At 43.0% G+C, this 57,671-nt stretch carries 57 protein-coding genes and 1 tRNA gene (2 of these 58 running past the window's edge); 26 read left to right on the top strand and 32 right to left on the bottom strand.

The window, feature by feature from the left end; all coding sequences use genetic code 11:
- The 7 genes from R7M72_RS02730 to gap form a co-directional block, all read right to left on the bottom strand.
- On the bottom strand, positions 1-1,517 hold the 5' portion of the coding sequence (locus R7M72_RS02730) for an alkaline phosphatase (protein ID WP_005380687.1). Its footprint begins 61 nt before the window's first position; the window shows 1,517 of its 1,578 coding nt (coding positions 1-1,517); the start codon lies at positions 1,515-1,517; its stop codon lies beyond the left edge, outside the window.
- A 398-nt stretch (positions 1,518-1,915) separates the two neighbouring features.
- Positions 1,916-2,275: a hypothetical protein gene (locus R7M72_RS02735; protein WP_318056022.1), complete on the bottom strand. Its 360-nt coding sequence runs from the start codon at positions 2,273-2,275 to the stop codon at positions 1,916-1,918.
- Positions 2,276-2,526: 251 nt separating this feature from the next.
- Entirely contained in the window at positions 2,527-3,474 is a 948-nt protein-coding gene (locus R7M72_RS02740) for a ChaN family lipoprotein (protein WP_005384933.1), read from the bottom strand.
- A gap of 98 nt (positions 3,475-3,572) precedes the next feature.
- Complete coding sequence (gene rlmA / locus R7M72_RS02745) at positions 3,573-4,400, bottom strand: 23S rRNA (guanine(745)-N(1))-methyltransferase (protein ID WP_005380691.1); 828 nt, start codon at positions 4,398-4,400, stop codon at positions 3,573-3,575.
- Positions 4,401-4,496: 96 nt separating this feature from the next.
- The gene (locus R7M72_RS02750; RefSeq protein WP_151515028.1) at positions 4,497-6,533 is read right to left on the bottom strand and encodes a methyl-accepting chemotaxis protein; all 2,037 of its coding nucleotides are present in this window, start codon (positions 6,531-6,533) and stop codon (positions 4,497-4,499) included.
- A 199-nt stretch (positions 6,534-6,732) separates the two neighbouring features.
- Positions 6,733-7,617 (bottom strand): D-hexose-6-phosphate mutarotase, encoded by an 885-nt coding sequence (locus R7M72_RS02755; protein ID WP_025767193.1) that lies wholly within the window; start codon positions 7,615-7,617, stop codon positions 6,733-6,735.
- A 156-nt stretch (positions 7,618-7,773) separates the two neighbouring features.
- Entirely contained in the window at positions 7,774-8,769 is a 996-nt protein-coding gene (gene gap / locus R7M72_RS02760) for a type I glyceraldehyde-3-phosphate dehydrogenase (RefSeq protein WP_005380697.1), read from the bottom strand.
- A 337-nt stretch (positions 8,770-9,106) separates the two neighbouring features.
- Here gap and msrB point away from each other — a divergent pair, with 337 nt between their 5' ends.
- Positions 9,107-9,514 (top strand): peptide-methionine (R)-S-oxide reductase MsrB, encoded by a 408-nt coding sequence (msrB, locus tag R7M72_RS02765; RefSeq protein WP_005380698.1) that lies wholly within the window; start codon positions 9,107-9,109, stop codon positions 9,512-9,514.
- Positions 9,515-9,631: 117 nt separating this feature from the next.
- On the opposite strand, the gene R7M72_RS02770 is transcribed toward msrB, so the two are convergent.
- Positions 9,632-10,453, bottom strand: a complete 822-nt coding sequence (locus tag R7M72_RS02770) for a DUF2989 domain-containing protein (protein ID WP_017821139.1) — start codon at positions 10,451-10,453, stop codon at positions 9,632-9,634.
- A 101-nt stretch (positions 10,454-10,554) separates the two neighbouring features.
- Here R7M72_RS02770 and R7M72_RS02775 point away from each other — a divergent pair, with 101 nt between their 5' ends.
- Entirely contained in the window at positions 10,555-10,839 is a 285-nt protein-coding gene (locus R7M72_RS02775) for a YeaC family protein (protein ID WP_005380700.1), read from the top strand.
- A 95-nt stretch (positions 10,840-10,934) separates the two neighbouring features.
- On the opposite strand, the gene ansA is transcribed toward R7M72_RS02775, so the two are convergent.
- Both ansA and sppA read right to left on the bottom strand, forming a co-directional pair.
- Positions 10,935-11,948 (bottom strand): asparaginase, encoded by a 1,014-nt coding sequence (ansA, locus tag R7M72_RS02780; RefSeq protein ID WP_017635822.1) that lies wholly within the window; start codon positions 11,946-11,948, stop codon positions 10,935-10,937.
- 164 nt (positions 11,949-12,112) lie between these two features.
- Positions 12,113-13,963, bottom strand: a complete 1,851-nt coding sequence (sppA, locus tag R7M72_RS02785; protein WP_005380705.1) for a signal peptide peptidase SppA — start codon at positions 13,961-13,963, stop codon at positions 12,113-12,115.
- Between the two features lie 224 nt (positions 13,964-14,187).
- Between sppA and R7M72_RS02790 the strand changes: the two genes are divergently transcribed.
- Positions 14,188-16,200, top strand: a complete 2,013-nt coding sequence (locus R7M72_RS02790; protein WP_169628456.1) for an NADPH-dependent 2,4-dienoyl-CoA reductase — start codon at positions 14,188-14,190, stop codon at positions 16,198-16,200.
- Between the two features lie 59 nt (positions 16,201-16,259).
- Here the strand turns inward: R7M72_RS02790 and R7M72_RS02795 are convergent, their stop codons facing one another.
- Entirely contained in the window at positions 16,260-17,576 is a 1,317-nt protein-coding gene (locus R7M72_RS02795; RefSeq protein WP_031780932.1) for an MFS transporter, read from the bottom strand.
- A 173-nt stretch (positions 17,577-17,749) separates the two neighbouring features.
- Between R7M72_RS02795 and R7M72_RS02800 the strand changes: the two genes are divergently transcribed.
- Together R7M72_RS02800 and R7M72_RS02805 are read left to right on the top strand one after the other, a co-directional pair.
- The gene (locus tag R7M72_RS02800) at positions 17,750-18,298 is read left to right on the top strand and encodes an NAD(P)H nitroreductase (RefSeq protein WP_005380711.1); all 549 of its coding nucleotides are present in this window, start codon (positions 17,750-17,752) and stop codon (positions 18,296-18,298) included.
- A 103-nt stretch (positions 18,299-18,401) separates the two neighbouring features.
- Positions 18,402-20,369 (top strand): DNA topoisomerase III, encoded by a 1,968-nt coding sequence (locus tag R7M72_RS02805; RefSeq protein ID WP_158174105.1) that lies wholly within the window; start codon positions 18,402-18,404, stop codon positions 20,367-20,369.
- A 44-nt stretch (positions 20,370-20,413) separates the two neighbouring features.
- On the opposite strand, the gene R7M72_RS02810 is transcribed toward R7M72_RS02805, so the two are convergent.
- Entirely contained in the window at positions 20,414-20,620 is a 207-nt protein-coding gene (locus R7M72_RS02810; RefSeq protein WP_005380717.1) for a hypothetical protein, read from the bottom strand.
- 183 nt (positions 20,621-20,803) lie between these two features.
- Positions 20,804-21,493, bottom strand: a complete 690-nt coding sequence (locus R7M72_RS02815) for an SDR family oxidoreductase (RefSeq protein ID WP_054575561.1) — start codon at positions 21,491-21,493, stop codon at positions 20,804-20,806.
- Between the two features lie 271 nt (positions 21,494-21,764).
- Here R7M72_RS02815 and R7M72_RS02820 point away from each other — a divergent pair, with 271 nt between their 5' ends.
- Positions 21,765-22,688, top strand: coding sequence for a histone deacetylase (locus R7M72_RS02820; RefSeq protein ID WP_017821145.1), 924 nt, complete (start codon positions 21,765-21,767; stop codon positions 22,686-22,688).
- A gap of 193 nt (positions 22,689-22,881) precedes the next feature.
- On the opposite strand, the gene R7M72_RS02825 is transcribed toward R7M72_RS02820, so the two are convergent.
- From R7M72_RS02825 to R7M72_RS02835, 3 genes are all read right to left on the bottom strand, one after another.
- Positions 22,882-22,972 (bottom strand) — tRNA-Ser (locus R7M72_RS02825).
- A 155-nt stretch (positions 22,973-23,127) separates the two neighbouring features.
- Positions 23,128-24,936 (bottom strand): DUF3413 domain-containing protein, encoded by a 1,809-nt coding sequence (locus R7M72_RS02830; RefSeq protein ID WP_005380721.1) that lies wholly within the window; start codon positions 24,934-24,936, stop codon positions 23,128-23,130.
- 22 nt (positions 24,937-24,958) lie between these two features.
- Positions 24,959-25,186 (bottom strand): YejL family protein, encoded by a 228-nt coding sequence (locus tag R7M72_RS02835; protein WP_005380722.1) that lies wholly within the window; start codon positions 25,184-25,186, stop codon positions 24,959-24,961.
- 85 nt (positions 25,187-25,271) lie between these two features.
- Here R7M72_RS02835 and yejK point away from each other — a divergent pair, with 85 nt between their 5' ends.
- From yejK to R7M72_RS02850, 3 genes are all read left to right on the top strand, one after another.
- Complete coding sequence (yejK, locus tag R7M72_RS02840; RefSeq protein WP_151515024.1) at positions 25,272-26,270, top strand: nucleoid-associated protein YejK; 999 nt, start codon at positions 25,272-25,274, stop codon at positions 26,268-26,270.
- An 82-nt stretch (positions 26,271-26,352) separates the two neighbouring features.
- Positions 26,353-27,681 (top strand): Hpt domain-containing protein, encoded by a 1,329-nt coding sequence (locus R7M72_RS02845; protein ID WP_033907345.1) that lies wholly within the window; start codon positions 26,353-26,355, stop codon positions 27,679-27,681.
- 104 nt (positions 27,682-27,785) lie between these two features.
- Positions 27,786-28,949, top strand: coding sequence for a chemotaxis protein (locus R7M72_RS02850; protein ID WP_033907343.1), 1,164 nt, complete (start codon positions 27,786-27,788; stop codon positions 28,947-28,949).
- Positions 28,950-29,038: 89 nt separating this feature from the next.
- On the opposite strand, the gene nhaC is transcribed toward R7M72_RS02850, so the two are convergent.
- Positions 29,039-30,472, bottom strand: coding sequence for a Na+/H+ antiporter NhaC (gene nhaC / locus R7M72_RS02855; protein WP_005380726.1), 1,434 nt, complete (start codon positions 30,470-30,472; stop codon positions 29,039-29,041).
- A gap of 431 nt (positions 30,473-30,903) precedes the next feature.
- On the opposite strand from nhaC, the gene asd reads away from it, so the two are divergent.
- On the top strand, positions 30,904-32,019 hold the full coding sequence (asd, locus tag R7M72_RS02860; RefSeq protein WP_158174104.1) for an aspartate-semialdehyde dehydrogenase: 1,116 nt from the start codon (positions 30,904-30,906) through the stop codon (positions 32,017-32,019).
- 57 nt (positions 32,020-32,076) lie between these two features.
- On the opposite strand, the gene R7M72_RS02865 is transcribed toward asd, so the two are convergent.
- Together R7M72_RS02865 and R7M72_RS02870 are read right to left on the bottom strand one after the other, a co-directional pair.
- The gene (locus tag R7M72_RS02865; protein WP_005380728.1) at positions 32,077-32,940 is read right to left on the bottom strand and encodes an ion transporter; all 864 of its coding nucleotides are present in this window, start codon (positions 32,938-32,940) and stop codon (positions 32,077-32,079) included.
- Positions 32,941-32,975: 35 nt separating this feature from the next.
- Positions 32,976-33,614 (bottom strand): YchE family NAAT transporter, encoded by a 639-nt coding sequence (locus R7M72_RS02870; RefSeq protein ID WP_005380729.1) that lies wholly within the window; start codon positions 33,612-33,614, stop codon positions 32,976-32,978.
- A 650-nt stretch (positions 33,615-34,264) separates the two neighbouring features.
- Here R7M72_RS02870 and adhE point away from each other — a divergent pair.
- Positions 34,265-36,967 (top strand): bifunctional acetaldehyde-CoA/alcohol dehydrogenase, encoded by a 2,703-nt coding sequence (gene adhE / locus R7M72_RS02875; RefSeq protein WP_005380731.1) that lies wholly within the window; start codon positions 34,265-34,267, stop codon positions 36,965-36,967.
- Between the two features lie 142 nt (positions 36,968-37,109).
- Here the strand turns inward: adhE and R7M72_RS02880 are convergent, their stop codons facing one another.
- The 3 genes from R7M72_RS02880 to sodB form a co-directional block, all read right to left on the bottom strand.
- The gene (locus R7M72_RS02880) at positions 37,110-37,853 is read right to left on the bottom strand and encodes an SDR family oxidoreductase (protein ID WP_053304187.1); all 744 of its coding nucleotides are present in this window, start codon (positions 37,851-37,853) and stop codon (positions 37,110-37,112) included.
- Positions 37,854-37,987: 134 nt separating this feature from the next.
- Positions 37,988-38,491, bottom strand: coding sequence for a VC2046/SO_2500 family protein (locus R7M72_RS02885; RefSeq protein ID WP_033907342.1), 504 nt, complete (start codon positions 38,489-38,491; stop codon positions 37,988-37,990).
- A gap of 154 nt (positions 38,492-38,645) precedes the next feature.
- Positions 38,646-39,230, bottom strand: a complete 585-nt coding sequence (gene sodB / locus R7M72_RS02890; RefSeq protein ID WP_005396533.1) for a superoxide dismutase [Fe] — start codon at positions 39,228-39,230, stop codon at positions 38,646-38,648.
- A gap of 285 nt (positions 39,231-39,515) precedes the next feature.
- Here sodB and R7M72_RS02895 point away from each other — a divergent pair, with 285 nt between their 5' ends.
- Entirely contained in the window at positions 39,516-39,851 is a 336-nt protein-coding gene (locus R7M72_RS02895; RefSeq protein WP_017635833.1) for a Grx4 family monothiol glutaredoxin, read from the top strand.
- A 494-nt stretch (positions 39,852-40,345) separates the two neighbouring features.
- The gene (locus tag R7M72_RS02900; protein ID WP_170891184.1) at positions 40,346-40,711 is read left to right on the top strand and encodes a Rap1a/Tai family immunity protein; all 366 of its coding nucleotides are present in this window, start codon (positions 40,346-40,348) and stop codon (positions 40,709-40,711) included.
- A 28-nt stretch (positions 40,712-40,739) separates the two neighbouring features.
- On the opposite strand, the gene R7M72_RS02905 is transcribed toward R7M72_RS02900, so the two are convergent.
- The 6 genes from R7M72_RS02905 to R7M72_RS02930 all read right to left on the bottom strand — a co-directional run bounded on the left by R7M72_RS02905 (position 40,740) and on the right by R7M72_RS02930 (position 46,139).
- Positions 40,740-41,762 carry a tyrosine-type recombinase/integrase gene (locus tag R7M72_RS02905; RefSeq protein WP_318056023.1) on the bottom strand — a complete coding sequence of 341 codons (1,023 nt, stop codon included), beginning with the start codon at positions 41,760-41,762 and terminating at the stop codon, positions 40,740-40,742.
- A gap of 320 nt (positions 41,763-42,082) precedes the next feature.
- Positions 42,083-43,777, bottom strand: a complete 1,695-nt coding sequence (locus tag R7M72_RS02910) for a DUF2326 domain-containing protein (protein WP_318056024.1) — start codon at positions 43,775-43,777, stop codon at positions 42,083-42,085.
- A complete protein-coding gene (locus R7M72_RS02915; RefSeq protein ID WP_318056025.1) occupies positions 43,768-44,001 on the bottom strand; it encodes an ABC-three component system middle component 6 in 234 nt (77 codons plus the stop codon). Before R7M72_RS02915 ends, R7M72_RS02910 begins: the two co-directional genes overlap by 10 nt.
- On the bottom strand, positions 43,991-44,812 hold the full coding sequence (locus R7M72_RS02920; RefSeq protein WP_170891191.1) for an ABC-three component system protein: 822 nt from the start codon (positions 44,810-44,812) through the stop codon (positions 43,991-43,993). The genes R7M72_RS02915 and R7M72_RS02920 overlap by 11 nt, the downstream gene beginning before the upstream one ends.
- A 188-nt stretch (positions 44,813-45,000) precedes the next feature.
- On the bottom strand, positions 45,001-45,471 hold the full coding sequence (locus tag R7M72_RS02925; protein ID WP_318056026.1) for a hypothetical protein: 471 nt from the start codon (positions 45,469-45,471) through the stop codon (positions 45,001-45,003).
- A gap of 26 nt (positions 45,472-45,497) precedes the next feature.
- Positions 45,498-46,139: a phage repressor protein CI gene (locus tag R7M72_RS02930; RefSeq protein ID WP_318056027.1), complete on the bottom strand. Its 642-nt coding sequence runs from the start codon at positions 46,137-46,139 to the stop codon at positions 45,498-45,500.
- Between the two features lie 148 nt (positions 46,140-46,287).
- Between R7M72_RS02930 and R7M72_RS02935 the strand changes: the two genes are divergently transcribed.
- From R7M72_RS02935 to R7M72_RS02980, 10 genes are all read left to right on the top strand, one after another.
- Positions 46,288-46,500, top strand: a complete 213-nt coding sequence (locus tag R7M72_RS02935) for a hypothetical protein (protein ID WP_017821157.1) — start codon at positions 46,288-46,290, stop codon at positions 46,498-46,500.
- Positions 46,501-46,610: 110 nt separating this feature from the next.
- Positions 46,611-47,150 (top strand): phage regulatory CII family protein, encoded by a 540-nt coding sequence (locus R7M72_RS02940; RefSeq protein WP_225495479.1) that lies wholly within the window; start codon positions 46,611-46,613, stop codon positions 47,148-47,150.
- A gap of 9 nt (positions 47,151-47,159) precedes the next feature.
- Positions 47,160-47,495 (top strand): hypothetical protein, encoded by a 336-nt coding sequence (locus R7M72_RS02945; protein WP_262580446.1) that lies wholly within the window; start codon positions 47,160-47,162, stop codon positions 47,493-47,495.
- A gap of 62 nt (positions 47,496-47,557) precedes the next feature.
- Entirely contained in the window at positions 47,558-47,845 is a 288-nt protein-coding gene (locus R7M72_RS02950; protein ID WP_262580445.1) for a hypothetical protein, read from the top strand.
- Positions 47,842-48,063 carry a hypothetical protein gene (locus tag R7M72_RS02955; RefSeq protein WP_213963252.1) on the top strand — a complete coding sequence of 74 codons (222 nt, stop codon included), beginning with the start codon at positions 47,842-47,844 and terminating at the stop codon, positions 48,061-48,063. Before R7M72_RS02950 ends, R7M72_RS02955 begins: the two co-directional genes overlap by 4 nt.
- On the top strand, positions 48,045-48,272 hold the full coding sequence (locus tag R7M72_RS02960; RefSeq protein WP_262580444.1) for a hypothetical protein: 228 nt from the start codon (positions 48,045-48,047) through the stop codon (positions 48,270-48,272). Before R7M72_RS02955 ends, R7M72_RS02960 begins: the two co-directional genes overlap by 19 nt.
- A gap of 54 nt (positions 48,273-48,326) precedes the next feature.
- Complete coding sequence (locus R7M72_RS02965) at positions 48,327-50,414, top strand: hypothetical protein (RefSeq protein WP_318056028.1); 2,088 nt, start codon at positions 48,327-48,329, stop codon at positions 50,412-50,414.
- 184 nt (positions 50,415-50,598) lie between these two features.
- Positions 50,599-51,330, top strand: coding sequence for an AHH domain-containing protein (locus R7M72_RS02970; protein ID WP_017635458.1), 732 nt, complete (start codon positions 50,599-50,601; stop codon positions 51,328-51,330).
- Entirely contained in the window at positions 51,330-51,905 is a 576-nt protein-coding gene (locus R7M72_RS02975) for a hypothetical protein (RefSeq protein ID WP_042522487.1), read from the top strand. The genes R7M72_RS02970 and R7M72_RS02975 overlap by 1 nt, the downstream gene beginning before the upstream one ends.
- A gap of 112 nt (positions 51,906-52,017) precedes the next feature.
- On the top strand, positions 52,018-52,914 hold the full coding sequence (locus R7M72_RS02980) for a hypothetical protein (RefSeq protein ID WP_155396214.1): 897 nt from the start codon (positions 52,018-52,020) through the stop codon (positions 52,912-52,914).
- A 231-nt stretch (positions 52,915-53,145) separates the two neighbouring features.
- On the opposite strand, the gene R7M72_RS02985 is transcribed toward R7M72_RS02980, so the two are convergent.
- The gene (locus R7M72_RS02985) at positions 53,146-53,301 is read right to left on the bottom strand and encodes a hypothetical protein (protein ID WP_155396215.1); all 156 of its coding nucleotides are present in this window, start codon (positions 53,299-53,301) and stop codon (positions 53,146-53,148) included.
- 221 nt (positions 53,302-53,522) lie between these two features.
- On the opposite strand from R7M72_RS02985, the gene R7M72_RS02990 reads away from it, so the two are divergent.
- Complete coding sequence (locus tag R7M72_RS02990) at positions 53,523-53,801, top strand: hypothetical protein (RefSeq protein ID WP_052484261.1); 279 nt, start codon at positions 53,523-53,525, stop codon at positions 53,799-53,801.
- Here the strand turns inward: R7M72_RS02990 and R7M72_RS02995 are convergent.
- Positions 53,796-54,047 (bottom strand): ogr/Delta-like zinc finger family protein, encoded by a 252-nt coding sequence (locus R7M72_RS02995; protein ID WP_080773762.1) that lies wholly within the window; start codon positions 54,045-54,047, stop codon positions 53,796-53,798. The two genes, R7M72_RS02990 and R7M72_RS02995, sit on opposite strands and share 6 nt — an antisense overlap.
- 169 nt (positions 54,048-54,216) lie before the next feature.
- Here R7M72_RS02995 and R7M72_RS03000 point away from each other — a divergent pair, with 169 nt between their 5' ends.
- Positions 54,217-54,504 carry a hypothetical protein gene (locus tag R7M72_RS03000; RefSeq protein WP_042522484.1) on the top strand — a complete coding sequence of 96 codons (288 nt, stop codon included), beginning with the start codon at positions 54,217-54,219 and terminating at the stop codon, positions 54,502-54,504.
- A 91-nt stretch (positions 54,505-54,595) separates the two neighbouring features.
- Positions 54,596-54,934: a CopG family antitoxin gene (locus R7M72_RS03005; protein ID WP_042522483.1), complete on the top strand. Its 339-nt coding sequence runs from the start codon at positions 54,596-54,598 to the stop codon at positions 54,932-54,934.
- Positions 54,935-54,998: 64 nt separating this feature from the next.
- Here R7M72_RS03005 and R7M72_RS03010 read toward each other — a convergent pair whose 3' ends face one another.
- Entirely contained in the window at positions 54,999-56,009 is a 1,011-nt protein-coding gene (locus tag R7M72_RS03010) for a phage portal protein (protein ID WP_042522482.1), read from the bottom strand.
- On the bottom strand, positions 56,006-57,671 hold the 3' portion of the coding sequence (locus R7M72_RS03015) for a terminase large subunit domain-containing protein (RefSeq protein WP_042522481.1). Its footprint extends 122 nt past the window's final position; 1,666 of the gene's 1,788 nt are visible here — the last part of the coding sequence; the start codon falls outside the window, past its right edge; it ends in the stop codon at positions 56,006-56,008. Before R7M72_RS03015 ends, R7M72_RS03010 begins: the two co-directional genes overlap by 4 nt.

A 57,671-nucleotide genomic window follows, 5' to 3' on the forward strand; every position in this document is an offset into this window, starting at 1 on the left:
GGAAGGATAGTTTCTGCAGGTCCCCAAGCAAATACGTTGACAGGAGTATGCGTATGAGTACCCGTCCCCCATACTGTGTTTTGCTTTGTTGCATGCTCACGCGCTAGCAAGTTGCCACGGTCGTTGTAAGGAAAGAAAGCATCAAAGTCATTGATTGTCGGTACGTTCTCTTCGCTTAAGTATTTGTGTCCAGCGAGTCGGTATGGATTTGGTTTACTTGCTAATACGCGTTCTGCTTGCTCAGGCGTAATCGAAAAATCGCTATTTGCGTTCACGACTTCCGCAAACTTCTCTGGAGTTTGCTCTTTCTTATCAAGCGCTTGGAATTCACTGATCATGCCGTAGTAACTTTTCTTTTGGTTGTATAAACCATCGAGGATCTCGAACTGACCAAAGTTGAAGTTTGGCGCGTAATCCTGATTTTTGAATGCTTCGCCGTCGCGTTTTTGTGGTTTAGGCAAGTTTGCTGATGAGTAGCTAAAGCCAAAAGAGCCGGTTTCGTGGTCAGCAGTAACAATGATCAGGGTGTCATCACGGCCTTTTGCCCACTCATAAACTGAGTTTACCGCTTCATCGAATTTAAGCATTTCATGCAGCATCGTACCTGCATCGTTACTGTGGCCAGCCCAGTCAATTTGGCCGCCTTCAACCATCAAGAAAAAACCGTCTTTGTCTTTTGAAAGAATGTCGATTGCTTTGGTGGTCATTTCTTTCAGCGATGGCTGCGTGCGTTTTGGATCGTTTTTGCTTTGACTGTAGGCAATACCATCGTTCATGCCCGAGTAAGCAAAAAGTCCAAGTAATTTGTCACCTTTAGCTTGTGTGAGCATATCGCGGCTGAAAGCTAAGCTATAGCCTTGGTCTTGCGCTTCGGCAAGCAAGTTGCGTTCGTCTTTGCGTTTCGATTTTAGGTAGACATTACCTTGAGTGAGTTTTTCAAGTTGCTCGTATGTCTCTCCCTTGTCGTTTGTCGACTTTGGAATCCAATGACGAAGTCCACCAGACATCATCACGTCTACGCCTGTTTCGAGCATATCCGCCGCAATATTGTTTTCTAGGGAGCGATGTGGTTGATGAGCGGCAAATGCTGCTGGCGTTGCGTGGGTCATACGCGTATCAGAGACGAGCCCTGTTGCTTTACCTTTACTTTTGGCTTTTTCCAAAATAGTTTCGACATGGTTGCCTTGGCTATCAATGCCAATGACTTCAGAAGCGGTAGGGATTCCTGTCGCTAGCATCGTAGCTGAGCACGCAGAGTCGACGACAATTGCGTCTTCTGGATTGGTCAGTGATGATCCAATCACACCTTCTTGAGCGAGTTTGTATAACGCTGTGCTTTCGCCTTTGTAAACCGAGTTAGGTGCGTGTTTTGCGTAGGTCTCGAGTAAACCAACTTGTTGAGGACCCATGCCGTCGCCGATCATCAAAATGACGTTTTTGATTTCAGCTGAGAGTGCGTTGAAAGAGAGGGTAGATGCAGCCACTGCCGTAACGATTGGAGATACTAAGCGCTTCATTATATTTTCCTTGTTTATTGAAAGCGCAGGCATTAAAGCAATGATTTATGAAGGTTTTGTGTCGGTAATAAAAGTTTAACCAAATTGTCGTTTTTGTTTGGTTTTGCAGAAAAAATGAGTCGCTCTGTAACGTTCGTTAGTTTGGAAAGAAGAAAGCCCACAAACGTGGGCTTGGATTACGCTTAGGAGTTGAAAGCATGGACTAAAGTTATCCATTCAGTGCCTTCACAAGAAACCTAGTTTAGGGAGCAATAAACGAGCATGTATTATCGGGCCACAAGAGCGGTCGAATTCACTTACGTTTGCATCATATCGTTCTTTGGCCTATTAAATTATGGGCTGCAGTAAGTGTTTGGTTCAAATAGGATTTGTTGTCGTGACGATTATCAGACTGGTTATCAGACTAATGCCAGTATGATGCCACCAACGGTAAGTGCCGCAGAAAGGTATTGACCCGCAGAATATGAGCCATCCTCTTCTTTCTCGATTTTATCGGGGTGATCCATGCCAAGCGCACCATGCGTGAAAGATTCGACCTTTTCACCAACAGATTTATCTTCTGCTTCTATTTTCTTGCTGTCGTGCTCGATTTGTTGCAGAGCGGCAAGTAGCGCTTTGCCTTCGGTCGAAAGCGTCACCTTATTGTGTTCGACTTTCAGCGGCGAAGCACTAGTTTCTTCTTGTGCAATACTTGCTTGTTTAGAGGCGACAGATTGTTTGACATAGCTATTAACAGAAGTGCTTCCTACTGGATTCATCGAATACTCCTTGGAACATCGACACTCGGTCACTGAGTGCGGGTAAAAAGCAGTTATATTTTTATCGGCGGCAAAGTTTATTTCTGAAGCTATTTGGATAAAAACAGGTCTGCTTTTGCCGCTTCTAGTTTCTATTGGTGATCATTAGCAAAAAATAGACCAGCAGGAAGCAGACCCTTGTCACTCGATGAACTCGGAGCGGTGTGATGATGCAACGCAACGGCGAGGTAGTAACTTAAATTGAAGAGCAGCTACTTACATTGAAGATCGTTATTGCGTTTAGTTAGATGTTGATATGCCGCCATGCGGTGAGCATCTTGTACATACCGTACTGGTGGTGCGAGAACCTCTAACTGATAGTCAGTATTATCAGAAAGCACGTTATCTGTTGGGCTAATTACAACCACTTTTAAGCTCGGGTTGCGGCTTAAGATTGATGCTGCCGTACCCAACCCTTGCTCGGTGTGAAACTTGCCTGCAACATGGACAACCTGAGCGCCTGGGTTGTCGTCTAGGTAGCTAACGATAGATTCCGCCATAGTTTCATCCCAAGTAACTTGAGCTGCAAACTGTTTTTCCGTCTGCTCTGGCTTACCGTGATGCATGGATGCCATGAACTTTTCTTTGTACGGACTACTACCAGTGTTGATGGCTTGTGCAATGAACATCCGCTGATCATCATCGAGCTTGTTAATGTAATCTAGCCCTTGTCGACCAATGCATCGAACAATGCTCTTTGGTGCATTTGCTGCAATGACCGGGAGATTTTTCTGCTTAGCAAACTCCACGAGAGGGCGATAGTCGCTTTCATAATTGGGCCAAGCGTTGGCTTGTTTCATTAAGTACTGTTCGCCGATCTCCCCACGTAGGTAAGCGTCAACAACAGGTTGTTTGTCGCGGGTAAATTGTTCCATAGATAACGCGAGTGAGCGGTCGTAGGACGTAAGTTGTTTGAGCATATCGGTTTGAAAGCGATGAACGCCGGCGTGTGTGTGCCATTCACCAATAAGAATGACATCTGCTTGTTGCAGCTCAATTGGCAGTTTGCTTAGAGCGATATGCTCGCCAGAAGGGGTGTATAGTTGGTAGTCGTAAAAACTAGTGACTTCCGCTGAGGTTGCGTGAGAGTTGGTTTGCGTATATGAAGAGCAACCAGTAAGTAAGCCTGCAAAGAGCAAGCTCAAAGTAGAAAAGCGCATTGAAAAGCCTCCAAAAATGTCCGGATGATATTAATGGAGGCTGAGCAATGAATCAATATAAATGATAACTATTTGCGTTTGTTGTTTTTTTTGACTTATTAATTGAGTGTTTTTTTGCGATATACACGCAACATAAAATCAGCCTCACATTGGAAAAGTGTAGCGGATTTCAACTCTTCACGAAGAGCATCGGTTGCTTTCCATGCGAATGGCGTCATTTGCAATAAATCGATTGCGGCTCCGTTTTTCAAGTCCATAACATAGTTAAGATGCTGCTGGTGCTCTAATTCAAACCCTTCAATATGTTCTGGTTCTTCATTGTGAAGACGAACTTCTTGATAAATGCGCTCACGCAGTTGGTATAAGTGGCGGCTAGCAGGAGTAACCGTGACAACAACGCCGTCGTTTTTTACAACGCGCTGCAGCTCCTCAGCTTTACACGGGGCATAAATGCGCAAAATGGCATCTAAGGATTCATTTGCGAAGGGAAGTCGGTGACTAGAAGCCACACTAAAGTTGCAGTGCGTGTAACGCTTCGCCGCGTAACGAATGGCAACTTTGGAAATGTCTAAGCCATAAATCGTGGCATGGTTCGCTTGTGTTTCTATCGTCTTTTGTACTTGATCTGTGTAGTAACCTTCACCACAACCAATATCTAATAATTGATGGGTGCTCCCCTCAGTGTATGTTGCACACAGCTGCGCCACTTCTTGGCGCATTGGGTTGTAGTAATCTCCTTCGAGGAATCGACGACGAGCTTGCATCATCTCTTTGTTGTCACCAGGATCTTTAGAACGTTTGTGGTGCGCTGGCATCAAGTTAACGTAGCCTTCTTTTGCTAAGTCAAACTGATGATTGTTTTCGCACTTAAACGTTTTTTCATTTAACGCTAGAGCTTGGTGGCATAGAGGGCATTGATAGTTCATGACGATCTCGAACAGAAAGTAGGGCGGCAAATTCTATCAAAAAGCATGGTCTCAAGTGAAACAAAAAGAGCCGACTGGGTCGGCTCTTATTAAGTATTAGTGGAAGAAGTCGACTTGCTCTTTCAAGTTTCGTGCTTGTTGTTGAAGTTCAATGGCACTTTGCGAGGTTTTTGCGCTCGTGTTGCGGCTTTCTCGGTTAAGTTCACTGATAGAATGGGCATTTGCTGCAATTTCTTGTGAAACTTGAGCTTGTTCTTCTGAAGTCGCTGCAATGGCGTCGGCTTGAGAGGCTATCGACTGCACTTGTACTGCGATGGCTTCTAATGCTGTGCCCGCGTCTTGTGCTTTGTCCAAGACCTGGTTTGCACTGCGTTGGCTGTCTGTCATCATATTAACTGCATTATGAGTCGACCCTTTTAGTTTCTCGATAATTTCCACGACATCCTGAACTGAGCTTTGGGTTCGGTGCGCAAGTGTGCGCACTTCATCTGCTACAACTGCGAAGCCACGACCTTGTTCACCTGCTCGTGCTGCTTCAATGGCGGCATTCAAGGCAAGTAAATTGGTTTGCTCAGCAATTTCATCAATCATTTTCGTGACGGTTTGAATACTCTCGCTATCGCGATTTACTTGCTCGATAGCCGTTGCTGATTGATCCAATTGATCGTTAAGTTGAGCAACGTCGATACATACGCCTTCAACAATCGCGAGACCAGACTGGCTATCGGTATTTGCTGAGCGTACGTTTTCCGCAATGCTTTCGACTTGTTGTGCGACAGATTGAGCGGAAGAGGCCATTTCTTCAATCGCTGTCACAACTTGCTCGACTTCTTGTTGTTGTCGGTCGGCTTGGGTCAAATTGCTATGGGCATCGTTGGCAACGCTGGTGGAGTTGCTCTCCACTAAGTCGCTTGTTGAACGGATCTTACCAACAAGTTCATTGAGCTGACTTGCCATACTGGCGACACCCGAGCTCAGGTTCGTAATTTCATTCTTTGATGCTTTACGAGACGCTGGGATGCTCAAGCTGACTTCGCCGCCGGCTAAGCGAGTCATGTATGAGTTTAGAGTCGTGAGAGGTTGTAAGCTGCGATTCAAGAAAAGCGTCAATACAACAAAAGTAATGATCGCTGCAACCGAAGAAATGATGGCAATGAGTGTGAGAAGCGTGTCGCTACCTTTTGTCACTTCTTTGATAAACGTACCGCCTAGCAGTTTCCAATTCCAACCTGGAACCTCTGTGTAGACAAGATACTTTTCGCCTACGTTACCTTGGTACTCGAAAGGGTAGCGAATTAATCCACTAGATTGTTCGAAAATCTGACCAAAAGGCTTGTGACCATTGTAGTCGGCGACTTCTAGTATTGACGAATCTGAGCCGCTTTTTGCTGGATGAAGTAGGTATTTACCAAGATTGTTTTCGTCGTTATCAACGATAATGGTGTAACCAGTGTCGCCCCATTTTATCTCTTCGAGTGCATCGAACAAGGTTTGTGTCGCTTGGTCTACTGGTAAGCCAATAAACGATAGGCCTGCTACCTTTCCTGTCGCATCTTTGATTGGGGCATAGTAGGTAATGTAGCGCTCGCCATACAATTTAATTTGAGCGTAATACGGTTGTCCTGCTTTAAGTTGCTGATAACCAGGATGGTTGATGCCTAGCGTGGTTCCGACCGCTCGTTGACCTTGTGGATCTTTTAGGGAGGTGGACACCCGAATAAAGTCGTCACCCAACGGTGCGAATAGCGTTGCTATAGCGCCGGTATCACGTGTGAAACTGTCGACCAACTTGGTGTCATTAATTAAGCTTTCACTGTATTGAGTGATGTTTGGTACTTCATGTCCCATGAAGTCAACCGTGTAATTTTCGACATAGACACCGGCAAGGTAGCCATTGCGAAAAGTAGATTCGAGGACTTTAGCGGTGTGCAGGTAAGCATCGAATTGGCCAGCAATGGTTTTTGCCATTGATTCTACTTTAGATTGGTGTTCTTTCAGTGTGCTTTCCAATAGAACATCGGAAGCGTTGCGGTAAACAAGCGCGGCAATACTGCTGAAAGCAATGAATAGGCACAAAGTGATCACCAGTTTCAACTGGAATCCGACACTTTGATTTCGGTATCTCTCTAACATAGACTAATTCCTGATATTTTTATTATTTATGAGTTTTGTATCGGTATGCTATCGGTTTATATGATCAATTTTTTTGATATTTATTAATGAAACCGTCAAAAGTGACCAGTAACCAATAAGTTAGTAAAGATAGGACCATCTAAGCAGAGCTTTTATTACAAAAAAAAGCCGGGTATCCCCGGCCTTTATATGGTGATTCTTACTGCGCTGAAATGACAGTGACAAGTTCATGTGTCTCACCTGGTTGGAGCGTTTGACCTTGCTCAATACTTGGTGCATGAACAGCAGACTCCACACACAACATGGTTTGATAACCATCGTCAGCCATGTCACCCATGCTTTGCGCACCTTCTGCCCAAGGGTTCCATAATACTGCTGAGTTGTGGCCTTGGTTGTGTACGCTTAGCGTACGATCCAATACCGGGTCTTTTACCAAAATTTTCGCTTCTGGTTGCGTGTAAACGCGATCAATCGTGTCAGTTAGTTGTAGAACATTACCACCTTGGCATACCGCATCAGCTTTCAAGCTATCAATGTACTCGGCACCCATGCCTGTCGTTTGTGCTTGCTTAATGTCTCCAACGTTTAGGTAAGTATGTAATGCGCCAGAGAAGGTCCAAGCCTCGTCATCAATGTTCATGACTTTGAGCGTCACTTTTAGCTCATCGCCCACTTCAATCACCAAACGAGCGTCAAACATATGGGGCCAAATATCGTGGATTTCTTCTGTCGGGAACAGAGCAAGTTCAACAATCACACCGTTATGGTTCTCACGATGTTCAACCAACTCCCATTCTGCGGTGCGGGCAAAGCCGTGAGCTGGAGCAGCAATACGCCCAAACCAAGGCCAACAAACCGGAATACCACCGCGAAGAGCAGCTTTACCATCGAAGACAGCTTTTTCGCTCATCCAGATCAGATCTTCTTGACCTACAGGCGTGAACGACACGACATGACCACCGTGTAGCGAGATGCCTGCCGTTGCTTTGTCATGAATCACGCGGACGATTTTTATCTGATCAACTTCAACGATAGTGACGTTATCAGATAGCACCGTTAGGGCTGGGAGAGTTTTTAAATCCATGTGTAGTTTCCTATCGCTGGGGGAGAGCTTTTAGACGCGCTTCGCACATTAAATGCAACATCGAGCCTGCATTCTCTCAAATTCCAGATACAAAAAAGGCGACTCTAGAGCCGCCTTTTCTTTAACGAAGTTATTCGCTAATTGCTAACTTTCTAATTACTTAGAGATGTGAGCGATTAGGTCTAGAACTTTGTTTGAGTAACCGATTTCGTTGTCGTACCAAGATACAACCTTAACGAATTTGTCAGTTAGCGCGATACCAGCTTTAGCATCGAATACTGAAGTGCAAACTTCGCCGATGAAGTCTTGAGATACAACTGCATCTTCAGTGTAGCCTAGAACGCCTTTTAGTTCGCCTTCAGAAGCTTCTTTCATCGCTTTACAGATGTCTTCGTAAGAAGCACCGTTAACTAGGTTAACAGTTAGGTCAACTACAGAAACGTTAGCAGTTGGTACGCGGAAAGCCATACCAGTTAGTTTGCCGTTTACTTCTGGAAGTACAACGCCTACAGCTTTAGCAGCACCAGTTGAAGATGGGATGATGTTTTGAGAAGCACCACGACCACCGCGCCAGTCTTTAGCAGAAGGACCATCTACAGTTTTTTGAGTTGCTGTAGTTGCGTGAACTGTAGTCATAAGACCAGATTCGATACCGAACTTGTCGTTAAGAACTTTAGCGATAGGCGCTAGACAGTTAGTAGTACAAGAAGCGTTAGAAACGATGTCTTGACCAGCGTAAGTGTCGAAGTTTACGCCGTTAACGAACATTGGAGTAGCGTCTTTAGAAGGACCAGTTAGTACAACTTTTTTCGCGCCAGCAGTGATGTGCTTACGTGCAGTCTCGTCAGTTAGGAAAAGACCAGTTGCTTCAGCTACAACGTCAACACCGATTTCGTCCCATTTTAGGTCTTCAGGGTTGCGCTCTGCAGTAACACGTACAGTTTTACCGTTAACGATTAGGTTACCGCCTTCAACTTCAACAGTACCGTTGAAACGGCCGTGAGTTGAGTCATACTTAAGCATGTATGCCATGTAATCTACATCGATAAGGTCGTTAATACCTACTACTTCGATGTCGTTGCGCTCTTGCGCTGCACGGAATACGAAACGACCGATACGGCCAAAACCGTTAATACCTACTTTGATAGTCATTATAGTTGCTCCACAACTTAATTTCTGATTAAAGATAACTGGTAGTAAAATTACAGAATCCAGTAAACATCTGCAAGTGATAATCGGACTTAACTTGTTTAAAGTCAAAAAAAAGCGACGCTTTTTTTAACAATTCTTTGCAAATGTACGTTTTTTAAACTTTTAACTGATTCTTCTGTAGCCCAGTTGGCGTAATATAACTGGTGAGATAAGTGCTCTTATCAAATTAATTACGCATGGTGTCCTGGTGAGAAAGTATGTGCTACAACTGTTAAGAGAAGCAAGTTTTTTGCTAAAAAAGTCAATACCAAGAACAGTAAATAAGGAGCCGAAAGTCGTGGAACAAAGCGGGAAAAAAGTGACGAAGTCAGATGAACAGTGGCGTGAGCAACTGTCTGATGAAGAGTTCCGTGTTTGCCGAGAGCAAGGTACAGAGCCTCCTTTCAGCGGTAAGCTACTGCATAATAAGGAAACTGGTGTTTATGCTTGTACTTGTTGTAATGCCCCTCTCTTTGTCTCTGATAACAAGTATGACTCTGGCTGCGGATGGCCAAGTTTTGATGCGCCTATCAACGATCAAGCGGTGCGTTATTTAGAAGATCTAAGTCACGGAATGGTACGTACAGAGATTCGTTGTGCAACGTGTGATAGCCATCTAGGGCACGTTTTTGAAGATGGCCCACAGACCACAGGAGAGCGTTTTTGTGTTAATTCTGTGTCGTTAATTTTCAACAAATCAGAATAATAACGACAAAATTGTGCTCGAGATTGTTTTATCCTTTCAGGATGATTCATGCTCAACAGTGATCTGAGTGTCGCTCGACTTAAATAAAAACTCCCGCTCATTGCGGGAGTTTTTCGTTTATATCTCACTGGGTATCATTGCTGGGGAATAGATACCTTTCTCTATGGCTTTCGCCACCGATTCGGCTAATTCATCCAACTGCTTATATCGCTCTGGATGACTGAAATTGAACATACGTTGGAGCTGCTTTTCATCAGCAAGCGGTACGTCGAATCTCTTCGCGACCATTGCCCATAGATACGCTTGCTCTTTGTCTCCAAGCCCCTGATGAATACTTGCCATTGACTTGAGAATGACCGGATTGATGTTGTCTTCATCAGATAAAGACAACGCGTTATTAAGAAGCTCCAGGGTTTTCTTGGTATCTCGGTTGGTATAAAAAGTGGCTAATGCATATTGCATCTCAGCATTATTTAATTGGGGAGACCCTTCCATTTGTAAAAATGCGCGCCGAGCTTGAGTATCTCCCGTTTGAGACCATAAGAAATACAAAGTAGCCGGGTCTTCTGAGCCTTTTAACTCGTTTACGATGCGCTCTAGCTCATCAATACTGTGTACCAATGCATTAAAGCGTTGTCTTTTGAGAGCACTTTGATCAATAGGGGTGATCTGGGAGGCGAGTTCTAAGCATTTCCTATATTCAGCGACCAGACCGTATTCGATGATTTGGTTGGCCTCTGATGGGTTTTTCAATTGCTCAAACCGATGCCAAACCAAATTTGTTCTTGGAATTCGACATTGGCCGTCATCCATATTGAGCTGCTCGCAACGCAGCTCTGGTGTTTTTTGGCACAACTCTTCGGTTGTCACGTTACCTTCAAAACAGCCCGATAGCGCAAAACATGCGAGGCTGAGAAGTAACCAGTTTGTTCTTTTCATGGCTTTGCTTGTGATCCGTTACACCAATTCATTTTCGTATTCTTGACTCAGTTTCTTAACCCGTTATGTTCTGTAAATAGAATGTAATAAGAAGGTACACTATGGACGCAGAACAACTATTACAAGCGATGACTCCAGAAGTTTATGATCGCTTAGTCTATGCAGTAGAAACGGGAAGATGGCCTGAGGGTACAACACTTTCTAAAGAGCAGCGAGATTCGTGTATGCAAGCTGTGATGTTGTATCAATCAAAACATAATACTGATGCGCAGCATATGACGGTTGCAGCCGGTGGTGAAATCAGTTTTAAATCAAAACAAGAGCTTAAAAAACAATTCAGCGGAGAAGAGAGCGATATTGTTCGTGTCAATCCGAACATTGATTAATCCTTACGCCTTATTTCTCAAAATTTTATTATTTTGATTTTGAAAGAAAAAAGCCCAAATTGTATTGGGCTTTTTAGATCGTAGAAAGCTTGAACTTACAGGCTCATTTCACCACGCAGTACTTGTTGCATTCTCTCTTTTACTTCTTCGTAAGAAAGGTTTTGGCTTAGAAGGTAGTGTAGTTTTGCCAGCGCCGCTTCGGGCGTCATGTCAAAGCCACTGATAACACCAGAGTCTGCGAGAGCACAACCTGTGGCATATCCGCCCATATTCACTTTACCTGCCAAACACTGAGTTAGGTTTACGACAATAACGCCGCGCTCAGAGGCTTCTTTCAGGTGACCAAGCAGCTCAGGGTTCTGAGGAGCATTACCGACACCAAAAGTCAGAAGAATCATCGCATTCACGGGCTGACGAAGCGTGTTGCGGATAACTTCGTGTGAAATACCAGGGTACATGGTGATCACACCGATTGGTTGTGGCGTGATGTTGTGAACCTTAAACTCACCTTCTGGTTGTGCACCAACGGTTACGCTGTTGCTAACTTGAATATTGATCCCAGCTTCCAATAGTGGAGGAAGGTTTGGTGAAGTAAAGGCATTAAAACCGTCTGCATGAGATTTTGTACTGCGGTTACCACGCATCAATTGATTATTGAAGAACAAAGTTACTTCGTTGATCGGGTAGTTTGCCGCAATATGTAGCGCGTTTAATAGGTTTGCTTGGCCGTCAGAACGCAGCTCTGCGAGAGGGATTTGTGAACCCGTTACAATCACTGGCTTACCAAGGTTTTCAAGCATGAAAGACAATGCGGACGCTGTGTACGCCATGGTGTCAGTACCATGTAGGATAACGAAACCATCGTATTTGTCATAGTTGTCACGAATATCATTCGCAATCTGCTGCCAGTCAGCAGGTGTCATATCTGATGAGTCAATCAGAGGGTCGTATTCGTGGATGGTGTAATCCGGCATTTCAGGACGATGGAATTCGGGCATGCTTGCTAATTGCTTTTCCATAAAGCCAGCAACAGGCACATAGCCGTGGTCGGATTTTTGCATTCCGATGGTACCACCGGTGTAAGCGATGTAGATGTGTTTTCTAGTCATCGTTTTTTCTTTCGTGTAGGGGAACAGAGGCGGGGATTATATACCTAAATAACCTTGAGATGCGAGGCTATACGCACAGCATCAGAAAGTCATCTGAGGAGATGCAAAGCCTAATAAAAAGGGCACTTCAAGTAGAAGTGCCCTTTGTAATATTGATGGAAAAACTACTGCACTTGGCAGTTCAAACAAAATGCGTATTGACCTTTAGGATCGTTGAAGCTTTGGAGCAAGCTTGCGTCTTGTTCGAATTGTTGAGCTACGGGTTGAAGACTTTTTGGTAGCAAGCTTGTTGCATCAATACCTAGAGAGACTTTCACCTGTTTCATAAACTCTTGTAGAAATAGTTCAGTAGGTGAAAGAGGCTCTTCTACCCAGTAAATGCCATAATCGGTCACGTTCGCTAGTTTCGCCGCTAGCTCTACAGCATCATCAAAGTCACCCATTTGATCGACAAGACCAAAGGATAGTGCATCTTGGCCAGTCCAAACTCGACCTTGAGCAACTTTGTCAACTTCCTCTAGAGACATATCGCGATTCTCGCCAACTAGAGAAATAAAGCGCTTGTAACCGTGTTCGATACCTAATTGGAACACTTGAGACGCGCCCTCAGAAAGGCCAGTGGTAATACCGTCACCTGAGAACGGCGATGTGCCAACGCCATCAGTATTAATACCTAACTTGCTAAAGCCTTTTTCAAACGTGGTGATGACACTAAATATACCAATGGAGCCCGTCAGGGTTGTTGGCTGAGCAACGATTTTGTCTGCGCTCATTGAAATCCAATAACCACCAGAAGCGGCCAAACTCGACATGGATACAACAACCGGCTTACCTGCTTGCTTCAGAGCTTCTACTTCGTTACGAATCACTTCAGAAGCAAAGGCACTGCCTCCTGGACTATCTACTCGTAATACGACCGCTTTCACTTTTTCATCATTGCGTGCTTGACGCAGCAAGCTTGCGACCGTGTCACCACCAACAGTTCCGCGAGGTTGTTGACCGTCCATAATCGCGCCACTGGCTAGAACAACGGCGATGTCGTGCTGAGGTAGTGTGTAATCGGGACGAATCGTTGCAAGGTAGTCGTAGTAACCAATCGCGTTGTAGCTGTCTTTGCCGTCACTACCAAACTGTTTTGCAAATAGAGTGCGAATGTCTTGGCGTGTCGCAAGTTCATCCACTAGCCCCAGTTTGACTGCGAGCTGAGCAATATCGCCATTTACAGACTTCATCTCGTTAATCAGCTCATCCATGGTTGGATTAAGCACTTTCGCATCAATGTTTCGGTTTGTTGTTACGTCATCAACAAAAGCACTCCACAATTGAGTAACCCAGCGTGTTGCTGACTCTTTCGCCGCATCGGACATGTCATCACGAATAAACGGTTCGATAGCGGATTTATAAGTACCTACGCGAAAAACATGAGTGGAAACGTCAAGCTTTTCAAGTAACGTTTTGTAGTACATTGAGTAAGCGCTGTAACCTTTAATCAATACACCACCATCAGGTGCCAGATAAACTTTGTCAGCGTAACTTGCCAAGTAATATTGGCTTTGGTTGTAGAAATCACCTACGGCGTAAACGGGTTTGCCTGACGCTTTAAATTCGTTCAACGCTTTCGCGATGTAACGTAGTTTCGTGAGATTTGTTTCTGGCATGTCTCGCAGTGCTAGCACTAATCCAGATACTTTAGGATCGTCTTTCGCGTAGCGAATAGTATCAACGATATCGAAAAGGACGTTTTCTTTCGGTAACTCATTACCCAAAAGGGAACCAGCAAAAGAGTCCATTGGGTTTACATAACGTCTTTGTTCGACAATTGGGCCTGAAAGGTTCATCACCAATGCCGATTCTTTTTCGACGACAGGTTGACCGTCTCCGGTATAAGTAAAGGCAAAGTAGAAAACGGCAATCATCAGCAAGAAAATTAGGTTTGCCAGTGCGAGTCTGATGAAAGTGATACTTTTCCATATCCCTTTAAATATCAAACCAATAAATTTGAAGAGTTTTTTCATCTTGTCTCCATAACGAGATAGTTACGCCGAGTCTAACAAAGTATGGGTTCTTATCTCTAAGATCTCAAAAGATAACATTTTTTTAGCTTATCACGACCACTCAACAATTGGCATATTTTCACACGAGATTGATCGGTGTTACAAAAATGTAAACGCTTGTTTGATTTTTTGGTTGAGCAGGCTTAATCTGGTCAGACCATGATAATAACAATGGATGTTAAGTGATGTCTGCCATGTACCCAAACCTATTAAAGCCACTGGATCTCGGTTTCACACAATTACGAAACCGAGTTCTGATGGGATCAATGCACACGGGCTTAGAAGAGCACAAAGAAGGATTACAGAAGCTCGCTGCTTTTTATGAAGAACGCGCGAAAGGCGGTGTCGGACTGATTGTAACCGGAGGTTTTTCTCCTAACTTACGCGGTCGTTTACACCCGTTGAGTGCTGAATTCAGCAAGCCAAAACATGCTAAAGCCCACAAAGTTGTGACAGAAGCGGTGCACAAGCACGGTGGTAAAATTGCGTTGCAAATTCTCCATGCTGGGCGTTATGCAATGCATCCATTCTCGCAAAGTGCATCTGGCATTAAAGCGCCAATTGCAAAGTTTGCTCCGAGTGAAATGAGCGACCGCCAGATAAAGAAAACCATCGACGCGTTTGCTAATAGTGCGGAGTTAGCACAGCTTGCTGGTTATGATGGCGTCGAGTTAATGGGCTCGGAAGGTTACTTGATAAACCAATTCTTATGTAAACGTACTAATATGCGTTACGACGAATGGGGTGGCAGCTATAAAAAACGTATGCGTTTTCCGCTAGAAATTGTTAAAGCGGTACGCAAGGCGGTAGGTGACAAGTTCATCATCATCTTCCGTCTTTCTATGCTGGATCTTGTCGAGCAGGGCAGCACTTTTGAAGACGTTATCGAATTGGCGAAAGCACTTGAAGAGGCTGGCGTCACGATTATTAATACGGGTATCGGTTGGCATGAGGCTCGAATTCCGACAATTGCGACTCAAGTACCACGCGGTGCGTTTACATGGGTTACGGAAAAAGTTAAACCTCACGTTTCGGTTCCTATTATCACTTGCAACCGTATAAATACGCCAGATGAAGCAGAACGTATTTTATCTTCAGGTCATGCCGACATGGTTTCGATGGCGCGCCCATTCTTGGCCGATCCTTACTTTGTTGCTAAAGCCGAACAGGAAAAAGCGCAGCTTATTAATACGTGTATTGGTTGTAATCAGGCGTGTCTAGATAACGTGTTTAAAGGTAAGCGCGCCAGTTGCTTAGTGAACCCTCTAGCGTGCTATGAAACCGAAATTGTTGTTGAACCAGCCTTTAAAAAGAAAAACATTGCAGTTGTTGGTGCTGGCCCTGCGGGCTTGGCTTGTGCGACCACACTGGCTGAACGTGGCCATAAGGTTGATTTGTTCGAAAAGAACGACCGCATCGGTGGTCAGTTCCGTCTTGCGATGCAGATCCCTGGTAAGGAAGAGTTTCGAGAGACGATACGATATTTCGCTAACCGTATTGATGAAACAGGCGTGAATCTGCACTTATCGACGGAAGCGAACTATGACTTACTCACAGAGTACGATGAGATAGTGATGGCATCGGGTGTTGAGCCACGTAAAGTCAATATTGATGGAATTGATAACCCAGAGAAAGTCGTCGACTATCAAACTCTCATTCGAGACAAAACGCCAGTCGGTGAGAAAGTGGCTATCGTTGGTGCTGGTGGCATTGGCGTAGATGTCGCGACCATGCTCACAGAGCCAGTTGGACAAACGTTGGATGACTGGTTGCATGAATGGGGAATCGACAAAGAGATGTCTCAGCCGGGTGGTTTATACCCTTACCCTGATGCGGTCAGCGATAAAGAAGTCTGGGTACTTCAGCGTCGTAAAGGTCGTGTAGGTAAAGGTCCGGGTAAAACGACAGGTTGGATCCATAAACGTACCCTTGAAAAACGGGGCGTACATTTAATCGGCGGCGTGTCTTACGATAAAATTGATGATCAAGGTTTGCACATTCATGTAGACGGAAGCGCGCAGGTACTTAATGCAGACAAAGTTATCATTTGTGCTGGGCAAGAGTCTGTACGTCCGTTTGAAGATAAATGGTCTGAACTTGGAGAGAAGATTCATATCATTGGCGGAGCTGACCATGCGGGTGAACTTGATGCTGTGCGTGCGATTCGTCAAGGTGTTAAATTGGCGGTAAAACTCTAGCCTTTTAATGTGTGTTTACCATAAAAGCTGCGCTTTGAGCGCAGCTTTTTTGTATAGAACTAGTCACTGATATCTGGCAGTTGTTTGGCCATTACCACGCCAGCAAAAGTAATAAAAGAGAACACTAACACCACAGCTGAAAGGCTCAAGAAGTTCGACATAACACCAAGAGAGCTCATTAGAAGCAGCATTATCCCAACCACTGTGTTACTCACGGCTACATAGCTCGTCCGTTTGTCACCTTCTGCGATATCAACTAAATAGGTTTTTCGTCCGACTCGTATTCCGTCGTGGGCAATACAAACACAAAAGTAAAGCAGAGGAATCACGAATAGGAAGCTTTGGCTAGCGGTGATCCATGTATCGTAAACAAATAACACAATACCAAGTAGCGCGCTCATCATTGCGCCGATGACCATCACACTGCGGCTAGAGCGATCGGACATTCTTCCCCAGAAAGGACCTGACACAAAGGAGGCCAAGCCACTCGCAAACATAAAGAGAGCTAGCACCCAGAGCTGTCCACCCAGAGATTGCTGTGCCAGCACAACGTAGTACGGTGCACTCAGCGCAGAACATAAAAATAGTGTCCGCGTGATAACGAATCGACGAAAGGTCACGTCTGTCTTAAGTAACGCGAGTTGTTTAAATGCTTCGAGGACGCCATTTCGACCACCGTCTACCTCACCGGCATACTCATTAATTCGCGCATAGACGAATGCCGCGATGAGCCATATGACGCCCGCTAAGCCTAAACTCAGACCGTAAAAGCGCTCTGTCGGCTCTACGTCCCATAACCAGGCTAGTGCCAGAAGGCTAGCGAAAAGCAGCGTAACCAGGCCAGCAGCGCTTGAAGACCAGCCGTTGACTTGACCTCGTTGGTTTTTAGGGATGGTTTTGCCCAATACATCTTTTGATGCGACGGAATTTAAACCGCGTGAGAGGCTGAAGATCACAAGACATGCAATCACACCATAACCCGCAGCTGCTCCTGTTAGAGTTAATGCGACCAATCCGATTGCAAATATGGAAAGAGCCTGCAAGATGCTGCCAATTACCCAGACCCATTTTCTTACTGGAATGCGTCGGATGTAGTGCGCGATGCTAAGTTGTGGGATAAGGGATCCTGACTCACGAATAGGAACCAGCCAACCAATTAAATAAACCGGTGCCCCGAGACTTTGTAGTATCCACGGCAACGTGACTTTAGGGTTGATTAACGCATCGCCGACCTTCGTTAAAAACTGAGCGAGAATGATTTTAAGAAAGTTGCCGGGAACTTGATGACAAGCTGATTCAGGAATCGCCTTACAGGCACGGGCATCTTCGTCATTAACGATCTTTTCGTAAATGCTGTTTTGTTTGTCCTTGTTCATCAACCTGCCTATGTTCAACTTATTCATTTCGCGAATAAATTAACATTAAACCCAGATTGATGTTAAGTGAAGCACGTTATCAAGCCCACAGAAAACCGGTTGTTATTCGCAGGAGCAGATTGTGCTAAAGTGGCGTAAACAAAATAACAACGATATTCAATAAGGATTCTTTCATGGACGCTCTCGATCTTTTGCTCAATCGCCGATCTATCGCGAAGTTATCCGCGCCTGCTCCAGAAGGTAAAGCACTTGAGAACATCATTCGTGCTGGCCTTCGTGCGCCTGACCATGCGGGATTAACCCCTTGGCGTTTCGTTATCGCACAGGGCGATGGTTTGAAAAAACTGTCAGATATATTGGTAAAAGCGGCAGAAGCTGAAAATAGTGATGAAGCGGTGGTCGAAAAGGTAAAGAATGCCCCATTTCGCGCACCAATGGTGATCACGGTGATTGCTAAAGTAACAGAACATGAGAAAGTACCAGCACTAGAGCAACACTTATCTGCGGGATGCGCTGTACAAGCGATGCAAATGGCAGCCGTAGCGCAAGGCTTTCAAGGGTTTTGGCGCTCAGGTAAGTGGATGTTCCATCCAGAAGTTCATCAAGCATTTGGTTTAGAGGGTGACGATGAGATTGTTGGTTTCTTGTACTTAGGCACGCCTGGTTGTACACCGATGAAAGTTCCTGAGCGTGACCTTTCTCAGTTTGTTGAATTCCTATAACTAAAAACTTAAATAAACTGACTGTTTATTTATACAGTTTTTCTTGATTTATTAGGGCTACATTCGATAATGTGGCCCTAATTATATTTATTTCCAAAACGTTATGTCTCGTCTGTTTATTGCTGAAAAACCAAGTTTAGGCCGTGCGATTGCCGCTGCACTGCCAAACCCTCAAAAGAAAGATCAAGGATTCATCCGCTGTGGGAACGGGGATATCGTTACTTGGTGTATCGGCCACTTACTCGAACAAGTCGAACCCGACGCTTACGATGAGCGTTATAAAAAGTGGAATATGGCAGATTTACCAATTGTTCCGCAGCAATGGCAGCTCAGACCGAGGAAAAGTGCAAGTAAGCAATTAACAGTGATTCGTAAATTGCTCAAAGAAGCTAACGAAGTCATTCATGCAGGAGACCCAGATCGAGAGGGTCAGCTGTTAGTTGATGAAGTTCTGGACTATTGCAAGTTATCTAAAACCAAGAAGGAATCTACACAGCGTTTGTTGATTTCCGACTTGAACTTACCTGCGGTTAAACGTGCTCTCAGCTCTATGCGCAGTAATCGCGAGTTTATCCCACTTTCAGTTTCAGCATTGGCCCGCTCTCGGGCTGATTGGCTGTATGGTATGAACATGTCTCGTGCTTATACCTTGCTTGGTCAAAAAGCAGGGTATCAAGGTGTTCTCTCGGTAGGGCGAGTGCAAACGCCAGTTCTTGGCTTAGTGGTGCGTCGTGATGAAGAAATCGAAAACTTTGTCCCGAAGGACTATTTTACCCTACATGCTCTGATCCCATATCAAGATGCCAATGGTACTTTTGATATTCGTGCTCGTTGGAAGCCAAGTGAGGCATGCAAGCCTTGGCAGGACGAAGAAGGTCGAGTGTTAAACCGTAAGTTGGTGGAAAATGTTGCAAACCGTATCGCAAGTCAACCTGCAAAAGTGACGGAGTCGGAACAAAAGCAAACCAAGCAATCAGCACCATTACCTTATTCGTTATCTGCTTTACAGATCGATGCCGCGAAGCGCTATGGTATGAGTGCGCAACAAGTACTAGATACTTGTCAGGCATTGTATGAAAAGCACAAGCTGATCACTTACCCGCGTTCAGATTGTCGCTATTTACCGATGGAACACTACTCACAAGCAGGGACGGTGACAACTGCTATTGCGAATAACGCAAAAGAGTTGCAAGTTGCCGTTCAGGGAGCAGACTTAACATTAAAGTCCAAAGCCTGGAACGATAAAAAAGTGGATGCTCACCATGCGATTATCCCTACACCGAAGCAAGCTAATGTGAATGCGCTTTCCGGCAATGAGATGAAAGTGTATCAATTGATTGCGCGCCAGTACCTCATGCAGTTCTATCCGGCGGCGGTTTACGCAGAAGCGAAATTGGTTTTCGATATCGCTGGTGGTACGTTTGTCGCGAAAGGTCGTCAGTTAGTTTCGCCGGGTTGGAAAGCGCTAATGGGCAAAACTGACAAGGAAGATGAAGGTATTGATGCCGTGCCACCGCTACCCGAAGGCACCGTGTTAACTTGTCGTGAAGGGGAAATAAAAGACCGAAAAACCGAGCCACCAAAGCATTTTACCGAGGCATCGCTGTTGCAAGCGATGACCGGGATCGCCCGTTACGTTGCGGATAAAGAACTGAAAAAAATCCTTCGTGACACTGATGGGCTAGGCACGGAAGCGACTCGCGCTAGTATTTTGGACACGCTGTTCAAACGCCAACTGCTTACGCGTCAAGGTAAGTCAATTCTCAGTTCTCCTGCTGGAAGAGGTCTCATTCATGCCTTGCCAGAAGATTCAACATACCCTGATATGACGGCTCATTGGGAGCACCAGTTACAAGGTATGGCAGAGAGAAATCAAGCATATCAGCCGTTCATGCAAGCACTGGAACAACGCATTGATAGCTTGATGGCACAAGTAAAAGCAGGGCCTATCCCTGATTCATTACGTCATCTACCCAAGGTGGAACGTCCTGCGTTTAAACGTAAAAAGCGCAGTTATTCAAAGAATGGTGGCGCGACTAAATCTCGTGCAACCAAAGGTAAGCAGGCATAGGACAAGCGCGGCGTAATTAAACTCCGCGCATGCTTGAAAATAGATTACTCGAACAGATCACCGTGGTTTTGGATCGCGCCTCTTACTTCACCTTGAGTTAACACGCGTTTGTCCAGTACCTCTTTCACCTGGTTGCCCAAGTCAACTAATGTATCTCGATTCGCTTGAGTTTGGCGTTTACCAGCACTTCTCAAGCAGTAATTTAGTTCGTGCTCTTCGCTAAAATTAACCAAATCCCTATCTGCTGCCATCGTGCTTTCTCCTTATTTGTTCTACTTTTTCCTAAGTCTGGATTGGATGTAGATAAATTCAAGTTAGATTGCGCGAATTATGCTGGTGGATCACTGATGAACATTATGTTTGCCAACCAAGTCACGATTATGAAGCCTGGCTTTGATGGTATTTGGTTTAGTGATGGTTGTGTCTTAATGCTGCTACCAAGGTAACTCAGTACCATCGTAGTTAATAAATCGACCTGAAAGCTGCGGTGTGCTCAGTTCTATCACGTTCGCTAGGCCTAGCGCGGAGGTTTGCGTATCTATCAAAGCATTTGGCCCGCCCATCGCCGTTTTTACCCAACCAGGGTGAAGCGCTAAAACGGTAAATCCTTCAGGTGTTAAATCATTACTTAAGCTTTTCACAACCGAGTTAAGCGCCGCTTTCGATGAGCGATAAATATAGCCGCCGCCGGACGTATTTTCGGTCATACTGCCGACTTTTGATGAGATACAAGCAATCTTTTTCATCTTGCCTTGTTGTAAGCGAGGGTAACAGTACTCAACCAGTTTTAATGGAGCAATGGTGTTTACTTCGAAGACTTTACGCCATGCTTCTACGTCAGTATTTCCAAAGCCATATCCCTTGGGCCCGTAATATCCTGCATTATTGATGAGTAAGTCGATGGCAGGGAGTTTATCGGCAAGCTTAGCGACTTGTTCGTAGTGCGTGACATCCAGTTCGTGCAAAACTAGATTGCTGAATTGTGAGGCTAGAGTTTGTAGTTCTGAACTGTTCTCTAAGGAACGGCTAGTAGCATGTACTTGGTGGCCTTGCTTCAGGTACAGCTCAGTTAAGCTAAGGCCAATGCCGCGATTTGCTCCGGTAATAAAGACGGTTTGACTCATACAAACACCTATGTTTTTTTGATTTCAGTTGAAAGTCATTGTGTTAGCTAAGCACAATAAAATCAACCAACCACCACGCACCAACAACAAGAGATGAAAATAGGGACAGAGCACAAAGAGAGCCAAACAGTGCGCCGAGAATAGCAAAGAAAGTAGAATTCATATGTATATTAAATTTAATTGATATTGAAAATCATTATCAATTAAATTGCGTTTTATTCAACCCTTGAAGTTGATACTATTTCGTTACCATTGTTATTAAGAATTTCTCATGCTGCCACTTATCTACCACCCGATTTATTCTCAACTTGAGTTGCCAGAGGGGCATCGTTACCCAATTATGAAATACCAGTACCTCTATGAATCGGTATTGGTGCATATGGAGAAAGATAACTGGAAAGAGCACACGCAGTTTTTCCAGCCCGAAGCATTAACTGTTGGGGAAGTAAAACGTGTTCATGACGAGGAATACGTCGAGTTACTTGTTAGTGGAAACATGCCAGCTGCGAAGATGCGCCGAATAGGTTTTCCTTGGAGTGAGTCTCTCATTACCAGAACGCTAACTTCAGCTGCGGGCACGGCTCTGACCGCAAAAAAGGCACTTGAGTACGGAGTGGCCATTCATTTGAGTGGTGGGTATCATCACGCACACAAAGAGTTTGGTAGTGGTTTTTGTTTATTTAATGACTTAGTGATCGCGGCTAGGCAAGCACTCGAAGTTGAGCATGTCGATAAAGTATTGATCATTGACAGTGATGTTCATCATGGGGATGGAACAGCAACTTTATGTGACGATGAGCCATATATCATCACGCTTTCTTTCCACTGTGATAAAAACTTCCCAGCGAGGAAGCCTCAGTCTGACCTCGATGTACCTTTGGTGCGAGGGACAGGTGATGAGGATTTTTTAATGGCGTTTAAAGAAGTGGTCGATATGGCACTTAATCTTCATCGCCCTGATTTAGTTATCTACGATGCTGGTGTCGATATACATCAAGACGATGAGCTTGGATATTTTGATGTGTCGACTCAAGGGATTTTAGAACGTGATAGATTTTTAATGCAAACAGTGAAATCTCGAGGTATCCCTGTCGCAGCTGTCGTTGGAGGTGGATATCGAACGAATCATGCTGACCTCGTCCCAATCCATTTGCAGCTTATCAATGCCGCTAAAGAAGTCTTTATTGATGAGTAGATACAACTAGATGTAAATATCAAATTGATTCAACACTGGAACGAACGAAAAGGGCATTAATTTTTTGTGGGTTCTTTCGGAGTGTGGCGGAGTGCTTAGTTGCGTTCAAGAAGTGATAAGTGATTTGTACAAATCTTTTAAGTCTGGAGATGCGAAAAAGCCCGCTAATTTCTTAGCGGGCTTTTTCTAAAAGTGGCGGAGAGATAGGGATTTGAACCCTAGATACGCTATTAACGTATGCCGGTTTTCAAGACCGGTGCTTTCAACCACTCAGCCATCTCTCCGTTGTTGAGGCGCATAATATAAGGCTTTGAAAATGTTGTAAACCCCTAGTTGAACTGATTGGATGTTTACTGCGCAAATTTGTGGTTTGTGTTGTTTAAATAAACAAAAACTCCCCCAAAAAGGGGAGTTTGAATAGTATATGGATTGCTAGGTATTAATCGTTTTTAGAATAAAAACGCTGTAACTCAGTTAAACCTTGCATCAAAACTGGCAACTTCGGTGCATCATCTCGAAGTCGTTTGTAGTTTTTGTCATACAGCTTGTAGTTGCCAAACTTATCGATCACTGTGGTTTGTGAGCTAGTAATTAAGGCAAGCTCGCGAGTATCGCCCGCCAAGATCCAACGACGACGACTTTCATCGAATAGGTTGCGACCACTACTGTAATCATATGGGTTGGAAGATACGCCGAGCATATCTTGCAATAGTGTAACCGAGAGGTCCAGGTGGCTTGTGCTGTGATTAAATTCGCCAGCCAGCATTCCAGGCCAATGGATCACCATCGGAACTTGTAATTGATAACGGCTGTAGTTGCTGTTTGCTCCCCAGCTGTTCGTATTGGTTTCGTTAAATTCACTACCGTGATTAGAAGTGATGATTACGATGGTGTTTGTCAGTTGTCCCGTCGTTTCTAGTTCATCAATAATACCGGCGATAGTTCTATCCGCCGACTTCACTGCATATTCATAAGCTTTTTTGAATCGCTCACTTGCGGGCATTTCTTCGTCATTATTTGAAGGAATCGATTCAAAATTATCAACGGTGGTGACTTCGATGTAACTAAACCATGGCTGACTTGCTTTCTCTGCTAACCATGTATTCCAGTTTGCGATAGATTGTTTATCGGTATGAGCTTGCGTGCCATCTAGGTCTTCCGCTAAGTTCAAGTCGCGGAAAATAATTTCTGAGTAGAGATCATCTTCAAACCCACTGCCACTGAATAAACCAAAGTTGTAGCCCTGATCTTTCAGTACATCGAGCAATACTGGGGAAGCACCTTGCGCCTTGATGCTTGATGCATAACTGGTCGGTAAGCCATAGAACAAACCAAAGGCCCCGTATGTATCATTACTTGAGCTGTAATGATTACGGAAGTTCTGATTGTTTTCAGCAAACTCATAGAGGTTAGGCATCTCTTCTTGGTTCAGCGCATCCGCTCGTAAATTGTTTATGCTTATCATCAACACATTGAGCTTATTAACTCGGCGGTTAAACTCAAGCTTTTCAAGAGGGTAGTTGACTAACTCTACGTTGCCTTCGTTTTCTGCTAAACGTTTTAGGTATTCCTCACGGTCAAGTAGACCATGTTTTTCCATAAAACTCTTCGCTGTCATCGGGTAAGACAACGGGAAGTTTGAACGCTGGCTAGTAATTGGGTTGTAAAAATACGCATCTGCCCAAATGTAAACCAAATGGCTGGTCATAAAGCTGAGGAAAAAGACGGCCGCGAGAGGGCGTCCTACGTGCTTATGAGATAGTTTGCGCTGTTTTCGCCATACCCATTCGGATAGTGCGAGTTGAATAAGGAAGATCAGCGGCATCACAACAAATAAATGTTGTAGGTCAGTGCTGAGTGCACTTTTGTCTTCGCTGAATAGTAACTCCCAGACAACGGGAGTTAAGTGCAAATTGATCGACTGATACGCTTGGGTATCAATTAATAATATGGTTTGCCCAACGGTTGCGAAAATCACTGCCACCAAACGGAACAATTTCCGCGATGGCAGGATAAACGTCAACGGGAATAGAACAAGCAAGTAAAGTGCGAAAACTAGAAAGCCAAAGTGACCAACCCAAGAAACCGCCAGATAAAACTGACCAAGTAACGTCTCGGGCCAAGGAGACTGAACAATGTAGCGTGTGCCTATCAACATCGATGCAACGATATTGAAGAATGCAAACCAGTGACCCCAACCAACTAGTCGAGATACACGTTCGCCGTATGAGTTTCCGCTGTCTACCATGTATGTGTTCTATTGTCCGTGATTAGTGTGTTTTTGGTGTTTCTAAAGAAGACATCAGCGCCTGAGCAAATTTTTCAGCAATCGCTTTGCGTTGTGAAGCAGCAACACGTTGATTTAAGACATTGGTTGCGATATTTCCGGCAATCATTAGCGTCAACTCAGGAGAAGCAGCATGTTTTTCAAGAACTGTTGCTACTTCAGCAAGAATTTTTTCTACTTGCTCGTCAGTATATTTAGATGTAATCGGCATAAAGACTCTAATAATGATAGTAAAAGCGGCTTATGATAACCTACAATGCCCATCAACTAAAACCTTGTAGCAAGATAAAATCACTATGAGTCTTCATCTTTCAAACGTTATTCTGCATCAACTGTGCAAAAACGATCAGGACGAGCTGGTTGTAAACTTTCGTCCAGCATCATTAGAGAACGATGCATCTACAGAAAACTTAGTCGCTGAGCTTCACCGAGTATTCCATTCTAAAGCTGGTAAAGGTTTTGGCGCTTTCCAGTCAGACAGCGAATTTCAATTTTGGCTTCAAGAAATGCGCAAAGGAGAGCGAGATTTTTACGACTTCTCACAAATTAGTGCAAATCGCTTGAAAGAAGAGTTGATTAAGTACCCATTTGCGGATGAAGGTATCTTGGTTTTCGCTGAGTATCAGAGTTTAGCAACGGACTACTTGTTCATCGGTATCTTACCAATGAATCAGAGTTTAAAAGTGACCGAAGGTTTGGACATCAGTGCGACAGATTACTTAGATATCACCAAAATGGATATTGCCGCACGCATCGACCTGTCGAGCTACGAGACCGACAAGGAATCCAATCGTTATCTGCAATACATTAAAGGACGTGTTGGCCGTAAAGTGGCGGACTTCTTCCTAGATTTTCTGCAAGCGGATATTGGCTTAGATACTAAACAACAAAACTTAGTGTTGATGCAGGCGGTGGATGATTTTTGTGCTGACTCGAAGCTAGAAAAGCAAGAAGTGAACGAGTACAAGAAACAAGTTTACGACTACTGCAATGAGCAAATTAAATCCGGTGATGAAGTTCAAATCTCAGAGCTTTCTGGAGAACTTCCTCCAAGCCAAGATGGCACAAGCTTTATGGATTTTACCAAAGAGCAAGGGTACGAGCTTGAAGAGTCTTTCCCAGGTGATCGTGCGACGGTTCGCAAACTGACTAAATTTGTTGGAGCTGGTGGTGGTTTGAATATTAGCTTCGATAGTCTCTTACTTGGCGAGCGTATTTTTTATGATCCAGAGACGGATACCTTAACGATTAAAGGGACGCCTCCAAATCTAAAAGATCAGTTAAGTCGCAATTAAAATCATATCGTTAAATAAAGAGAGCAAACGGCTCTCTTTTTTTATGTGAATAAGAAACATCCATAGTATATGCTTGTAATTAATGGAGATATGCGAGGGGCAAGTGTTGCTGAAGCTAAAAGAAGGAATACGGCGGTTTGTTTGGTTCTGGTTCGTTTTGTGGTGTGTTTTAGCACTTGGCATTTGGCTGCAAGCCAAACAAACGATTCAAACGATTTCGACTGTAAATGAGTTAGGAAGTAAAGTTGAAGAAGTCAGGCACTTTTTTAACTTCGATCTGCCTTACCGTGTTAAACACGTCGACCAAATTTCACTGAAACTTCAGTTGGCTTATGCAGTTCGCTTACAGCTTGAAAGTGAGTTTTCTGAAGGGAAAATCACACCAGACATCACTCAATTGCTTTATACGACCGACCGATTTTTAGAAAGTGCTCGAGCTTTTGTAAGAAGTGACAGTGAATTGGTTTCGTTAGCAGAACAGTTACGAAGCAGCCGTGCTCGAACAGAAAACTCTGAGAAAATTCAGGCAATGTACTATCGCTTAGGTGCGCTTGTTTTTGAGTCTGTCTTTAGTGACTCTGCAACGAATAGCGATACTTACCGTGACTTAGACCGACTTTTTATTGAATCAGAGACGCTCTCTCCCGAAGAGCGAAGCGCTCTTCAGCGCCAGCTTGCTCAAACCTCAAGCGCACTATCTGCTCAGGCACAGGGCAGTTATTTATCTAATCAACTGCTTAATCCAGATTTCCCGAACCAGTTAACTTCGATAAATGATCAGTTGGAACAGAAGCTAATGACTTTTATTGTTTGGTTGTCTGTAATCAGTGGTTTGCTCCTTTTCCTCATTTCATGGGGAGCCTTCTCCCCAAAAACGATTCAACCGATACCACTACCCAGAACCGATGATAAAAAGTCAGAGCAAGTTGGCGATGATGAAAATGGAGCTAACACTGTTCCCTCAGCTCAGTCAGAAAATTTTCAAAACGTCCAAATGAACGAAAAAAGTTGTAATGAGGTGAATTCATCACAAGTGGAAGTAGTGGAACGTGAGCCGTACATAGATATCAATAAAATGTTAGATTCTCTGTCTGGTGACGAGGGCGCTGTGCGGATGTTACTGGAGGTCTTTATTCAGGATCACTCTGGCGATGGCACTAAAATGTATCAGCTGTTAGAAGAGGATAAAGAGCAAGCGCAAAGAGCCGCACACAGTCTTAAAGGGGTCTCAGGGAGTTTAGGTGCAATGCCATTGCACTGTATTTCGGGTGATATTGAACTGTTGATTAAACAAGGGCAAAAAGTGCCGGAAGAGAAGTTGGCATGTTTAGATGATGTCCTAAAACAAACCATACTTTTTGCTAATAATGTTCTCAATAGTGAAAAGATAACAGAAGCGCTAACAGATTGATATTGCTCTGACTTAATGTCATAAGAGTTGAGGTAATAAAGGCTCGAACTATATGACTTAGTTCGCTTTATTCCTGTTCTATACAATTTGTTAAAGGTGTTTTCATGTCCGTTCGCCGAATGTCTTCAATGATGTTGATAGGGCTGGTTATGATGCTTTCAGGGTGCTCCCTGCTCGAAGTCAAGATCGAGAGTCAAACCGTCCCTCTTACCAAACAAGAGCTCAATATGCGTCTTTTGACTCGTGAGTATGCGCAGCAGTTTTTTGCTCAGGTTGAGCAAGCAGCAGACGCACTACACGAACAATATGAGCCTCATGATAAAGTTCATCAATCTTATATTTTACTTTGGAAGATAAATGCTGAAGAAGGCATCCAAGCTTCTGCATACCAAGTGTCCCCAATGGCTGCACTGATTGATACATGGACTTTCACGCTACAAATGGAACAGTTCTTTACTACCGCTTCTGGTAATGAGCTCTTTGCGTCTGATGAGGCCAAGTTAGTTTCCGTTTATTTAGCGAAAGAGGTAGATAAACTGGCTCAATCTTTATTGAAGAAAGAAGCATACATCAAGACACAAACGTTTGTTGCAGAGTTCGCCAAGCAGCATCCATTCGCTGATTTAAGCATGATTAGGACTCCGGCTTACCGTAGGTGGTTAGATGCAAACCAAATTAGCGAAGAGGAAGCCGTTACAACGCTAGGCACGATGCCAGAAGCACTTGGGGATGTCTCTGATCGTCTAAGTCTGGTATCAGAGCAGACACCAAAAATTATGACGTGGAAAGCGCAGTTGTTGGCCTTGAATAGCTCTGCCAGTATCGAAAAAGTCAATGCGGCGCTCAATAGTTTGCAAGTTACCGCTGATTCGATGAGGGATTTTATCGATAACAACCCAGAGTACATGCGTTATTTGGCAGAACAAATGGCGCTGGAGTTACAACCTTTGGTTGACGATATCGATCAAAGGACGGAGGCGCGTTTATCTCAGTTGGGTGAAGAACGCCAAGCTATAGAGCTGATGGTTGCCAGAGAGCGCCAAGAAATCGCACAGATCATTACCCATGAGCGCGAGAAGTTTGCTCAAGATATGGATCGAGTGTCGCAAGAGGTTGTGAATCTCGCAATGACTAAGCTGATTGAACTTGTCAAAAGTACCATCATCTACTTTATTCTGTTCATTGCCGTTATATTCTTTGCACCGCTTAGCTTGGGCTATTGGTTTGGGAAGCGTACAGCCGTGAAAACGTCAGTCAAACAAAGCTAACGATTTGTTTTGGAAATAAAAAAGAGCGCTTTAAAGCGCTCTTTTTTAGTATTGAATTCGGAAGGGAGGTTCTTTCTATCTCTGCGAAGTTAAGCGGTTTGCTGCTTTAATTCGCCTTCAGCTTCTTCAACTGCTTCTGCTGTTGGTTCGCACTTATCAACAAACCAACCCATGTAAGAAGTGAAGATCGTTACGATGATACATACAAAACTCAGCCACATGAACGGGGCATAAGACAGTGTAGCAACACCCAAAATACTGGCCATGTAGATACCGTTGTCACTCCAAGGGACCATACCTGAGGTTAGCGTGCCGCCAAATTCTGCGTTACGAGACAAATTCTTACGTTTGTAGCCTAGACGGTCATAGTTCTTCGCACAGATTTTTGGGGTCAGAATAAGTGAAACGTACATCGCTGAACCAAATACGTTGCCCATAAAGGCCGTACCAATTGTGCTTGTTGCCAATGAACCTGCACTTTGAACGCGTTTTTCAAACAGCTTCGCGATAGTCTCTAGCACGCCTACTTTATCTAGTAGACCGCCAAAACCAAGGCCGAATACGATAACCGCTACCGACCCAAGCATTGAAGACATGCCGCCACGGTTAAGGATTGAGTCAATGAAATCTACGCCAGATGAGATTGCAAATGGAGCCCAAGCCGTGTTGAACGCGGTTAGGAAATCGACATCTTGGATCATCACTGCCCAAATAATACCTAGCAGAGAACCAAAACTGATCACTGGGAATGAAGGCATACGCATCGCTAGAAGTGACAATACGATGATCACAGGAACAAATGAGTAAGGGGTGATGTAGAACTGCTGTTCCATCGCTTTAATGACAGAGTCTACCTGGCTCATGTCAACTTGACCTGCGTAGTGGAAGCCAAATGCAGTAAACATAATGCCTGTAATAATGTAGCTAATGAGTGCTATCGGCAACATGCCTTTAATATGTTCCATCACTTCAACGTTAGACATAGATGAAGCAAGGATTACTGAATCCGATAGAGGCGACATTTTGTCACCAAAGTAACAGCCTGAAAGTACGGCACCTGCAGTGATTGGCGCAGGAACACCAAGACCTTGACCGATACCCATCATTGCAATACCTGCCGTGCCAGCCGCCCCCCAAGATGTGCCAGTCGCTAGCGCAGTCAATGAACAGATGATCATGGTCGCGAGCAAAAAGATGGAAGGGTGGATGGCTTTAAGGCCGTAGTAAATAATGGTTGGAACAATACCACCAGAGATCCAAGTACCTACAAGCGCGCCAACGGCCAAAAGGATTAAAACGGCTCCAAGTCCATTGGAAATGCCATTTAGTGCTGCTTTTTCCAGATCTTTATACTGGTGGCCAAGCTTTATGCCCAATATCATGACAATGAACCAACCGATGTATAGCGCTAGCTGAATCGGTAGGTCTAGCTTGGCTGTGAACGAAAATGCCAGCAGGAGAAATAAACCGAGCGAGATAAATACCTGTATCAAGCTTGGTAGGCGTGGTGTAACTTGCTTCATATGTGCCTCTGTCAATCTTGGAGCAATAGAGGAAGGCGCTCCTTGTTGTAATCGCGCATAACATACATTAACAAAAATTATATTTCGAACATTTGGTGTTTTATCTTGATGTTCGTCGGTAAAAACGTTTGCTTGTGAAATTAACTGTTAGTTTATTTTAACTTTTTTGGTTTTAAATGTTGTGTAATGTGAAATTATTGTGCTTCATGTGTTATTTTCTCATTGAGTGGTAAGACCAATTAGGGGGCTAAAGTGCTTTCCCTACTTGAAAAATGGTTAAAACCGCAAACCAAACACTAAAAAATCTCGTGTAACCCTGTTTTTCAGAGGAAAAGGTTAAAAAACGCGCTTATTTACAAAATAGGGGTTGAGATTTTGCTGTGAAAAATTAACTATGGGGTAGGTTTTTTAATACATGGAGAGTTAATACGATGAGAGTTGGTTTAGTTGGTTGGCGCGGTATGGTTGGTTCAGTCCTTATGCAGCGTATGGTTGAAGAGAAAGACTTCGACCTAATCGAACCAGTATTCTACAGTACTTCTCAAGTTGGTATTCCTGCTCCTAACTTAGGAAAAGACGCAGGCTTACTGCAAGACGCATATGATATTGAAAGCTTAAAACAGCTTGATGCGGTAATCACCTGTCAAGGTGGTAGCTACACAGAAAAAGTTTTCCCTGCACTTCGTCAGGCTGGTTGGAAAGGCTACTGGATTGACGCGGCCTCTACGCTACGTATGGCTGAAGATTCGATCATCACACTTGATCCAGTGAACTTAAAGCAAATCCAACAAGGCATCCACGGTGGCACGAACACATTTGTCGGTGGTAACTGTACGGTTAGTTTAATGCTAATGGGGCTAGGTGGTCTATTTAAGAAAGGTCTTGTTGAGTGGACAAGCGCAATGACTTACCAAGCCGCATCTGGTGCTGGTGCGCAAAATATGCGTGAATTGATCTCGCAAATGGGCGTTATCAATGACTCTGTTAGCTCTGAACTTGCAAACCCATCAAGCTCTATCCTAGATATCGATAAGAAAGTCGCGGATACAATGCGCAGCGGCTCTTTCCCTACCGATAAATTCGGTGTGCCACTAGCTGGTTCGTTGATCCCATGGATCGATGTGAAGCGCGATAATGGTCAGAGTAAAGAAGAGTGGAAAGCGGGCGCCGAGGCGAATAAAATTTTGGGTTCTCAAAGTTCACCTGTCCCAATTGACGGTACTTGTGTGCGTATTGGCGCGATGCGTTGTCACTCTCAAGCACTTACTATCAAGCTTAAACAAAATGTACCAATGGACGAAATCGAAGAAATCATCGCCACTCATAACGATTGGGTGAAAGTGATTCCTAACGACCGTGACATCACTGCTCAAGAGCTAACACCGGCAAAAGTTACGGGCACAATGTCTGTACCAGTGGGTCGTCTACGTAAGATGGCGATGGGTGATGATTTCCTAAATGCTTTCACTGTTGGTGACCAACTGCTTTGGGGTGCTGCGGAGCCATTGCGTCGTACTCTGAGAATTATTCTGTCTGAGAAAGCATAATCACATCAATCCTTTATTTGATGACAAAATAAAAGAGCTCCGTAGGGAGCTCTTTTTTCATGCGTCGTCTTCCGTTCGAACGACTCTTTTGTCTGGATCGGCCAGTTCACTACCACAATGTTTACAGTAAATTGCGTCAGAGTCGTGCCCTGCGTGGGAGCAGTTTGGGCATTTCACCAATACTTTGTGCGATTGCATCTCTTGGTGCAGTTCGGCAGTGAAAATACCTGTAGGTACCGCCAAAATGGAATAACCCAGTAACATGGTGAGTGATGCAAGCCCTTTACCTAGGTCTGTTTGAGGGACCAAGTCACCATACCCAACCGTTGTGATGGTCACGATCGCCCAATAAATACTCTTAGGAATGCTAGTAAATCCGTTTTCAGGTCCTTCAATGATAAAAATCAACGAGCCGAAAATCGTTACCATAATGGCGACGGAACTAAAGAAGATAAAAATCTTTCTGCGCGCCATAAGCAGTGAACGTAAGAGGATATTGGACTCTTGGAGGTATCGGACTAACTTGAGTATGCGGAATATTCGCATCACTCGCAGCGCCCTGATCACACCCATAAACGAAGCGGATGGGAAGAAGAGTGCTAAATAGGTGGGCAAAATCGCAAGTAAATCGACGACACCATAAAAACTCTTTGCGTAGGCGGCAGGTTTAGGAGAGCAATAAAGCCTTAGAAGGTATTCAATCGTGAATAGGCCAGTAAATGTGTATTCAATAAACTTCAGCTCTTTTTCCCACTCGGCCCGAACGGAGGGTATCGAATCTAACACCAGTACGATTAACGAACTGATGATCGCGATAATGAGAGCAATATCGAACGTTTTACCAGCTTTGGTATGAGTACCAAAAATGGTGACATATAGAGTATGTTTAAGAGAGTCAGTCGTCATGACAAAGCGATCCATTGTTGAATCGCTCTATCATACAATTTTATAGAAACTCAGGCTAATCCTGGAAATAAGTTGCGTAAGCCATTCGCAATGAACTCTATGCCAAGCGCGCCCAATATCAAACCCATGATACGAGTAATGACGTTGATTCCAGTTTGACCTAAAAATCGTACGATCAATGGGGCAGAGCGGAACAATAGCCATGAACAAAGGCAGAACAAACCAATCGTAATACTAATGCCCACGGTATCGAACATGCTTGGGTAGCGTGCACCATAAACAATAGTCGAACTGATTGCACCAGGACCTGCCATTAAAGGCATTGCAAGAGGGACCACACCAATCTGTTCACGACTGACGTATTCCGTTTTCTCTTGTTTGTTCTGCTTATCTTCCCCCAGTTTACCGCTCATCATCGAGAATGCGATGCTAAGTAATAGCAACCCGCCAGCGACACGAAACGAATCCAGAGAAATACTGAACATGTCTAACAGTAACTGACCAGCAAAAAGCGAAATGATCAGGATGATCGCAACAGCCACATTTGCTGTTGTTGCCGTATTGCGCTTTTCGTCTGGAGTCATATGCCCGGTTAGTGACACAAACACAGGCATGATACCAACAGGGTTTACTGCGGCGACCAAACCGAGAAAAAACTGCAAGAAGATAGCAAGTTCAAAAGTTTGCATGTTGCGTACTCATCAAAGTTCACATTAGTGAAAAGGAGAAGGGGTAATTTGGGCGTAATGTAAGGCAAAAGTTAGGTTGTAAGAAATGAAAAAAACTAACGCATTCCCTGCCATTTAAGTGAGAAAAACTAATTCTTTAATAAACTGTATCTAATCTGGAAAGGAAATGTTACGTATAAAGTTGCTGATAAATTGCGCTGTTTTACATAAACGTTAACATTCGCACATTTTTGATAAAAACCAAGGTGGTTTGTAGAGAGATGTATTCGGTTCGATATACTCTCAGTAGCACAAAGAATTGGGCCTACATGTAATTTTGTTGGTCAAAAATGAAACTTTTTTACAGGTTGTTGTAGTTTCTTTTATTTATTTGTCCATTTGCTTCTTTTTTACTCAATAAAAAATGAAAGTTAATTTATTTGTTTATCAGTGATTTATGTCATTTTGGTGTGATGAGGCACCACTTTGGTAGTATTTAGGTGGTGAGAACTGATCCAAGTCAATTTTTTTCACACTCTGAAATATTATACTCAGTCCTGAAAGCAATTTACTAAGACGTTTGTTTTCTAAGTGACTGATAAACAGTAAAAACGATAAGTAATAGCCTTAGTAAAAAGTTTTTAATATTTGTTAATTTTAGGAGACTCCCTATGCCTGTAACTAATATGGCTGAACTAGATGCAATGGTTGCTCGCGTTAAGAAAGCGCAAGAAGAGTTCGCTACTTACTCTCAAGAGCAAGTAGATAAAATCTTTCGTGCAGCATCGCTTGCAGCTAACCAGGCCCGTATCCCGCTAGCTCAACAAGCGGTAGAAGAATCTGGTATGGGTATTGTTGAAGATAAAGTAATCAAGAACCACTTCGCCTCTGAGTTTATCTACAACAAATACAAAGACGAACAAACGTGTGGCATCTTAGAAGAGGATGACAACCTAGGTACTATGACTATCGCTGAGCCTGTAGGCATCATCTGCGGTATCGTACCAACGACTAACCCAACTTCTACAGCGATCTTCAAATCTCTAATCTCTTTGAAGACTCGTAACGGTATCATCTTCTCACCACACCCACGTGCGAAAAACTCAACTAACGATGCAGCTAAACTCGTTCTAGATGCAGCAGTAGCAGCAGGCGCACCAAAAGACATCATCGGTTGGATCGACCAGCCTTCTGTTGAGCTTTCAAACGCTCTAATGAAACACGATGACATCGCTCTTATCCTTGCAACTGGTGGTCCAGGCATGGTTAAAGCCGCTTACTCTTCTGGTAAGCCAGCAATCGGTGTAGGTGCAGGTAACGTTCCGGTTGTTATCGATGAAACAGCAGACATCAAACGTGCTGTTGCTTCTATCCTTATGTCTAAGACTTTCGACAACGGTGTAGTATGTGCTTCTGAGCAAGCTGCAATCGTAGTTGACGAAGTATACGACGAAGTGAAAGAGCGTTTTGCTTCTCACAAAGCTTATGTCCTAAGCAAAGCAGAAGCTGATAAAGTTCGTAAAGTGCTTCTTATCGATGGCGCGCTAAACGCGAAAATCGTAGGTCAGCCAGCAGCAGCAATCGCTGAAATGGCAGGCGTTAAAGTTCCAGCAGACACTAAAGTTCTTGTTGGTGAAGGTCTGGGCAAAGTATCTCACGATGACGCATTCGCTCACGAGAAACTATCTCCAACTCTAGGTCTATTCCGTGCTGACAACTTCGAAGACGCGGTTGCTCAAGCGGTAACTATGGTTGAGATTGGTGGTATCGGCCACACATCTGGTCTTTACACTAACCAAGATACTAACGCTGACCGTATCCGTTACTTCGGTGACAAGATGAAGACAGCTCGTATCCTAATCAACATCCCGACTACTCACGGCGGTATCGGTGACTTGTACAACTTCAACGTTGCGCCATCTCTAACGCTAGGTTGTGGTTCTTGGGGTGGTAACTCTATCTCTGAGAACGTAGGTCCTAAACACCTAATCAACAAGAAAACTGTAGCGAAGCGAGCTGAAAACATGTTGTGGCATAAACTACCTAAGTCAATCTACTTCCGTCGTGGTAGCCTTCCAATCGCACTGGGCGACCTAGAAGGTAAGAAACGTGCATTCCTAGTAACTGACCGTTTCCTATTCAACAACGGTTACGCAGATGACGTAGTAAGCCTACTAAAAGCTCAAGGCATGGAAGTTCAAACATTCTTCGATGTTGAAGCTGACCCAACACTGTCTGTAGTAGAAAAAGGTGCGGCTCAAATGGCTAGCTACCAACCTGACGTTATCCTAGCGCTAGGCGGTGGTTCACCAATGGATGCAGCGAAAATCATGTGGGTAATGTACGAACACCCAGAAACTCACTTTGAAGAACTAGCAATGCGCTTTATGGACATCCGTAAACGTATCTACAAGTTCCCTAAAATGGGTAAAAAAGCTGAGCTTGTATGTATCACTACAACTTCAGGTACTGGCTCAGAAGTTACTCCATTCGCGGTTGTTACTGACGACAAGACTGGTGCTAAATACCCACTAGCTGACTACGAAATCACGCCAAACATGGCAATCGTTGATGCGAACCTAGTAATGAACATGCCTAAGTCTCTAACAGCATTTGGTGGTTACGATGCAGTAACTCACGCTCTAGAAGCTTACGTATCAGTTCTTGCTAACGAATACTCAGATGGCCAAGCTCTTCAAGCACTTAAGATGCTAAAAGAGTACCTACCATCAAGCTATGCGAACGGTGCAAATGACCCAATCGCTCGTGAGAAAGTACACAACGCAGCTACTATCGCTGGTGTTGCATTTGCGAACGCATTCCTAGGTGTTTGTCACTCAATGGCTCACAAACTGGGTGCTGAGTTCCACTTGCCACACGGCCTAGCTAACGCACTACTTATCTCTAACGTGGTACGTTACAACGCGAACGACAATCCAACTAAACAAACTGCGTTCTCTCAATACGACCGTCCACAAGCACGTCGTCGTTACGCTGAAGTTGCTGACCACCTAGGCCTAAGCCAAGAAGGTGACCGTACTGCTCAGAAGATTGAACGTCTACTAGCATGGTTGGATGAACTAAAAGTTAACCTAGACATCCCAATGTCTATCCAAGCGGCAGGTGTTGCTGAATCAGATTTCGTAGCGAAACTGGATGAGCTAGCGGTAGAAGCGTTCGATGACCAATGTACTGGTGCGAACCCACGTTACCCTCTAATCAGCGAACTTAAAGATGTGTTGATGGCTTCTTACTACGGTAAAGCATTTGTTGAAGGCGAAACTTTCGAAGGTACAACTGTTATCAAGAAGAAAGCAGACCAAGAAGCAGCAAAAGCAGCACCTAAAGCAAAGAAAGAAAAAGCTGACGCGTAATTAAAAAATCGAGTGAGCAAGGTTTTCGCTAGCACGGAACCTTAATCGGGAAAAGGTTAAAGCCCCAGTCAAATGACTGGGGCTTTTTTATTTTGGTGCAGGAGTTACATCTGGCTTGGGAAAACAGAGTTGCTGTGTATGCTTACACTTCGGTCGCAACTACTCGGCCACTGAAGTATTCATTCGCGACGATGTATGCTGTGTTGCGGACTAGTTCGTCTTGGATCTCAGCCCAGTGCCTCTCGTTGAGATCTTCTTTTGTATGATTTACCGAGGGAATAACGCCGCCCACTCGAATGTTGAATGGTGTGAGTTCTTTTGCCCAGCTGTGAGTAAAACCTGACACCAACGCCGCCATGCTTTCAACTCCCGTAAAGTCTTCATGGTTGTCATGAGAAATGACGTTAACAATGACGCCTTTCTTGTTTCTGGCTCGAAAGCGCTCTGCTCCTACTTGGCCGTAGGTATAAAGGAAGCGTGCCGCAGACGACAAGTGATCAATGTAAGTACTCATTGGTTCTGGCGCCATTAAGCCAGGCATAGGGGAGCTGGTCCAGCAATTAACAATCACATCTGGTGTCGCACGTAGCTGTGATTCTATCTGGTCAAACAATAAGTTAATGGACGTTGTGTTATCACTACACACATTCATCGCATACACTTTGTCAGTGAAAGCGCTGATTTGCTCATAGCTCGCTCTCAAAGCGCTAGAATTTTGGTCACAAAGAATCAACGTTGCTCCAAGATGAGCAAAGTGATTTGCACAGGTTCTTCCTATAACCGAACCTGCAGACGTGACGAGAATAATTGATTCTTTGATATCCATAGCACCTTCACTGTATCCATATGTGAAAAACAATACACCAGTGGTTTGTGCTAATAGCATGGTTGAAATTCGTTGGGTTCAGTGTGAAAGGCTTCAAACTAACGCTTTCGAGTGAGGACTATTGTGCGGTAATTTGTAAGACGTCACATTTCTGACGTGTAGGTATTGCAAGCTATTGGATAAAAAGCGGATCTCTATGCTTTAGCTTGAATTTGATGCTGACGTTGAGCCGTCACTAGCTGATTATATAGCCCAGCATCTGGGATCAGTTGTTTGTTGCGTTCGCCCAATCTGCGTCGCTCATGACCAGATAGGTTGTGATAAACCTCCTCTGGTAGGTTGAATGTGTCTTCAGGCAGGTAAGTCAGCGCATCTGGTTTTAGGTAATGGCTCAGCTTTGCGGAAGGCAATCCTGCATCGTGAAACTGTTTCGCTTGTTCAGCTGCGAGTTCATAGCTGCTGCTATCAGAACGAAGAGCTTGAGGTTGCGATAAACCCAATTGTTGGCGAAGAATACTGTCACTGGTGATGACTTCCTGGACCTCTTCAACTGGGACCACATCGCGAACATCATTAGAGAACATAGACAGAATCAGCGAGAAATCCGCACGACGACCTTCGTGTACGGCATGGTTAATACCATTACCGAACTGAAGTTCGTTGATAATTGCAGCTTTGTCTAACGTATGAATTTGCATGATGTTCCTCGCTCGATGCTCTTTTAACGGCGTGGATAAGAAAAACTTTAGTAAAAGAGGGAATTATTTAAAGGTGCTAGGGAAGGCGAAACAAAAAAGCCCGCTAAATAGCGAGCTTTTGAATAAGACTAAATTGAACTTAGGGGGAAGTATATTACTTCGCTAGGTTCTCAGCTACGAAGTCCCAGTTTACTAGAGCCCAGAAGCCGTTCATGTAATCAGGACGTACGTTGCGGTAATCGATGTAGTACGCGTGTTCCCATAGGTCAACAGTTAGAAGTGGTGTTGTACCTTCTTCTGTTAGAGGAGTAGCAGCGTTAGAAGTGTTAACGATCTCTAGAGAGCCGTCAGCTTTCTTAACCAGCCAAGTCCATGAAGAACCGAAGTTGTTGATTGCTGAATCAGTAAACTTCGCTTTGAATTCTTCAAAAGAACCGAATGCTGCGTTGATTGCGTCTGCAACTGCGCCAGTTGGCTCGCCGCCCGCATTTGGAGCAAGACAGTGCCAGTAGAACGTGTGGTTCCAGATTTGCGCTGCGTTGTTGAATACGCCACCAGTAGAAGTCTTGATGATCTCTTCTAGAGTTTTGCCTTCGAACTCAGTACCAGGGATAAGACCGTTAAGCTTAACAACGTAAGTGTTGTGGTGCTTACCGTGGTGGTAGTCTAAAGTCTCTGCTGAGATGTGTGGTTCTAGTGCGTCTTTCGCGTAAGGAAGAGCTGGTAGTTCAAATGCCATTACTCGATTCTCCATTGATTTGAAAGGATGACCTTTCGATTGCTTCCAGTGTTTTTTTATAGCTATGTCGCCTTTAAGGCTGACTTGGTAAGTATTTTAGCAAGTTTTTACTTTATTAAAACCCCGATATGAAAATATTTTAAGAGGTTAGCAGTGGTGAAGTGCTGCATTGCTCGCCAATGAGCAACCTAAAATTAAGCCTTATTAATTATATGGTTTTTATTCTGTCGTTATTGAGTAGAATGTGGCAAATAAATAAAGTTCAAACCCATGAATGAGGAAGCGATGGAAACTATCGACAAAATCAAACAGCAGATCTCTGAAAACTCAATCCTGCTGTACATGAAAGGATCACCGAAACTACCTAGCTGTGGTTTCTCTTCTCAAGCGTCACAGGCACTAATGGCATGTGGTGAGAAGTTCGCTTACGTAGACATTCTGCAAAACCCAGATATCCGTGCTGAGTTACCAAAGTACGCGCAATGGCCAACTTTCCCTCAACTATGGGTTGAAGGTGAGCTTATCGGCGGTTGTGACATTATTCTAGAAATGTTCCAAAAAGGTGAACTGCAGCCTCTAATCAAAGAAGCAGCAGCGCGCGCTGAAGATCAAGCTGAGTAATTCGTAAATACTCACATTTAGCGATAGAATACGAAGGAGCCGTACTGGCTCCTTTTTCTTTTTAGGTTAGTGGAATGAACATAAAGCTTTATTATATGTTGTAACCTTGCCTAACCTCTCCAATCGCTGCTATCCCTTGCTATATATAGAGTGTAAGAAACTCACCAATCTGATGTTGACTTATGCATAACGAAGAAAGCTGACCTGTGCCGCCATTTTGTCGCCATACATTTATTCGAGCGCTTTACTGCAATCTAAGAGGGCGAGCTCTCTGAAGCCTATGCTAAAAGAATGATGAAGTACTTCATTAACTGTTTGTGGATACGACTCATATTACTAGTTTCGGTGTTTACCCATTGTTAATGTAAATCTATGGATACAGTTTGGTTTTTTTACAAGGTACCTGATCATATTGAGCAAGGTTTTATATACTGAACACATCTATCGATGTATGTTGACAATGTTACTGAGTTACTCAGTTTAGCGGAGGAGTAATGAAAAGAATTAACCCCTACATGTTAAGCATTGCGATGCTATTAACATTCTCATTTCCTTCTTATGCCGATGGTAATGACTTGTTAGATAATTGCCTAGCAGCGGAGAAGTTTATGGACACACAAGAAATGAACAATCCATTTGGTATAGGTGTCTGTTTTGGGATGGTACAAGGCGTCAGGAACACTATGAGTATTCTTGGGAAGAATAAAGTAGTAGAAGCATGTCTTCCCAAGAATGGTATTACTAACGGACAAGCAACGCGAATTGTAGTGTCATATTTAAAGAGAAACCCCGCGATATTGCATTATGACGAGGTGCTCTTGACCATGGCCGCTTTTGGCGAAGCATATCCTTGCAAATAGAAGGCTACAAGCCTTTTTGTTCTCAGCACTAGATGTCTAGCGCTGTAAGCGGATTAAACCTCACCGCATCACTCAAATGGTTTGGTGAAAAGTGGGCGTAAATCATTGTGTGATCGATATGCTGATGTCCGAGGATTTCCTTCAATACAAGAATGTTGCCGCCATTTGCCATAAAGTGGCTCGCGAACGTATGACGTAAAACGTGAGTCGCTTGTCCTTCTGGTAGATGGGGAAGGGCTTTAGTTAGCCATTTGTATGCCACGCCGTAACCGCAAGTGAAAAGGCGATCATTGGTTGGCTTATAGATTTGGTTATACAACTCCTCAGAGATTGGTACAGTTCTGTTCCGTTTGCCTTTGGTGTTGTTGTAGGTAATACGATATTTCGTCAGGTTAGAGCCTTTAAGATAAATCGCTTCTCTAATGCGTGCCCCCGTCGCTAGGCATACTTTGTATATCTTCGTTAGTTCATCACCAACTGGGCTTTGTTGAGCCACTTCAAACAAGTGGTGAATTTCCTGCTCAGTCAGAAACGTTAGTTCGGACTCGGGTTTTTTGATTGCCTCAATACCATCAGCTGGATTAGGTAGTCTCCACTCTCCAAGCTTTATTAATTTATTGAACATCGCTTTTAGCTGCCCAAAATCCACGTTATTCGAAGCGATAGAAAGTTCTTTGTGTTGCTGGCCTCTGCCTTTGTTGGCACGGCTAGCTCGATAAATGGCAAGTTGCTTTGAATTAAGCTGTGAACCTATAGGGTTGCCCAAGTCGAAAACCATACTTTCTAAGCGCTGGCGAGTATGGTCACCTGACTTGAGATTCTTACCATGCAGCTTAAACCATAATTCGACTAAATCAGATAATCTGCGGTGGTCAGGTTTCGAACCTAGCCATGGCTTATCATCCACCTCTTTCATTAGATGCAACTCAAAAGCTGTAGCTTCACCTTTGGTCGCAAAGCGCTTACGAACGCGTTTACCAGTGCGGCCTTGCGGATAGCACTCGCAAAGCCAAGGTTTTTTACTGCCGTCTTTAATGTTTCTTATTGTCATAATGAGATTAATACAACTGTTTTTGTATACAGTATTTATGTGTGGCAATTTTTGCAATGTTTAAGATGATAATGAACGAACAAGAATGACGAAAAGATGGCTGATACTATCTATGGTGTTTACAGTTGCTTGAATGGTTTGGCGAGAAGTGGGTATAAATTATCGTGTGATCGATATGCTGATTAAACAGGATGTCTTTCATTACAAGAAAGTATTTACGCATGCGGTTAACATCGCCTTGTGGATAACATTCACAAGGCGATGGCTTTTACAGTCGTATTTTATATTTCAGATCGACATGATTACTTGAAAAGTAGAACTTATTTCAACTTAAAGAATTTATCTGTTTTAGATAGTGATAATACTTCTAAATGAGCTGTATCCAAATAAGCCGGTAGCTTGTCTCTTAAGACAGGTAGAACATATTGACAGTTCACTTCATTGACTAATTCTGTGAACAAGTTGGTTATTTGGTTTGAATGTACATTCTCAATTTGGTCTTGCAAAACAAAGTGAAGGCAAGGGATGTCGTTATCATCAGCAAACGCAATGTATGATAAATCAAATGAAGCCATTTGGCTTTTCTTTGTTCCTGTTCCGGGATTACCTTCAATATTAGTAATAGAAAACTTATAGGTACCACTATCTGCCTCCGCACTTAAAAGAGAGTGTACTCCATCGAGTCTACTAGAAAAGCTAGAAAATATTTTATTAAATTTTGCAATTTGCTCTTGAATAAGGCTGTCCTTTGATTCAATTGAAGTGGAAATGTCATCCAGCTTCCTATTGATATTTTCAAGTTTTTTATTACTATTTTCCCAAATTGACTTTTGCTCTTCAAGCTTCCCTTTTTGTTCATGGAATGTGTTTAGTTGAGTTATAATTTCTTGTAACTCGTCTACAGCACCTGATTTTTTTAATGCTTGAGATAGTAGTTTTTCTTCGGATAATAGCTTTGTAAGCTCCTGCTTATTAGAAAATAAGCTTTCTTGGATGGCGGGTATGTCTTTGCTAATGAAGTCTATTTTTTCCTGAATCATCCCATTATGGAACTTTAAAGTATCCTCGAAGGTTTTTTGTAAATTAGGAATGAGTGACTTAGCATCCTCGTACATCTTTTTGATATACTGAATGTTAGCTTTAGAAAAACCCTTGCTTAAATCTTCTACACTTTCTTCGATAAGTTCTTTTCTCATCTCCAATCGTGATATTTCTTCACTCAATGAGTTGATATTTGATTTGACTTCATTTAAGCGACTTAATTGGGTTTCATAATTTTCGTTAAGGTTGAAGTTATTTTTCTTCTCAGTTAGTTCTTCTATTTCATCGTCTACAATTAATAATTTTTGATTAATTTGAGGTAAATTGTTTTCTTTCCTCAAGCGTGTTTGTAGTCGTTCTTCAAGGTTTTTTTCTCTTACTAAAAGATCTTTATCTTGGTTGGTTCCGACACCAAACCAAAATAAATGTAACGCTTCATAAGCTACATCCGTATCATAAGGACTTAAAACACGAATTGTATTTATGAGTTTGTTTTTTTCATCTCTAATATTTTTAGATTTTAACTGTTTAAATGTTGGCTTTTCGGATGATGTTTTAAATATTCTTTTTTTTAGTTCTAAAGAAAATTTATCATTAGTGTATTTTTCGCCATCAATAGTTTGTATTTTACTAGATCTTTGTAAAAAATTACGACAAATAGTCAGTGTTTTTGCTTGTTCATCTAATATGTTTTCTGTCAAAGTTAATGTAATTGTTACATTGTTTTTTGTTAGAAAATCTTTAACTTTTTCATTTGCACCATTGAATTCAGGGTCATGATATATGTTCTTGGCATTACCATCTAAACAGTAATCAATCAGGCGTAGAACCGTCGTTTTACCAACACTATTTCCTGAATCTGTTTTAATGACGTTTTGTGGCGTATTATCCACAATAAGATTTATACCTTTGTGGAAGTTAATATTTCTAAGTAATTCTTCGCCATTTTTTACAACCAAAGACTTTAAAAACATTTTTGAATATTCCCCGAGTTATCGTTATCAATAACACCCAATAAATATAACCAACTGACAGATAGTGAAAATAATTGTATAGATACTTCGTGTTCGTCAGACACTTTTTCGTGAAGTCTAAAAAAGTCAACAGAATGCCCTTCACTTTTTTTAAGGGCATTAATGATATGAGCACCTATGACATATAGGTCTTTATCAGGGTGAGTATTTTTACTAATAATCATTGTTTGACTCGTTTGGGACTGGTGGTTCTTCCAAAATCTTACAGCGCATGAATGCATCTACCATGACGACTCTCAGTGCTGGAGCAAAGTCTTCAAGCTTGACACTTTCGCAATCAATAAGGCTCAGTAACTCATCGAAAACGTCTTCATAGATAGCATCTGAGTTTTGTTGAATGATGGGCATGTAATCATCACTACATCCTACATACTTTCCTGATGCTTCTAAGTAAATGTGGTGGATATTATCTAATAAGCTCTCTTTTTTCAAAGATCCTGCCTTGTCAAGTTCATCATAAAGCATGTTGAGTTTATGGTAGTAAGCACTTAGCTCGTTGATTACACGTCTTTTTGATTTTACAGCGTTATGATTTAATTTATTTGTAATGTTGAACGCTGTTGTGCTTTGGCGGTCTTTAAGAGAACTTAAGCCTAGTTCCGCTATTTTATTTATAGCAATCTGTAGCATAGAGGTGGACTTGCCTAGATTTCTCGCTGTAATACTAGCCTCATGGTTGTCCTTCATCTGTTTCAGAGCTTCTACCGTATATTTTTCAACGTCGTTCGTTTCATCATGATGTTGGACGCACAACAATATCAAATTTTCATAATCGGCGCGTTCTTTATCAGTCATATCCTCTCTATAGCGTTCGCCATCGTCATTTGCCGCTTCGATATGACAGATATTTGAATCTTTTGCGTTAGTTTGATTTACCAACTGCTTAGTACATCCAGGGAAAGCACATTCATTACCCGAAAGTGCAAAAAGTTTTTTTAGCGTTAGTTGAGAATAGTTTCTTGCTTGTGTGCCCATGGTTTTACTAGCCGTTGTAAGTGTTAGTTATATAAGTTAAGTGCTCGTTTTGATACTTCGATCTAGAATCCAATTGTGCTTAACATTGGATCTTCTGGCTAAAAGATAAAAACTGAAATGGATTCATGTTTCCGAGCCTACTCCACTCCCATTAGCCTAGAGCGCTATCATTTTATCTGTTAAGAAGATTATTCTTCTGGTGTAGTAGTTAAATTCTTAAACTCTAAATCAGAAACAGTGAACTGAAGGTTTTCCAATTCAAAATAATCTTTAAGAGTTTTGTTGTTTACCAGCTTGAAATCCACATTAAATGTTGCAATTTGTGACTTATCATCAATGGATTGGAGAATTAAGTTTGCTTTAGTTGGATGTTTGGAGGATTGAACGAAGTAGTTACCTTGCCAGTTACAGCTTGCACTTAGCTCATCAGAACTTTGCTGCGCTGAAGTTACAGAATAGCCTTCGCGAACATTACTTCTGAAGATTATTAAGTCACAAAAATTATTGTCATCATTTATTACTGTTATAGACACAGCAGGTTGGTTCGCCATGGTGTAGCTAAAGTCAGAAGCGGTGGTTGAGTTTACAGCAAATTCTTTTTTTGCTCCGCACCCTATAATAAGCAGTACAGAGATTAAAGCTACAAATTTTAAGTTCATATTTTTATTCCTAGCCAATTTAACAATTATTCTTTTCTTAATGTTACCGCTACGCGGCCAACTACTTTTATATCTTTTTCTGAAACTTCAACGGTGCTATCACCAAACACAACTGCCAGTTTTTTGCCTGGTAAGCGTTGGATATGGTTAATCGACAAAGTACCATCAATATCTATTAAATATTTGCCCGAAGTTGGGTTCGTAGAGCTTTTGTCAACGAGATATAAAGCTTCATTAGTTTCAACTTCAATTGTTGTGTCAGCTTTGAGGTTAAAGCTATTAAATCTACGGGTAGCGTAGGGGAGCTCACCAGTATCTAAAAGCTCCCCATTGGTTAGGCAATAGCTTTTGATCTGGACAGAGTTGTGTTGTGGTGAAGAAGTAGTGCGAATTTCCTCGGCAGTACGTTTTGTCGCTGAGTGAGCCTTAAACCGCTCTTCTGGCTTTAACGCCAGCTCCACCATTGGAATTCCCAAAGCTAAGTGAGCCCTAACCATGAGTTCATGAGAAGTTCGATTATGAGTATTCCAAGTGCTGAAAGTACTTTTTGGTACGCCATATACGAACGCCATTTCCTGAAAGTTCTTACATCCTGTCAAACGCTTCAAATTTTCTGTGAAATCAGTGCCTTTCAAATAATCAAAAGGTTCTATTCTACGAATGCTCATGACTAAAAGTTCTCGTTTTCGAATTAATTTGTCATTTTTTGTTGAAAGTTCGAAAATGACGATCAATAATTCTTGTGTGTTTCGGATGTCATGCCGACCAAAGCAAGAGACAACCGAAGAAGATAGACATAAATACAAGGATATCACCATGTTAACGTACAAGATACCTCCACTAAGTCCATATGTGACTTACGAAGAATACTCCCGCCTTACTGGTTTACCTATGGGCACCATCAAGCAATACGTGACTGAAGGTCGCGTGATCATCAAGCCAAAAGACAAACGCCGCGATAAGCCGCTGATTAACATGGTTGCTATGCACGAAATGGCGGCACGTGAAGCCATTGCTGCGCTCGGGTAAGTAATGGGCTTTTCCTCTTTTCTTCCAACTAAAACGCACTGCCCAATGTGGCTAAATGTGTTCGCGTTGGTTGTCATTCTCGTACCGCCTTTCATGTAAGAGTGTGGATCATGGACGCAAATATCGCTATGTGCGGATTCCGCGAACGCAAACAGCAATCTTTTAACGCTGCATGCTGCGACTTCGCCATCAATCACAATATGGAAAAGCTGGCTCCACGCATTGGCCTGACTGGGAGAATGCTGCGTAACAAGCTAAATCCAGAACAGCCTCACAAACTGGACCCTGTGGATTTGGCATTGCTGAGTAAAGAATCCGGCGATTACACCATTGTGAATACACTCTTTGCTGACTTAGGTGTGGTGACGGTTCAGTTACCTCAAGACGGGGAAGATAAGAACCTTTTAGAGCGCACGTTACTTAACAACCAATATTCAGGTGAGCTGTCTAGCGATGCAATGCACATGTGCAGCGCAGACCGTTTACCCCGCAGTCAAAAGCGCAAAACCATTGCCAAGGTTCAAGCGGCCATTGGCAACTTAGTTTTGCTCGTCAACGATTTAGAAAACCGCACCACCGGCTTTCAGCCACTCATGCAAATGGGCACAGATTTTCTCGCCAATGGTGCGCCACTTCCGGGTTTAGCCTAAGGAGAACTAATGAGTCAGCTAGCTATTCAACAAGAACAACAAAAGCAAATACCTAACGCCAGCGAGAGCATCGCCGCTTGTAAAGCATTGTTCAATGGTTCCGCTACACGCGGCAAGTTGAAAAAATTGTGGGACGCTATGCCACCGCGTTTTCGCGGTATGGTTTTAGTCGCTGGTGATCTTAAAGCCTCGGAGCATGTGCGAGAGTTTGAAAGCTTTAATGATTTGGAGCTTCAAAAAATCCGTAGCGGCATGCAACAAATTAAAGAAATTGCGACGTTGTTCGATCGCAATCTTGGTGACGTTCGACGCCTCAAACGTTACCAATTCAGTAGTACTCATTAATTCTCCAAGCCTTTGCCCCTTTAACAGGGGGCTTTTTTCGTCTTAGCGTAGGAGCATAAAAGATGAATCTAAATGAAGTCGCAAACAAACTCGCGATCCAAACAACTATTAATAGTCTGTTCGCTTTGGCGTTGGATAGCTCAGATGTCATCAGTATTCGTATCGAGTACTCATCAAAAGTGAGCCTTCTCAACGTGATTGTGTTCGACGAAAACACAACGAATCACGCTCACAACGTTGTGTTGATTGATCAGGAACGAGCGCTAGAAGAACTACTGAATATTGAAGATTACCTGATTGAACGCATTGCTTTTCGTCGTGATGCAGTTGAAGCGGAGGATGCCGCATGAACAATAGTTCGAGTGAAGCCAGCCAGTTAATTGAAATGTTGAAAGACCGATTGGAAGAGTGTTGTGACTGTATCGAAGCTGGCTATGAGATTACGCGTTCTGCCGGATACAGGACTATTGATGCAGAGTTAACGGTGGAAGGCGGACGCTCTTTCATTGATGAGGCGAGTCGTTACTTAGAAGAACAGGAGCGTGAGTCATGCAATACGCCGCAATAATGCTTTGTCCAGCTGGCGGTGTTATCCGCCATGAAGAAACTCAAGAAGTTGCCAATGTAATAGTTGGTGATTTCGACTCATTAGACCAAGCCATCGAACAAGCGTGTGTTTCCCTTAGTTGTACTCATCTAAGCAAAGGTGTATTGAGCAAAGGCAACATGAAAGGTGGTTTCATGCTAGTGACGACTCAGGAATTGGAGGCGGTATGACGCACCCAAAGTTTACCGTTTTCTCTGTAGGTAAGGACAAACTACGGATAGATTATGAATCAGTCTGATCTTCTATATATCGGCGGGGCAGTGATGCCCCTGGACCGAATCAAAAATAATGACGCCAGCTATAATGCTGGTTTTTTAGGTTCCAAAATATACTCAGACCAAGAACAAGCACTTCTAGATAGTGGAATGGTCAAAAAAATAGCGATATATGACCGCGTTCCCAACCGAAAGTCCAAGCGCGAACGAGATCTTCAAGAGAGAACTGACTTTTATAAATCTGTAAATTATCTCTCTGAACACGACCGCGAAGCGGCGGCGAGAATCGCCGAAGAGTATAGGCTAGTCAAAGGGCGCAAAAGTCCGACAGAGAAATTTCGCCACAGAAAAGACAAGCAAATTAAGCAATTGATGAGTCTGAGCAAGTCTCTACGCCCTAAAAGTATCATCAGTAATGCCGACGCCAACTTCAGCCATGATGCTTTGTATGAAACGAACGAGCGCTCCAAACCTGCCATTCTCAATCAGAATGGAAAACGAGGACAAGGCGAACCTAAAAAGATTCCTATTTCAATGCAGCTAATGCACCGGTCTTGGAATGAAACTTATAAGTTTCAGGCGGTAACCGAAACGCCATCTAGTGCTGCGCCTGCGGAAAACAGTGGTGAGAGGTTTTCGGAAAAGCTGACGTCCCGTTCTGTTTCTAAAATCTTTGAGGCAGGGGCTTACACTGCAGCTTGCCATGGTGGTTTCTCTACTTTTCTGACGCTGACTTTCACCAAGGCACAACGGATGGCCATATTCGGCGGAATGTTGGATGGAAGTGAGTGTGTCAGTATGGGATCGCATCACCCAATAATCTATAAGCGCAACATGGTGACAATACATCCCAAGCGCGGCGAAAAGAAAGTTGACCAACCAATCACGGATATTGGTGGAGAATACTGGCTGTTTCCAACCTCAGATAGTAAGCGTGTTAAAGCTATGAACCAGGGCAGTGTCATAGCCGGGCCGTATTGCGATCTTAAACAAAAGCCCAAGCAAGAGTTCTCGATGGAAAAAACCTTAGAGACAACGATAGGTAAAGAAGTCTCTCGTTTTCTTGATGGCGCAAAGAAAATGTATCAACGTGGCTGGGTTGCGGATCATACCATCCAAGTTGATAAAGATAGTGGACGAAAGTACTGTGATTTATCCCAGGAGAAAGTTGCTAAACATGTTCACCCCAGCGATGTTGGCCCAACTAACTTGCCTGCTGATTTCCATTACATATGGGTAGCCGAGTGTCCAGCTAATGAAGATGGAGAGCCTAATCCACACGTTCATATTTTGCTACGTTGGACAGTACCAGAGCATCTCTTTAGTCCTTGGGCTAAGCGACTTGAAAAGATATGGGGGCACGGGTTTGCGAAATTAGAGCGAATCAAAAAGCCAAAAGCCGCCGGTTCTTACATTATCAAAGCAGTCGGTTATGCCGCTAAAGGTGAAAATGCTGACCAAGGGCTAATCAAGGGAAATCGATACAATATCGCGAAGTGCTCAAGAGCTCCTGCCTGGGAAACTCTTGCTTCGTTTGAAGCTGGCAATATGACCGCAATAATTAAGGAGTTGGGCTACAAACTTGAGCAATGGAAAAAGCCAATTAAGCGGCAAATTCGCAAGCTACGAAATGCCAAAGAGCAAACCATTAAGGCCAAAGCGATCGCCAAAAAGCAGCAGAAACCTGAGGAATATCAGAATAAGCTTTATCAGAGAATCATCCGTTTGGAAAAGCAGGCCGAAAAGCTGAGGCAGAACTTGCATAGCAGGGGAGTGCACGTGAATACGAACAATCGCTTCTGCATTACGTTTGAAGGAGAACTGGCTAAAGATAAAGTAGACAAGTTTATGGTTTGGGCTGCTGGTGCAAGAGGGTGGTCATTGAATTGCAGAGATTTGGACCTGAGCGATATAAAACAAGACGCGAGCCACTTCTATCAATCTGAATATCAGCGATTTAAGGAGAATCAGTCCTATTGGCAATCACTATTACATGAATCTATACCACACATGGAAGTTGATGAAAGTGAGCTTTCTTATTGGTATAGCATTACGGCAGATTATCTTGAGGAGCGGCTTTTTCCAATATTGAGTTAGTCCGGTTTGTGTCGTCATAAGAACTTAAAGGTTAGAGTAGTGAACCGCTATTTCTTAAAGTTGATTTAAAATGCCATTGCTTGCATAAAAATCTGAGCTGTAGGCCACATAAAGGCTATTGATTATTTGCTCGTCAGTTATGTGAATGTTATCCAACGGCTTTGTTTGTTCGAGGGATACGAGTATGAAGCATAATTTGAGTATAGTTGGACGAAAAACGAATCGTCCAAGTAATCCAACTGCAGCTGAGTTGGCCTTAGATCGTTTTGATGCGTTAGTCGACGATTTCTATAGCAAGTATCGTGTGGCTCCACCTGCGGGTGAAACTGAACAGCAAAGAGCAAAACGACTGCAGTTTGAAGCACAAGACTTGAGGTTTTTGAAAAAAATGAGGATTGAACTCATTGCTCATGCTCGAGTTGAAGATATGCAAGCTAAGTTACAATCGTACTCTGCAGAAAACTTAAAAAAAAATGCGAAAGAGTTGTTCGTTGAAAAGCATCATCCGACGACGAAACTAGCTAATAATCTAACCGCTGCAGGAGAGCCTAAACCGACTAAAAACCATGAGCCTCACCATATCATTCCTGGCTCGGGAAGGTTTAGAAAAGCAGAAATGAGAGCCGCAAGGTTAAATTTGCACATGCATAAAATTGGCATAAATGCGCCCGTAAATGGTGTTTGGTTAACAAATTATGCGAAGCATACGGACTTTAACTGGGAAGCACCTAAGTCTCCGGCTCACCGTTCGATCCATACATTTAATTATGAAACTTGGATTAGTTCCAAATTTTCGAAGGGTATTCCGAGTAAACAGCACTTTGAGGCTAACTTACTTCGGGTCAAAATGGAGTTAAAGAGTGGCACCTACCCTAAAGAGGTCTTGGAAGCTAAGAATGAAGTTTGGAAAGGATGATGACGGTTTATAAAATTACAGATGATTTAACTAAGTTTCAGTCGGTATGTTCTGGCCCAGATGAAATCGCTACCCAGTTGGGGGATTTCGACTATTTTGAGAGAATCTTATTGCAGGCTGTTGAAAATAAATCTCTGAAAGATATTTGGAAGCCTGTGGAGGTCGAGTTTGAAGATGTATTAACCGATAACTCTGTATTGCCTGATATTAGCTTATGGTTACGAACATATCTTGTTTTATCTCCGAGGGCCTATGAAGCTTTAAATCGTTGCTTATCTGAAAGCGGGGATTTTTTACCTGTCAACTATCAAGGTGAACAATGGTATTTATATACATCGCTGACTTTTGGAAAAGAAGATAGACAAAAGAGTGTAGAGAAGATCTCATATGGAAGCCCTGACGGGTTAGAGGTTCTTGCGTTCATTGATGATGATGTTAAAGATAAAGTGATCTTTAAATCAAGATTAGAAGGGGCTAGCAACTTATACTGTACAGATAGGTTCAAAGCTATGTGTGAAAAAAATCAGCTTAATGGGCTCGTATTTTCTCCTAGTCTGACAGATCCATTCAGTTAACGAATGGCTCATTTTTAAATTCCCTTCGTAAAGAAAGCAGAGCGACAGCTCTGCTATGCAAGTTCGTTTAGGATATATAACTCCGATTTATGCCTCATTAAGTAAAGTGCACATGACCCAACTCAATCAAAGTCAAGTTTCAGAAATCAAGAAAAACACTACTACGAAGAAAACTCTATTCGACCATATAGCATCATATAACTTCATCTATCTTTGTTCTTTTTATATATATTTCTCTGGTGCTCTCTATTTTTATGGCTATATGGGCGAAATTGGTTTTTCCGGTGCATCTCTAGATAGTATCTTTTCGCCTTTGATTTATTCCCAGGTCTTCTTAGGAGAGGTCTTTAACAAAGCGTTGTTAGCTAACTTGAGTGTACTGTTATTGTTCCCTTTGGAAGTATCACTTCTAGCAACTAGTATTTTTGTGCTCTTCGCTATCGCTTTTAAGTACAAAGTATTGAAGAGCTTTTTTTCAAAGGTTAACAAGCTATGCTGTAAAAAGAATGAAAAAACGCTACTGGAAAGAAACCCTGTCATAAGTGCTCTACTTACTTTTCCTATTGTCTATTTTGGCCATTTAGCGAGCTTTATGGCGGTTGTACTGCTCTCCGCGGTTGTCGTAGTTCCACTTTATTTTCCTTATAAAGTGGGCTCATTATCGGCTCAAGCATTTGTCACTACCGATGATGGAAAAGTTTGCAAAAATATATCTTGGGACTTGCCAAAGTATCAAGACCAAAAAATAGTCTTAAGTTGTGAAACAATACCTCTTAATATTCCTCAAGGACAAGTTTCAGGAGTCATAATACATAGCGATTCAAAGTATATGTATATGGTAACAAATAACTTTTTGCTTCGGGTTAAAGACGGGAATGTTGCTTCGTGTATTTCTAAACAAGTAAACCCTAGCAGAGCTAAGTCTGGTACCCTTGAACAAAGAGACATTTCTGGACAAAAAGTCTCTCCTACTTGTGAAGGACTCTTAAGCTCAAAAAAAGGTAAGTGATTTCTTTGTGGTTTGTAAATCCCGTTTCCTAGTAGGAGCGGCAACAAGCATTACAACTGGGGGAAACTAAGCGATTAATTGCTTGATAGATAGAATCTAAGACCAGCTTTACATTTTTCGTTGGGTATCCTTTAGCCTCAATGTATCTATATTTCCGTGCTATTAAAAAGGTGGCACAGGAAGACAAACTATCATCAAGTGGCACCTTTAAATATTTCTAGAGGCTAAGTATTACTTAGCTTTACACTCGTTGCATTGTTCTTTATTTGGCTTTGTGTTTGTTCTTTCCCAGCCAGCAGCAGGGTGGGCGTTTTTTGAACAGTTCTTTTCCCAGTGGTATGTGTCGCTGCTAGTCTTATGGTAGTAAGGTGCGCTTGGATTAGACATTTGTTATTTCCTTATATCCCTCTCAAATAGTAATAATATTGCAAATAGACCTATCGAGGGTTTAATAGACCTATTTGAAAAAAATTGTATATTAATTAGACATTGATGCAACCTGATTCATACTGGTGATTTCGTAATGTGAGCTTGATTAACCTTTCGTTTAGATCGCGCAAAACTACCTGATGGGTGAGTTGGATCTAAAAACCACTGTGGAAAACTGTATGAATATACAGTATATTTCACTGGTGATTGGTAAGGGTGGTGATATGTCGAATAAAAATCAAAACGATATCTTGTTGTCTGCTTTAGAAATCGTCATTGATGGAGTGGCTAGTAGTGAAGCAACAGAGAGAACTCGAGCGGCGGGTGCATATATCGCCGGCTTAATACTGGCTGATACAAAAGGGCAGTTGGACCCTAAAAAACAAAAAGCCATCTTGAGCATTGTCGAGATGGCTTCTGAAGTAGATAGCACGGCGTTTATACAAGATTCACTATAGTATCGAAAGTTGATGTTTGAGCTGTTGTCGTGCCTCTGGCGGCAACGCCTTACATAAATCAAAAGCCATTTGACTAGTTGTTTTTGCCGATGGGCTTAAAGTGTGACTATAAGACAAGTTCATCACAAAACTATGTCCGCATTCTGGGTCACTACAACTGCAATATAAATCGGCATGACTATTGGATAGTCGATTGGATTTTTGAATTCGGCTTTTACAACCACACTCCGGACACAATACTCTCATACAAGCACCTAACTTATTGACTGACAAGATTATTATATGACCCTTTACTGTTTTTTTATACAGTAAATGCAGATCAAGTTTTTACTTATTCTCCTTGATTGTATATACAGGCTGTATATACTGAGTATCAAGATTAATAAAAAAACATTTCATTGGCTAGGAGACGAAGGTGTGTCTTGTAATCTCTACCGAAGTTAGAAAGAAGTTAAGAACAAAGCACGATGTTATAGAGCAAGAAATTGTAGAGTGTTTTGCAAACAGAGAGGCTGGTTTTCTCAAAGATATACGTGAACAACATCAAAGTGATCCACCAACTCTTTGGTTTGTTGCCGAGACAGATTATGGAAGAAAACTGAAAGTTGTCTTCATTTATTTTCCTGATACCAACAAGTTTGTTATCAGAACCGCTTATCCTGCTAACCCAACAGAGATAAGCATATATGAAAAACATTCATAATAATTTGAATGAAAAATAAACTAATTATAATAAAGCAAACTCACCCTTGCAGTGGTTAAACACCGCAATACAGGTGTTATGGAGAGACCTAATGAGCACTAAACCTAAAAAGATCGAAAGTACCATTGAAGCATGGGAAAGCGGTCAACTAGGCCGTGATGCAGAGTATGTGGAAAAGGTTACAATCGATACATCTGCTATCGATGACACTTTATCATTGCAAATGATATCAATAAGACTTCAAAAAGGTCTATTAGATGACCTAAAAGATATCGCTCAAATTAGAGGGATTGGTTATCAGCCTTTGATTAAGCAAGTTCTAAAACGATTCGTAGATGCAGAAAAGAAAATGATCCTTCGAGAAATGGCGCTTGAAGAGGCAAAGAAGGATCTTGACAGCCAGGCTGAACCAATTAAAGCTTGTGGCTAAAAAGATTCCCGCAACTCCTAAAAAGCCCTACCTTACTGGTAGGGCTTTTTTATTGCATTAGCCTCTAAGCTAAATTGAAATTAAGGTGCAAACTCTTGGGTATGTCTGGGTCAGAATTCACTTCATCCATAATTAATTCGCATACGGGGATGATTTCGTCTTTGGCATACTCACTACCAATTTTGACGGGGTCACCCAGGTTAGTCGTTCCCTGGGGAATGATTCCTGCTTTTCCTATAGGGAAGCGATGGCCTACGAGAATATCTTGCGCAGTGATGTTTTTGATTCGCTCAAATTCATCTTTTGTCGCGATATCGCCCACCGGGATTAGCTGAATCCCTTTTTCTGCACCGCCTGGAATATTAACAAACATACTTCTAAAGTTACCCACCCCTTTGGAGCTCGCGATTTTTTCCTTCAGCATTTGTTCGTCGTCATCACTAAGGTTTGGATCCGTGGCGTAAAAAATGAATCCCATGTGTGCACCGTTCTTGTAATAGCGACGACGAAATAGCGTTGCATCACGGTTTAGTAAGCTACTTTGTAAACTACCTAGATAGTCAGGTAATCCATAAACTTGTTGCTGCAGATCTTCTTGAGGCAAAAAAATGATGTCATTCTCTTTGTATACTCGTTGCTTGTTGTCTCGCTCTAGCAAAACGAAGTCCCCATTTTTACGTCTACGTAGATACATGGTCGGTAGAGGAAACAAGCGCACAACACGCTTGAAGTGGTCGCGGATTTTTAAAAATGCGGCATCACCAAACGTGAAGTAGTTATTACAAAAAGATTGAATCTGCCGACGTCTTGAACCGCCACCTGAAATAAAACGGGCAGCAACATAATTTGCTCGAGCTTTAAGTAAAGACCCGTGATAGGCGTTTGCACGTGAAGTTTCTGCTAAGCCCTGGCGTGAGATTGGAGGTTCCCAGTAACCATCAGTGTCGTTATAGAAAAGCTCAGAATATGAAGTCATCCAACTGGTTGAGTCAATTGCCTCAGGTGTGGAGTCAAGGTGATAAACCGATTCCACATGTTGCTCCTGTTGTACTAGTTTGTCTTTTTGATTGTTCATGCTGCAGTCGCCCAGGTTGATTTCGTTGGTGTGTTGTGGTCTAGCGGCTCATTGATAATGGCGTGTGAAATGGCCCAAAACGCATCAGCGTGGCCTGTTGTTTCACTTCGCTCTGCTTTAAAGGTCATAGCGTTACCGCTATTGGTCGGCACTCGTTTAATCGCCATAAATGCCATAGCAATGTCTTTGTGTTCGGCATCAAACTGCAGTCGTTTTGCTTCTACGATATCGATCATCTTCATTACTAGGCGATTCTTGTTTTCGTTGCTGTAATGTATGGCGTGGGCCTCACGAGGGTGCTTTTTCTTAATTAAGTCCCAAACACCGCCACCAATGCCTGTAGTATCAACGCCTATGTAAGTGACTTTGTAGCGTTGAAATACCTTTTCAATTTCACTCACGTGGTACTGGAAGTTAAGCCCTTTCCAGTAGTGCTTCTCTAAGACACGAAACTTTTCACCTGCAACTGCCGGTGGAGCTATTACGACCAAACAAGCATTGTCTCGCGTTCGGCTAGGGTCATAACCCAACCATACTTCACGCCCGGCAAACGGTGATTTTGTTTTCGGCTTGAAGTCCTGCCAGTGGGCAGAGTCAACCATGCATTTTTCGAGGTCAGAGAATTTGAATACAGACAAAGAGCCGTCGACGAAGATACACATAAACAGGTTATCGAAATCGTCTTTACTGTATTCGTCCTTCAGTTCTTCAATATCAAATAGTTCACAGCCGCCTGCAGCAGCGTCTTCAATCGTGACGACATATCGCCACTGCTTATCAGGGCAAAGTACACCCCCATCGCGATATTCATCGAACGTTGGAAACTCAATTTTGGCGCGTGAGTTTCTGCCTTTTCGCCATTGGTCGCCCGTCCAAAACGGATATGCCTGGTGCATTTTCGATGATGGTGTCGAAAAGTAGGTTTTACGCCATTTTTTATGGGTAGCCATTGCCGAAGCGAGTTTGTTTAGTTCGTCAAACTTCGGTATCCAGAAATACTCATCAACATAAACATGGCCGTGGTAACTTTGCGCGGTTTTGCTATTGGTAGATAAAAAACGAAGTTCAGCACCATTGGAGAGAATGATCGGGTTTCCAGTTAGCTCTATGTCTAAGAACTCTTTTGCAATAGCAATGATGTAGCTGCGGAAAACTTCCGCTTGAGCTCGTGATGCTGACAAAAAGATCTGGTTATCGCCGGTCAGAATCGCATCTTCTAACGCTTCACCACTGAAGTAGTAAGTTGCGCCAATCTGGCGGGACTTAAGAATGTTTCGAATACGCTGTTTTATGTTGTTGCGCATTACATGCTGATAGGCAAACAGGGAGTCATGCCATGTGACAAAGTCATCTTCACTCAGTTCGCTGATGTCATTCTTTTTACTTTTACGTTTCTTGGTAGATTTTGAATTACTGCTAGATTTCTGGCTGTTACGGCTATTTGTACCGTCGTGCTTTTTATTCCCTGTATTTAAAGGTTGCTCACCTTGCTGCTTTTCTTGTGCCCTTTGTTTCTTTAATGCAGCGTGATGCTTGATAAGCCGATCGAGCATGTCTAGTTGGTTTTTACTGGGGTCAACAAGTTCAAGCAGTGTTTGAATTCGATTTGCTATCGCTTCATCAATGGTTTGTTCACGCAACATATCGCGCCAACCGAATTTA

This window comes from Vibrio sp. YT-18, assembly GCF_033337345.1.
GTDB lineage: Bacteria > Pseudomonadota > Gammaproteobacteria > Enterobacterales > Vibrionaceae > Vibrio > Vibrio alginolyticus.

Coding starts and splice junctions, on each gene's coding strand:
- R7M72_RS02735 (WP_318056022.1), bottom strand. CDS start 2,275: ATGAATCCAGTAGGAAGCACTTCTGTTAATAGCTATGTCAAACAATCT.
- R7M72_RS02740 (WP_005384933.1), bottom strand. CDS start 3,474: ATGCGCTTTTCTACTTTGAGCTTGCTCTTTGCAGGCTTACTTACTGGT.
- rlmA (WP_005380691.1), bottom strand. CDS start 4,400: ATGAACTATCAATGCCCTCTATGCCACCAAGCTCTAGCGTTAAATGAA.
- R7M72_RS02750 (WP_151515028.1), bottom strand. CDS start 6,533: ATGTTAGAGAGATACCGAAATCAAAGTGTCGGATTCCAGTTGAAACTG.
- R7M72_RS02755 (WP_025767193.1), bottom strand. CDS start 7,617: ATGGATTTAAAAACTCTCCCAGCCCTAACGGTGCTATCTGATAACGTC.
- gap (WP_005380697.1), bottom strand. CDS start 8,769: ATGACTATCAAAGTAGGTATTAACGGTTTTGGCCGTATCGGTCGTTTC.
- R7M72_RS02770 (WP_017821139.1), bottom strand. CDS start 10,453: ATGAAAAGAACAAACTGGTTACTTCTCAGCCTCGCATGTTTTGCGCTA.
- R7M72_RS02775 (WP_005380700.1), top strand. CDS start 10,555: ATGGACGCAGAACAACTATTACAAGCGATGACTCCAGAAGTTTATGAT.
- ansA (WP_017635822.1), bottom strand. CDS start 11,948: ATGACTAGAAAACACATCTACATCGCTTACACCGGTGGTACCATCGGA.
- sppA (WP_005380705.1), bottom strand. CDS start 13,963: ATGAAAAAACTCTTCAAATTTATTGGTTTGATATTTAAAGGGATATGG.
- R7M72_RS02790 (WP_169628456.1), top strand. CDS start 14,188: ATGTCTGCCATGTACCCAAACCTATTAAAGCCACTGGATCTCGGTTTC.
- R7M72_RS02795 (WP_031780932.1), bottom strand. CDS start 17,576: ATGAACAAGGACAAACAAAACAGCATTTACGAAAAGATCGTTAATGAC.
- R7M72_RS02800 (WP_005380711.1), top strand. CDS start 17,750: ATGGACGCTCTCGATCTTTTGCTCAATCGCCGATCTATCGCGAAGTTA.
- R7M72_RS02805 (WP_158174105.1), top strand. CDS start 18,402: ATGTCTCGTCTGTTTATTGCTGAAAAACCAAGTTTAGGCCGTGCGATT.
- R7M72_RS02810 (WP_005380717.1), bottom strand. CDS start 20,620: ATGGCAGCAGATAGGGATTTGGTTAATTTTAGCGAAGAGCACGAACTA.
- R7M72_RS02815 (WP_054575561.1), bottom strand. CDS start 21,493: ATGAGTCAAACCGTCTTTATTACCGGAGCAAATCGCGGCATTGGCCTT.
- R7M72_RS02820 (WP_017821145.1), top strand. CDS start 21,765: ATGCTGCCACTTATCTACCACCCGATTTATTCTCAACTTGAGTTGCCA.
- R7M72_RS02830 (WP_005380721.1), bottom strand. CDS start 24,936: ATGGTAGACAGCGGAAACTCATACGGCGAACGTGTATCTCGACTAGTT.
- R7M72_RS02835 (WP_005380722.1), bottom strand. CDS start 25,186: ATGCCGATTACATCTAAATATACTGACGAGCAAGTAGAAAAAATTCTT.
- yejK (WP_151515024.1), top strand. CDS start 25,272: ATGAGTCTTCATCTTTCAAACGTTATTCTGCATCAACTGTGCAAAAAC.
- R7M72_RS02845 (WP_033907345.1), top strand. CDS start 26,353: ATGGAGATATGCGAGGGGCAAGTGTTGCTGAAGCTAAAAGAAGGAATA.
- R7M72_RS02850 (WP_033907343.1), top strand. CDS start 27,786: ATGTCCGTTCGCCGAATGTCTTCAATGATGTTGATAGGGCTGGTTATG.
- nhaC (WP_005380726.1), bottom strand. CDS start 30,472: ATGAAGCAAGTTACACCACGCCTACCAAGCTTGATACAGGTATTTATC.
- asd (WP_158174104.1), top strand. CDS start 30,904: ATGAGAGTTGGTTTAGTTGGTTGGCGCGGTATGGTTGGTTCAGTCCTT.
- R7M72_RS02865 (WP_005380728.1), bottom strand. CDS start 32,940: ATGGATCGCTTTGTCATGACGACTGACTCTCTTAAACATACTCTATAT.
- R7M72_RS02870 (WP_005380729.1), bottom strand. CDS start 33,614: ATGCAAACTTTTGAACTTGCTATCTTCTTGCAGTTTTTTCTCGGTTTG.
- adhE (WP_005380731.1), top strand. CDS start 34,265: ATGCCTGTAACTAATATGGCTGAACTAGATGCAATGGTTGCTCGCGTT.
- R7M72_RS02880 (WP_053304187.1), bottom strand. CDS start 37,853: ATGCTATTAGCACAAACCACTGGTGTATTGTTTTTCACATATGGATAC.
- R7M72_RS02885 (WP_033907342.1), bottom strand. CDS start 38,491: ATGCAAATTCATACGTTAGACAAAGCTGCAATTATCAACGAACTTCAG.
- sodB (WP_005396533.1), bottom strand. CDS start 39,230: ATGGCATTTGAACTACCAGCTCTTCCTTACGCGAAAGACGCACTAGAA.
- R7M72_RS02895 (WP_017635833.1), top strand. CDS start 39,516: ATGGAAACTATCGACAAAATCAAACAGCAGATCTCTGAAAACTCAATC.
- R7M72_RS02900 (WP_170891184.1), top strand. CDS start 40,346: ATGAAAAGAATTAACCCCTACATGTTAAGCATTGCGATGCTATTAACA.
- R7M72_RS02905 (WP_318056023.1), bottom strand. CDS start 41,762: ATGACAATAAGAAACATTAAAGACGGCAGTAAAAAACCTTGGCTTTGC.
- R7M72_RS02910 (WP_318056024.1), bottom strand. CDS start 43,777: ATGTTTTTAAAGTCTTTGGTTGTAAAAAATGGCGAAGAATTACTTAGA.
- R7M72_RS02915 (WP_318056025.1), bottom strand. CDS start 44,001: ATGATTATTAGTAAAAATACTCACCCTGATAAAGACCTATATGTCATA.
- R7M72_RS02920 (WP_170891191.1), bottom strand. CDS start 44,812: ATGGGCACACAAGCAAGAAACTATTCTCAACTAACGCTAAAAAAACTT.
- R7M72_RS02925 (WP_318056026.1), bottom strand. CDS start 45,471: ATGAACTTAAAATTTGTAGCTTTAATCTCTGTACTGCTTATTATAGGG.
- R7M72_RS02930 (WP_318056027.1), bottom strand. CDS start 46,139: ATGAGCATTCGTAGAATAGAACCTTTTGATTATTTGAAAGGCACTGAT.
- R7M72_RS02935 (WP_017821157.1), top strand. CDS start 46,288: ATGTTAACGTACAAGATACCTCCACTAAGTCCATATGTGACTTACGAA.
- R7M72_RS02940 (WP_225495479.1), top strand. CDS start 46,611: ATGGACGCAAATATCGCTATGTGCGGATTCCGCGAACGCAAACAGCAA.
- R7M72_RS02945 (WP_262580446.1), top strand. CDS start 47,160: ATGAGTCAGCTAGCTATTCAACAAGAACAACAAAAGCAAATACCTAAC.
- R7M72_RS02950 (WP_262580445.1), top strand. CDS start 47,558: ATGAATCTAAATGAAGTCGCAAACAAACTCGCGATCCAAACAACTATT.
- R7M72_RS02955 (WP_213963252.1), top strand. CDS start 47,842: ATGAACAATAGTTCGAGTGAAGCCAGCCAGTTAATTGAAATGTTGAAA.
- R7M72_RS02960 (WP_262580444.1), top strand. CDS start 48,045: ATGCAATACGCCGCAATAATGCTTTGTCCAGCTGGCGGTGTTATCCGC.
- R7M72_RS02965 (WP_318056028.1), top strand. CDS start 48,327: ATGAATCAGTCTGATCTTCTATATATCGGCGGGGCAGTGATGCCCCTG.
- R7M72_RS02970 (WP_017635458.1), top strand. CDS start 50,599: ATGAAGCATAATTTGAGTATAGTTGGACGAAAAACGAATCGTCCAAGT.
- R7M72_RS02975 (WP_042522487.1), top strand. CDS start 51,330: ATGACGGTTTATAAAATTACAGATGATTTAACTAAGTTTCAGTCGGTA.
- R7M72_RS02980 (WP_155396214.1), top strand. CDS start 52,018: ATGACCCAACTCAATCAAAGTCAAGTTTCAGAAATCAAGAAAAACACT.
- R7M72_RS02985 (WP_155396215.1), bottom strand. CDS start 53,301: ATGTCTAATCCAAGCGCACCTTACTACCATAAGACTAGCAGCGACACA.
- R7M72_RS02990 (WP_052484261.1), top strand. CDS start 53,523: ATGAATATACAGTATATTTCACTGGTGATTGGTAAGGGTGGTGATATG.
- R7M72_RS02995 (WP_080773762.1), bottom strand. CDS start 54,047: ATGAGAGTATTGTGTCCGGAGTGTGGTTGTAAAAGCCGAATTCAAAAA.
- R7M72_RS03005 (WP_042522483.1), top strand. CDS start 54,596: ATGAGCACTAAACCTAAAAAGATCGAAAGTACCATTGAAGCATGGGAA.
- R7M72_RS03010 (WP_042522482.1), bottom strand. CDS start 56,009: ATGAACAATCAAAAAGACAAACTAGTACAACAGGAGCAACATGTGGAA.